Source organism: Streptomyces kanasensis (assembly GCF_043077165.1).
Taxonomy (GTDB): Bacteria; Actinomycetota; Actinomycetes; order Streptomycetales; family Streptomycetaceae; genus Streptomyces; species Streptomyces changanensis.
In genome coordinates this window covers 1-55,913 of record NZ_JBIBSF010000005.1, presented here as the reverse complement: position 1 = coordinate 55,913, position 55,913 = coordinate 1, and the positions used below count along the sequence as shown (strand labels likewise).

Sequence of the window (55,913 nt, the reverse complement as noted above, 5' to 3'; positions counted from 1 at the left end):
ACGACCGCGGCGAGTTCGTCCACCGGGACGCGCCACCGGTAGGCGCCGTCCGGGAGGACCAGCTCGCCGGTGGGGGCGGCCACGCGCGCGTAGAGGGCCCTGCGCAGGACGCCGGCCATGCGGGCGTCGTGCTTCACCAGCGCCGCCGCCGCGGTGTCCTCGGCGCGCGGCTCGTGGCCGACCGTGCGGGCCACCTCCTCCTCGACGGTGGTCTGGCGCACGTCCCGTTCGCCGAGCGCGGGGAGGACCTCGGCGACGTACGCGAGGAACGCCCGGTTGGGGCCGAGGATCAGCAGCCCGCCGCGGTCGACGCGGCGCGGGTGGGTGTAGAGGAGGTAGGCGGCGCGGTGCAGGCCGACGGCGGTCTTGCCGGTACCGGGCGCGCCCTGCACGCAGAGGGACGTGCCGAGCGGGGCGCGGACGAGGTCGTCCTGCTCGGGCTGGATGGTGGCGGCGATGTCGCGCATGGGCCCGACGCGGGGCCGCTCGATCTCGGCGGCGAGCAGCCCGCGGGACGGGTCGCCGTACGTGCCGGGGCCCGGTGACGCACCGGTCCCGGTCGGCTCGGCGGTGGTGGGCGCGTCGAGGTGTTCGTCCTCCAGGCCGGTGAGGTCGGCCGCGTCGCCCCGGCTGTGCGGGGCCCATCCGAAGCGGCGCCGGACCCGTACGCCCTGGGGGTCGTCGGGCCGCGCCTGGTAGAACGCGCGGGCCACGGGTGCCCGCCAGTCGACGACGAGCGGCGGTTCGGCGGGGTGGGTGCTGATGCGGCGGCGGCCGATGTGGTGGTGGCGGCCGTCGGAGTGGTCGAGGCGGCCGAAGAAGAGGGGCCCGGGCTCCTCCTCGCGCAGCGCCTTGGCGTGGCTGCGCAGGTGGTACCCGAGGGCCTCGGCGTCCGCGCCGGACGCGGCGACGTCCTCACCGGTCACGACGCGTTCCTCGGCTGCGCCGACCATGCGCTCCAGTGCGGCCCGGCAGGTGTCGTGGAAGGCCCGTTCCCGGGTCAGCTCATGATCGAGTGGCGTCATTCCCCCGAGAATAACGCAACTGAGTAACTTTTCTAACTGGGTAACATCCTCCCTCGAGGCGCCGACTACGCCCGCCGCCCCTCCCCACCCGGCTCGTCACCGAGCCCTCCGATCAGCTGCCGGAAGGCCACCTCCGCCGCCGCGACCGCGTCCGGCAGCACGTCGTCCGCGCTCTCGCCGGCGTCGACGCGCCGCCAGTTGTCCTCCGCGAGCACCCGCAGCACCGCGACGACCTGCCCCGCCGCCAGCCGGGCGCCGACGCCCCCGCCGAGCGCCTCGGCCAGCGCGCCCTCGGCGGCGGCCTGGTGCCCGTGGAGCCGGGCGAGCAGGCTCGGCGTCCCGTACAGCAGCCGGTGGAAGGCGAGGACCGACGGTTCGTCGCTCAGCCCGGTGACGGGGTCGCGGCGGTCGAGCCCGTCGAGGAAGTGCCGGTGCAGCGCCGTGAGCGGCCCGACGCCCGCGGGGCGCCCGGCGACCACCCGGGCCGCCTCGTCGCGGTGGTCGGCGAACCGGTGCACGACCAGGTCCTCCTTGGTGGGGAAGTACCGGAACAGCGTCGGCTTCGACACCTCCGCCGCCGCGGCGACCTCGGCGACCGACACCCGGTCGAAGCCGCGCTCCAGGAAGAGCGAGATCGCCGTGTCGGACAGGGTCCGGTACGTCTGCCGCTTCTTCCGCTCCCGCAGCCCGGGCCCGCCACCGGCGGGGGTGCGCACCGTCGACTCAGCCATCGGAGCGCTCCAACAGGATCCGGACGCCGTCCAGCAGCCGCTCCAGGCCGAAGCGGAACTCGTGGTCCGGGTCGTCCGGCTGGTCCAGGACCCCCGACTCCAGCGCCCGCGCCACCCGCGGGTACCGCTCCGGGTCCGCCAGGCGCCGCAGGGTGCGGCCGTACCGGGCCATGACCTGTTCGGGCGTCTCGCCGGTCGCGGCCATCGCGGCACCGAGGTCGGCCGTCATGCCCGCCTCGCTGCGGACGAAGCCGCCGACCAGCAGCACCACGGAGATCTTGGCGCCCTCGTCCAGCGCCGTCCCCGCGAGCGCCTCCATGCCCGCTTCCCACCAGGCCACCGAGTTGGGCGTGGCCGGAGGCCCGGAGATCGGGACGCGCAGGAGCCAGAGGTTCCGCCGGAACACCGCGCGCTGCGCCCACGCCCAGCGGGTCAGCCCCTCGCGCCAGCCGGTGCCCGGCGGGGGCGGGGGCGGCGGGGCGCCGACGGCGGCGTCCTGCATCAGCACGTACAGCTCGTCCTTGGCGCCGACGTACCGGTACAGGGACATCGTGGACACGCCGAGCTCCTTGGCGACCCGGCCCATGGACACCGCGGACAGCCCTTCGGACGCGGCCACCGCCACCGCCGCGTCGACGATCGCGTGCACGCTCAGCCCCGGCCTCGGACCCTTCGAGGGGCGTTCACGCAGCCCCCAGGCGGCCTCCAGGCCGGGCGTGAGCCCCGTACCGCCACTGTCCTCCACCGGTGCCACCCTCCAGCCGAACCACCCGTACCACCCGCGCCCGGGCCACCTCGCCGCCCGGCGCGCCGGGACGCTTGACGCCCATCCTAGTAATGCGTAAGGCTTACGCAGTAACGCGTATGCCATACGCAGTAAAGGGGATCGCCATGCCCGGCACCGCCGCCATCGAGGCCACCGGCCTCCGCAAGTCCTACCGACACGTCCCGGTCCTCGACGGCCTCGACCTCCACGTTCCGCGCGGGGCCGTCTTCGCGCTCCTCGGCCCCAACGGCGCCGGCAAGACGACCACCGTCCGCGTCCTCGCCACCCTCACCGCCCCCGACGGCGGCCGGGCCCGCGTCGCCGGGTACGACGTGGTCGCCGAGCGCGCCCGGGTACGGCGGGCGATCAGCCTCACCGGCCAGTTCGCGGCCGTCGACGACGACCAGACCGGGGCGGAGAACCTCCGCATGATGGCCCGGCTCTCCGGTCTGTCCCGCCGGGACGCCCGCCGCCGCACCACCGAGCTGCTCGAACGCTTCGCGCTGGCCGACGCGGCCGACCGCCCCGCCCGCACCTACTCCGGCGGCATGCGCCGCCGTCTGGACCTCGCCGCCGGCCTGGTCGGCGAACCGGACGTCGTCTTCCTCGACGAGCCGACGACGGGCCTCGACCCGCGCAGCCGCCAGGAGTTGTGGCAGGTGGTGCGCGACCTGTCCGCGCGCGGCGCGGCGGTGCTCCTCACCACCCAGTACCTGGAGGAAGCCGACCAGCTGGCCGACACCGTCGCCGTGCTGGACGGGGGCCGCGTCGTCGCCGAAGGCACCGCGGACGCCCTCAAGGCACGGGTCGCCGGCCACCGCCTGGACGTCGTCGCCACGGACGCCGCCGCCTACGCGCGCCTCGCCCCGCACGCCGTGCGCCGCACCCCCGACACGCTCACCCTGGGCATCGCCACCGACGGCACGGCCGCGCACGTACGGGCCCTGCTCGACGCCCTCGACCCGCACCGGTCGGACATCGCCCGCTTCACGCTCCACAGCGCCACGCTCGACGACGTGTTCCTGGCCCTGACCGCCACCCACCCCACCACGGACGCCGGACCGACCGCCCCCACCACCGACCACCGGGAGAACACCCGTGCCTGACGCCTCCGCCGCCCTCACCCTCGTCGCCCGCGGCATCCGCCAGAACCGCCGCAACCCCGACGCGCTCCTCACCGCGATGGTGCTGCCGGTGATGCTGATGCTGATCTTCGTCTACTTCTTCGGCGGCGCCATCGACACCGGGACGTCCACCTCGTACGTCACCTACGTCGTCCCCGGCGTGCTGCTGCTGTGCGCCGGTTTCGGCGCCTCCACGACCGCCGTGCGCGTCAGCGAGGACATGCGGGCCGGCATCGTCGACCGGTTCCGCTCGCTCGACGTGGGCCCGACCGCGATCCTCGCCGGGCACGTCGGCGCGAGCGTCGCCCGCAACGTCCTGTCGACGGCCCTCGTCCTCGGCGTCGCGTACCTGATCGGCTTCCGCCCGCAGGCCGGACCCGCCGCCTGGGCCGCCGCCCTCGGGCTGCTGTTCGCGTTCGTGCTGGCGGTGTCGTGGTTGTCGGCGGCGGCCGGGCTGCTGGCGCGCTCACCGGAGGCGGCCGGCGGCTTCACCTTCCTGATGATGTTCCTGCCCTACCCGAGCAGCGCGTTCGTGCCGATCGACACCATGCCGGGCTGGCTCCACGGCTTCGCCGAGCACCAGCCGGTCACACCGGTCATCGAGTCACTGCGGGGGCTCCTCCTCGACCAGCCCGTCGGCGACGCCCCGTGGACCGCGCTGGCCTGGTGCGCCGGGCTGCTGCTGCTGGCACCGGCGCTGGCGGCGACCCTCTTCCGAGCCCGCACACGCTGACCACCGACCACGACACGACCACCCGTCCCCCGTCAGAAGACGTCGGGGCACCAAGCGCGGCGGGACGCCCGGAAGAGGACGTCCGCGCGGGCGGCCGCGCCCGTCGTCGCCTCCTCCACCCGCCCCAGCGCCGCGAGCCGCGTCACCGACTCGTCGCCCAGGTACAGCGCGCCCAAGTCCGCCACGTCCAGGGCCAGGTCGGCCCGCGTGGCGGTCGGCGTGCAGGAGGCGCCGTCCCGTGACGCGTCCAGCAGGAAGCGGCCCCCGGTCAGGCCGTCCGTGTCCCGCACGTCGAGCACCAGCGAGCCCTCCGTCGCGTACGCACGCGCCTCCAGGGCCCGCACGACGTCGAGGATCCGCACCCACAGCATGTCGGCGTGGGTGACGACGCGGGCGGCCCGCGGGTCCGGCAGCAGCAGCGGCAGCAGGTCGTCGGGGGCGCGGTAGCCGCTGTCGACGAGCGTCACCCAGTCGATCGCGCAGACGTACCGCCACAGGGCGCGCTCGGCCGCCGGCGTCAGGGCGATCAGATCCCGCACGGTGGCGGTGTTCATCGGCTGCTTGCCGTCGTCCCACGTCTCGTCGGCGGCGTAGGCCACGTACCCCTCCAGCTCGCCGGAGGCCGAGCGGTACGTCGCGTAAAACGGTTCCGTCCACCGGTCGCTCGCCGGCACGTCCTCGCCGGTGCGCCGCTGCCAGTCGCGCGCGCTGCGGCTGACCATGCCGTGCCGCACGGCCCGGACGCGGTCGTACAGCTCCGGACCGAGCTTGCGGACGGCCGCGCCGTCGACGAGGTCGATGCGCCCGCCGTCCTCCGGCCCGGACCAGCGCGGGTCCAGGCCCGCGCGGCGCAGGTCGACGCGCCAGTGCGTCAGCCAGGAGGCCGGACCGAAGCCGAACCGGCCGTATATCGGGTACTCGGCGGCGATGAGCGTCGCCAGCACGTCACCCCGCTCCCGGGACTCCGCCAGCTCGGCCCGCATCATCCGGCCCAGCAGGCCGCGGCGCCGGTGCGTGGGCGAGACGGTCACGGCCGACACGGCACTCGCCGGGACCGCGGCGCCGCCGACCGCCGTCACCTCCTGCGCGAAGGACCGGAACGTCGCCACGCACCGCCCGGTGTCCGGGTCGAACGCCCCGCGCGTACGGGGGAAGTCCTGGTGCGGGAGCCGGATGGCGACCTCCTCGGCGGAGGGGGTCGGCGGCCGCAGGAAACCGGTGTGCAGGGCGCGGAGCCAGTCGGGGAAGTCGTCCTCGGTGAGCGTGCGGACGACGGGGGCGGCGTCGGAGGTCATGGCGCCACGCTAGACAGCGGAACGACGGCGACGCATCCGGTTTCCCCGGCAGGGGCCCCCGACAGGCCACCCCGGCCGAGAGCGACGTGCCGCGGGCACCCGGACCCCGACCGACGAACCGAGAACCGGTCACCAAACACTCCGGCCCGTCCCCGCCCCCCAGATCCCCGGCTCAGGACAGCAGATCGTCGACCTGGGCCTCGCCGTCGCGGTAGCGGCGGGCGATCTCGGCGCTGCACTCGTCGGCGGTGCGCTGCAGTTCGTGCCGGCGCCGCGAAATCTCCTGCTCGTACCGCGCGAGCCGCGCCATGGCCTCGCGCAGCTCCTCGTCGGTACGGGCGTCCAGGTCCGACAGCTCGACCTCGGCGAGCATCTCCGCGGCCAGCAGCCGGTACTCCTCGCCGCGCGGCGTGGACAGCGTGAGGTGCCGCGCGGAGTTGGGCCGACGCCGTGACGGCGCGTCGGCGAGGATCTCCGGCAGCCGGTGCACCACCGGCACCTCCGGCACGGCCCGGCTCGCCAGCTCGGCGCGGAGGATGTCGACGCGCCCCTGCAACAGCCGCCGCACGTAACTGAGGTCGGCCTCGTCGGTGTGCGAGTCACGGCGCAGCGCGCGCACTTCCTCCAGCCGCAGCGCCCGCAGGTCGAGCGCGTGGGCGTACTCGGGGTGCGGGACGGCGTCGAGGGCGGCGAGGGCGCCGACGGCCCGGGTCGTACCGGCGGTGGGCGGTTCGGCGGGGGTGCGCTGTATCGGCGGGCGGGACCGGTCGAAGCCCGAACCGGCACAGGTGGTCCGTGCGGGGCCGGGTGTCTGCCCGGCGCCAGGTGTGCTCATGTGTTCCGTCCCCTCGACCGGTGCGTCAGCCGCACCGCCTGACAGGCATGGTGCCACTCCCGCATGGGAAGTGCAGGTGCTCTGCACCCGTTCGGCCCTCGGTAAGTTGGGGCGCATGCGAGCAGTGGTACAGAGGGTCGACGGGGCGAGGGTCGAGGTCGCGGGCGAGACGGTGGGCGAGGTGACCGGTGAGGGGCTGTGCGTCCTCGTCGGCGTCACGCACGACGACACCCCGGAGAAGGCGGCGCAGCTGGCGCGCAAACTGTGGAGCGTCCGCATGTTGGACGGCGAGAAGTCCTGCTCCGACGTGAATGCACCCTTGTTGGTGATTTCGCAGTTCACCCTCTACGGGGACGCCCGCAAGGGCCGCCGCCCCACCTGGAACGCGGCGGCTCCCGGGGAGGTGGCCGAGCCCCTGGTGGACGAGGTGGTGGCACGGCTGCGGGAGCTGGGGGCGACCGTGGCGACGGGCCGGTTCGGTGCGCAGATGCGGGTCTCGCTCACGAACCACGGCCCGTTCACGCTAATCGTCGACGTCTGAGCCGCCCCCGACGAGTGGCGGGGCCCTGGTGGGTCCCCCCGCAGGGGTCGGCGGCGACAGCGGGGCCACTTCCGCGGGTAGCCGAGGCCGCCGACCCCGAGAAGGTCACCGCCACCGCCACCGCCCACCGACACCGGCCCGGCACCGGCACCGGCCTACGGCTCGACGACCGGCTCCTGGGCGGCGGCCGTGGTGCCCACGATGAGCGGCGCGTCCACGGGCACGTTGCGCTTGACCAGGGCCAGGGCGATCGGACCCAGCTCGTAGTGGCGGACCGCCGTCGTGACGAAGCCCAGCTGCCGGCCCTCGGGACCGTCCGCGGCAAGTCGGACGGGCGTGCCGTGCGCCGGGAGGTGCACCTCGCTGCCGTCCAGGTGCAGGAAGACCAGGCGCCGCGGCGGCTTCCCCAGGTTGTGGACGCGCGCGACGGTCTCCTGCCCGCGGTAGCAGCCCTTCTGGAGGTGGACGGCCGACCCGATGAGGCCGATCTCGTGCGGGATGGTGCGGTGGTCCGTCTCGTGGCCGAGGCGCGGGCGGTGCGCCTCGACGCGCAGCGCCTCGTGGGCGAGCGTCCCGGCCGGCGGCCCGTGCTCCCCGGCGTACGCCTCCAGCTCGCCGCGGGGCAGGAACAGCTCACGGCCGTGCGGGGTCTCCCGCACGACGACGCCGTCGGGCACCGGGGCGATCGACCCGGCGGGCAGGTGCACCACCGCGTACGCGTCGGTGCGGTCGGCGACCTCGACGCGGTAGAAGAACCGCATCGACTCCAGATAGGCGAGGAGCGCCTCGCGCGTGCCGGGCTCGACGTGCGCCCAGACCGTCGTGCCGTCGTCGACGAGGTACAGCGCGTGTTCGATGTGGCCGTTCGCGGAGAGGATCAGCGCGTCGGCGGCGCGGCCGGGCGGCAGTTCGCTGACGTGCTGGGTGAGGAGCAGGTGCAACCAGCTCAGCCGGTCGTCGCCGCTGACGGTGATGACGCCCCGGTGGGAGAGGTCGACGAACCCGCGGCCGGCGACGAGGGCGCGCTGTTCGCGGAACGGATCGCCGTAGTGCGCGGCGACACCTTCGTCCCGCCCCTCGGCGGGGACGGCGCCGGGCAGGGAGAGCAGGGGGCTGGTCGGTGTACGTCGCTGCATGGCGTCCAGCCTACGACCCGCTGTTCGGCTCCTCCGCCGCCGCCTTCCCAGGCGCCTCCCCCCGCGCCCGCTCCACCTGAGCCCCCTGCGCGTCCGCCCCCCGCGTCGCGGCCCCCTTCGCCCCGGACTTCCGCCGCGCCTCCTCCGTACAGGCACCGCAGCGCCCGTAGATCGCGAAGTGCTTCATGTCGGTGTCGAAGCCGAAGGTGTCGAGGAGCTTGCGGGTGAACTCGGCGGCCACCGACACGTCGGCCTCGATGACGTCGTCGCAGTCCCGGCAGACGAGGTGGAGGTGGTGGTGGCGGTCGGCGAGGTGGTAGGTGGGGGCGCCGGGGCCGAGGTGGGCGTGGCTGACGAGGCCCAGCTCCTCCAGGAGCTCCAGGGTCCGGTAGACGGTGGAGACGTTGATCCCGGCCGCGGTCTTGCGGACCTGCGTGAGGATGTCGTCGGGCGTGGCGTGGCCCAGCACGTCCACCGCCTCCAGGACGAGCTGGCGCTGCGGCGTCAGCCGGTAGCCGCGCTGCCGGAGGTCGCTCTTCCAGTCGGTGCTCACCACGCGCTCCAGTGTAGGAGCACCGACCGGCGTTCCCGGGCCTACTTGAAGAACGCGATGCCGTCGTCCGGCAGGTCGCCCAGGCTCTTCGCCATGGCCTCGACCTCCTCGGGCGTGACGACCTTCTTCAGGTGCGCCGACATGTAGGGGCGCAGCGGCACCTCGGGGGTGGCCTTCTCGCCGACCCACATGAGGTCGCTCTTGACGTAGCCGTACAGCCGCTTGCCGCCGCTGTACGGGCCCGAGGCCGCGGTGCGGGCGACGGCGTCGGTCGCGATGTCGATCTGCGGCTTCTTGTCGGCGAGCTCGCCGTACCACACCTCGACGATGCCCTGGTCGCGGACCATGACGACCTCGACCTTGCGGTGCGCGTCGATCCGCCAGTAGCCGCTCTCGCTCTCCAGCGGGCGGACCTTGTTGCCCTCGGCGTCCAGGACCCAGGAGTGGGAGACGTACTCGATGAAGTCACGGCCGTCGTGGGAGAAGGTCACCGACTGGCCGAAGTTGCACTTCTCGGAACCGGGGAAGTCGGAGACGCCCGCGCCCTCCCACGTGCCGAGGAGGAACGCGAGGGGGACGAGGTCCGGGTGCAGGTCGGACGGGATCTGGATCATGGTGTCTGGCTGCTCTGGCGATCTGTGCGGGTGCGGGTGGTCAGCGCTGGCCCTGGTACAGCTTCTTCACGGTCAGCCCGGCGAAGGCGAGGACGCCGACGCAGACCAGGACCAGCAGGGCGGAGAAGAAAGCCTCAAGCACGGGGTGCTCCTCGGTGGCGGTGGGCGGTATGGGGGCCGGGTCCCAGCCTAATGGGTGGACCCGCCGCCCTCCGTGTGAGGTGAGTCCCCCGCGCCGCCGCCCCGGCCCGGGCGGCCACCCGGCCCGGCGGGACCGGGCCCACTACAGTTCGGACCATGGCGAAGAAGCTCGTGATCAAGGTGACCGCCGGGGCCGACGCGCCCGAGCGGTGTTCGCAGGCGTTCACCGTGGCGGCGGTCGCCGCGGCCAGCGGGGTCGAGGTGTCGCTGTGGCTGACCGGTGAGTCCTCGTGGTTCGCGCTGCCCGGCCGGGCGGCGGAGTTCGAGCTGCCGCACGCCGCGCCGCTGCCCGACCTGATCGCGTCGGTCCAGGCGGCCGGCCGGATCACCCTGTGCACGCAGTGCGCGGCGCGCAGGGAGATCACGGAGGGGGACCTGATCGAAGGCGTGCGCATCGCGGGCGCGCAGGTGTTCCTCAGCGAGATCATGGAGGACGGGGTCCAGGCCCTCGTCTACTGAGGCGGACGGGCGGGCGCGGCCGACCCGGCTACGGTCCGGGCCGGCTCCTGCCGTCCAGCTCCGCCCACCAGGCGTCGGACTCCGGGTCGCCGCCCGGGCCCACCCGGTCGGGGTCCCACCGGCCGGAGTCCACGAGGCCGGCGCCCGTCCGGTCGGCGGGCGTCCGATCGGCGCCCGTCCGGTCGGCGGGGTCCGCGGGCGAGCGGTCGGCGGGGGGCGGGAGGTTCGGGGGCGGTTCGTCCCACCAGCGGTCGTCGGGGCCCCGGCGGTTCGCCGCGATGGCCGCGAGCGGCGGCAGGACCATGGCCGCGAAGGCCATCCCGACGGCGGCCTCGGTGGACCAGAGGCGCACGAAGGACCAGGCGCTGACGAAAAGGGCCAGGCACGTGCCCATCAGCGCGAAGTAGGTGCGCCGGCGGCGTGCGTACACCCTTCCAGGGTAAGACCGCAGGGCCGCACCTCAAGTCCCGGAAAGCGTCCAACCCCCAGGAGGTGCGGCCCTGCGGCCGTTCGTCGTGCCGTGCGTCAGACGGCGATGGCGACCTCGGCGAGGCCACCGGTCCGGACGGCGACCTTGCGGTCCGCCGTGGCGCCCGGCACGAGGGCGCGGACGGTCCAGGTGCCCTCCGCCGCGTAGAACCGGAACTGGCCGGTCGCGGAGGTGGGGACCTCGGCGGTGAACTCGCCGGTCGAGTCCAGCAGCCGGACGTAGCCGGTCACGGGCTCGCCGTCGCGGGTCACCTGGCCCTGGATGGTGGTCTCACCGGGCTTGATCGCAGAGGCGTCGGGGCCGCCGGCCTGTGCTCCACACATGTCGTTTCTGTCCTTCGCGTCGCAGGTCGGGCGGGGGTTACTTGGCGGGGCCGAGCTCGATCGGCACGCCGACGAGGGAGCCGTACTCGGTCCAGGAGCCGTCGTAGTTCTTGACGTTCCCCTGGTCGAGCAGCTCGTGCAGCACGAACCAGGTCAGGGCCGAGCGCTCGCCGATGCGGCAGTACGCGATGGTGTCCTTCGCCAGGTCGACCTGCTCCTCGGCGTACAGCGCGCGGAGCTCCTCGTCGGACTTGAAGGTGCCGTCGTCGTTGGCGTTCTTGGACCACGGGATGTTGCGGGCGCTCGGCACGTGGCCGGGGCGCTGCGACTGCTCCTGCGGGAGGTGCGCCGGGGCGAGCAGCTTGCCGCTGAACTCGTCGGGGGAGCGCACGTCGACCAGGTTGAGGCTGCCGATCGCGGCCACCACGTCGTCGCGGAAGGCGCGGATGGAGGTGTCCTGGGCCTTGGCCTTGTACTCGGTGGCCGGGCGGTTCGGGACCTCGGAGCCGTCGACCAGGTCGCGGGAGTCGAGCTCCCACTTCTTGCGGCCGCCGTCGAGGAGCTTGACGCTCTCGTGGCCGTAGAGCTTGAAGTACCAGTAGGCGTACGAGGCGAACCAGTTGTTGTTGCCGCCGTAGAGGACGACGGTGTCGTCGTTGGCGATGCCCTTCGCGGAGAGGAGCTTCTCGAAGCCCTCCTGGTCGACGAAGTCGCGGCGCACCGGGTCCTGGAGGTCCCGCTTCCAGTCGATGCGGACGGCGTTCTTGATGTGGTTCTTGTCGTAGGCCGACGTGTCCTCGTCGACCTCGACGAGGACCACCTTCGGGTCGTCGATGTGGGCCTCGACCCAGTCGGCGTCTACCAGGACGTCGCTGCGGCTCATGCTGAGTTCTCCTCCGGGGCAGTCTGCGGCGGGATGCGGGTGCGGAAGGTCGCGCCGAGCGCTCTACGCGTACGAGGGTGCGGGGCGGCCGCGGCACGGGGAAGGCCCCCCGAGCGGGAAGGGCCGAAACTTGCGGGGTCTGCGGGCCCCGCTCAGACGGTGCGACAGAGCATGGCGGCGACGCGGCACAGGTCTACTGCCCGCCGCTTCGTGAGGTCCGCCTGTCGCTTCGTCATGGCACCGATCGTAGGGACGGACCGGCGTTCGTGTCACCGGCGTGTCGCATGGTGAGACGGGATCATCCGCATTCCGGGACGGCAGGGGCTTGGGGTCGGCGTCCCGGCACGTCGCGGCGGGGCCGTTCCCGCCGTCGGTCTACGGTGCGGACGCAGCCGTCTCGCCATGTGGGAACGGGGGCCGTTCGGCCCTCCCGGGCCGCCCCGCCCCACCGTGCCCCGCCGCGCCCTTCCACGCCCCGCGCCGCCCCGCCGCAGCCGGGCGGCGCCGGGGCGGTCAGCCCGTCAGGACGACGTCCCGGCCGCCGACGGTGACGGCGAGCCCGTCCGGCGCCGCCTCGACCTTCTCTATCGCGAGACCGGCCGGGAAACCGCTGACCGGGCGGTCGAAGTCCGTACGCTGACGGACGAGTTCCTCGATGCCGGGGAGGCCCTCGCCGGGCACCTCGTCCGCCCGCACCCGGAGGGTGTCGCCGTCCACGACGCTGACGGTGGATAGCACGCTGCGGGTCACCGTCTGCCCCAGGAACTCGACGCTGCCGGTGACCTTGATCTTGCCGTCGCCGCCGTAGGCCAGCGTGACGTCGCTGTCGGAGGTCTTGCGCAGCTCGTCGTACGAGATGCGGGCGGTGCCGGTGGCCGTGGCGGCGACGGCCCGGGAGTAGTCGCCCTCCAGGCGGACGTCATGCAGCTCTGCCTGGAGCTCGCCGACCCGCACCCGGCGGTCACCGGCGGTCACCTCCAGGCCGGTCAGGGCGACGTCGACCCGGTCGAACTCCTTCGCGAGGAGCTGCGTCAGGAAGGGGAAGCCGCCGATCGAGACGTCCGGCTCCGCCGAGAGGCCCTGATTGGCCTGAATCCTCCCCGCGGCCTCCCTCTCGGCCACGCCGGCCGCCAGCCGGTCGCCCACGACGAGGAGCCCGCCGAGGACGACGGCGATGATCAGGAGTTTTCGCAGTGCTCGCATGGCTCGGTGTCTCCCCCGCCTCTTGGTGCCCGGCCCCCGACGACGTGAAGATCGACGTACGGGGTTACCCATTGGTTCCCTGGGGCGTGTCGACGTCGTGCACGCCACAGGCGCGGCTTCCCGGGATCGGGCCAGGCCACACCGGGCGGGGCCACGCCGTGGCGCCGGGGCCGGACGGACGCGGGCCGGGCGGGGCGGGACGGGACGGGGGTGGGTCGGGCACGGGCCGGGCGAGGGATCGGACGAGGCCGTGCGGACGCGGGCCGGGCGGGGCGTCGGACGAAGCCGGGCAAGCGCGGGCCGGGTGGGGGGCGGGACGGGCGGGCGCGGGTCGGGCGGGGGCCGGGGCGAGGCCGGGCCGGGCGGGGGCCGGACAGGCTCGACCGGGGCCGGGGCGAGGCCGGGCCGGGCGGGGGCCGGACAGGCTCGACCGGGGCCGGGGCGAGGCCGGGCCGGGTGGCGCCGGGTGCGGGCGGCCGCACCCGGCGCGCGGGTCACACCAGCGTGCGGCCCAGCAGGTAGACGGCCGGGGCGGCCAGCGCGAGCGGCAGGGCGACGCCCGCCGTCATGTGCACGAACCGCGACGGGTAGTCGTACGCCGCCACCCGCAGTCCGATCACCGCGCACGCCCCGGCGGCGAGGCCCAGCACGGCGGCCTGGGGTCCCGCGCCGGTCGCGGCGCCCGCGGCGAGACCGGCGCCCGCGCCCGCCAGCAGGGCGACGGCGAGGGAGACGGGGCCGGGCAGCGGCAGGGCACGGGCCACCGTCGCGGCGGCGGCCGCGAGGGCGCCCACGACGACCGCGTCCGGCTCGGCGGCGAGGAAGCCCGCGCACACCACGGCCAGCGCCGACGACACGACCGTCGCCATCAGCCCGTACATGCGCTCCTCGGGGGCCGCGTGGCTGCGCAGCTGGAGGACGAGGACCAGGAGGACCCAGACGGCGAGGGTGCCGAGGATCGCGGCGGGGCCGTGCTCGCGGCCCGTCGTGAGCAGCGCGGCGTCCGCGACGAGACCGCCGAGGAAGGCGAGCGCGATGCCCTGCCGTGCGGGCCACATGCCGTTGAGCCGGAACCAGCCCGCGGCGGTGACCGCCTGGAGCAGCACCAGCGGGACCAGCGCGGCGTACGGGCCGAGCGCGGCGCCGCCGGCGAGGAGCAGGCCGAGCAGCGCCGTCAGCCCGGCGGGCTGGATGCCCGGGTCGATGATCGGCGACCGGCCCTCCGCGCGGGCGCGCTGGGCGTCGGTGACACGGGCGTTGCCCATGGTCGTGGGGGAGCCGTACCCGGGGCCGTCGGCCGGGGCGGCGGCTGCGCCGCCCGCCGGGGTGGCGGACGCGGGGGCCGGGGTCGGGCCGGGCGCGGGCTCCGGGGCGGCGGGCTCGGGGGCCGCCGGCCCCTCCGGCCGCCCGTACGGGTCGTGCCCGGCGTACGGGTCGTGCGCGACGTACGGGTCGTGCGCGCCGGGGGCGCCGGCGGGCGGGGGCTCGGGGGTGTACGCCTCCGCCGGCGCGTGCCCGTACCGCTCCTGCCCGTACCGCTGCCCCTGCGACTGCGCCTGGCCCTGCTGTCCCGGCCGCGCCTGCGCCCGGCCGTACGGCTCGGGGCCGTCGGCGACCGGCGGGAGGTAGGCCGTCGGCGCGTCGTACCCGGCGGCCCCCGTCGCCGCCGGTGCCTCCGGCGGCAGGGGGTGGGCGCCGGAGCCCTGCCGCGGCAGGTACGCCGTCGCGTCGGCGGCCTGCTGCTGCTGCGGCTGCTGGTACCCGGGCGCCGGCTGGTGCTGCTGCGCCTGCTGGGCCTGCGGCTGCTGGGCCTGCTGCTGGTACGGGGCCGCGTCCTGGTGCTGCTGGTGCTGCTGGTACGGCTGCTGCGGCCGGGCCTGGTGCTGCTGGGGTGCCCGGTGCCGGGGCGCCTGCCGGTGGGGCTGCTGCGGCTGCGGCGACCGGGAGTCGTCGGGCTGGACCGCCGGCTGGTAGTGGGTGTCCCAGGTCTGGCCCTGCCAGGTCTGCGCGACCTCCGGGTCGGCGTACGGATCGTGCGGGTACTGCGGATCGCTGCTCATGCTGTGCGGTTCACCCTCCTGCGAACGGCGGGAGCACCTCGACCGTGCCGCCCTCGGCCAGCCGTACCGTCTCATGGCCCCTCATGCCCACGGGATCGCCGTCCACCAGGAACGAGCACCGCTGCAGTACCCGGACCAGCTCCCCCGGGTGGCGTTCCCGGGCGGCGTCCAGTGCCTCCGCGAGGGTCTCCGCGGCGTACGGTTCCTCGGCGGTCCCGGCGGCGGACTTGGCCGCGGCCCAGTAGCGGATGGTTCCCGCTGCCATAGGAGGGCTCCTTTCGTCAGGCTTCCATGATGGGCCACGCCGGAGGCCCGCCCGCAGGCCCCGCCGGTTCCCCGGGCCCCGCCGCCGCAGGTCCCGCCGAATCGCCGGGCCCCACCGCCGCTCCGGACGCTCCGGACCCCGCCGACACCCCTGGCCGCGCCGCCGATGACGTCAGCCACCGGCCGATCCGGTCCAGCAGCGCGTCGCCCGCCGCGTTCTCGGCGTGTCCCATGCCCGGCTCCAGCCACAGCTCGGCCGCGCCGCCCGCCGCAGCGGCCAGCGCGAGCGGGTGGTCGACGGGGAAGTACGGGTCACGGTCCCCGTGCACGACCAGCAGCGGCGTCGGCGCGATCAGCGGCACCGCCCCGACGGGCGGGAGCGGCACCGGGTCCCAGTCGCGGTCGTGGATGCGGGTGCGCAGCCCGTACCGGCCGACCAGCCGCCCGGCCGGGTGGGTGATCAGCCAGTGCACCCGCCGCATGGGGGCGGTCCCGCGGTAGTACCAGCGCGCGGGGGCGCTGACGGCGGCGACGGCGTCGGTGCGCGCCTCCGTGCGCCCCCCGTGCTCCGATCCGTACAGGGCGGCGTGCCGGAGCACCACGGAGCCGCCCAGGGAGAAGCCGACCGTCGCCACGCGCGCGTACCCGGCCTCCCGCGCCCACTCCACGGCCGCCGCCACGTCGAGCACCTCGCGGTCGCCGACCGTGGAGCGCCCGCCGGAGCGGCCGTGGCCGCGGAAGGAGAAGGTCACGACCCCCGCGTGCCGGGCCAGCGCGACGGCGGCGCGGCGCACCGCGGGCCGGTCCACGGAGCCGGTGAAACCGTGCGCGACGACCACCGCGGTGTCCGTCCGCCCGGCCGCGCAGGGGTCGTGCCGGGCCTCCAGGCGCACTCCGTCAGGAGTCCGCAAAGACATACGCAAGGTTTCACCCAGAGGGCGGCGAGTGAGCGAGGAGACATCCACACTGTGGAACGCGCCCTCTGTCGCGGAGCTCATGTGGGCTATTCTGGCTGGCAGAGGATCCGGGCGAAGCAGCCCCCGGATCCTTTTGTGTTTTCCCGCCGGTGTTACGGCCGGGTGAACAAAGGCTCTCAGGGGCGCGGGAGCCGGCGTACGAAGCCGTACGAAGCAGTGCCGCAAACGTCCTCGCACGGACCGAGGAGGAACCGACGTTATGGGCGAGCTGATCGTGCACGACCGGACGACGACGAGCAGGACGACGACCCGGCCATGGGGATCCCCCCTGCCGGAGCGCAGCCGAGAGCTTGAGGGTGGGACGCGATGAGTTCACTGCTGCTCCTGACGAACGCCCTGCAGCCGTCGACCGAGGTGCTTCCGGCACTCGGGCTGCTGCTGCACAACGTGCGGGTGGCGCCCGCCGAGGGCCCCGCCCTCGTGGACACCCCCGGAGCCGACGTCATCCTCGTCGACGGCCGCCGCGACCTGCCGCAGGTGCGGTCGCTGTGCCAGCTCCTGCGCTCCACCGGCCCCGGCTGCCCGCTGCTGCTGGTGGTGACCGAGGGCGGCCTCGCCGCCGTCACCGCCGACTGGGGCGTCGACGACGTCCTGCTCGACACCGCGGGGCCCGCGGAGGTCGAGGCGAGGCTGCGGCTGGCGACGGGCCGCCAGCAGATCACGGCGGACGACTCCCCCATGGAGATCCGCAACGGCGACCTGTCGGTCGACGAGGCGACGTACAGCGCGAAGCTGAAGGGCCGGGTCCTGGACCTGACCTTCAAGGAGTTCGAGCTGCTCAAGTACCTCGCGCAGCACCCGGGCCGGGTCTTCACCCGCGCCCAGCTCCTCCAGGAGGTCTGGGGGTACGACTACTTCGGCGGTACGCGGACGGTCGACGTCCACGTCCGGCGGCTGCGCGCCAAACTGGGCCCCGAGCACGAGTCGCTGATCGGCACCGTCCGCAACGTCGGCTACCGCTTCGTCGCGCCCGAGAAGGTGGAGCGCGCGGCGGAGGAGGCGAGGGCCGCCACGCGCGGCGGGGACGACGCCGAACGGGCGGCGCCGGAGGTCATCCGGATGGCGGACACGGAGCCGGCGGCGGAAGCAGCCGTCCGACCTGCCCGGAGGTAGGTCACCCCGCGTAGACTGCCGCGCGTGGCCAAGGTGACGCGGGACGACGTGGCGCGACTGGCGGGTACTTCCACCGCGGTCGTGAGCTACGTCATCAACAACGGACCCCGGCCGGTCGCCCCGGCCACGCGCGAGCGTGTCCTCGCCGCCATCAAGGAGCTGGGCTACCGGCCCGACCGCGTCGCGCAGGCCATGGCCTCGCGGCGCACGGACCTCATAGGCATGATCGTCCCCGACGCCCGGCAGCCGTTCTTCGCGGAGATGGCGCACGCGGTCGAGCGGGCCGCCGCGGACCGCGGGAAGATGGTCCTCGTCGGCAACTCCGACTACCGCGACGAGCGGGAGATCCACTACCTGCGCGCCTTCCTCGGCATGCGGGTGGCCGGGCTCATCCTCGTCAGCCAGGGCATGAGCGAGCGGGCCGCCCAGGAGATCGAGGCGTGGGACGCGCGCGTGGTGCTGCTGCACGAGCGGCCCGAGGCCCTCGACGACGTCGCCGTGGTCACGGACGACATCGGCGGCGCGCAGCTCGCCACCCGCCACCTGCTGGAGCACGGCCACGCGTACGTCGCCTGCCTCGGCGGCGTCGAGTCCACGCCCGCCGTCGGCGACCCGGTGGCCGACCACGAGGAGGGCTGGCGCCGCGCCATGCTGGAGGCCGGCCGCTCGGTCGAGGGCCGCCTCTTCCAGGCCCCGTACAACCGCTACGACGCCTACCAGGTCGCCCTGAAGATCCTGTCGGGTCCCGACCGGCCCCCGGCGATCTTCTGCTCCACGGACGACCAGGCGATCGGCGTCCTGCGCGCCGCGCGCGAGCTGCGGCTCGACGTGCCGCGCGACCTGGCGGTGGCGGGCTTCGACGACGTCAAGGAAGCCGCCCTCACCGACCCGCCCCTGACCACGATCTCCTCCGACCGGCCGGCCATGGCCCGTGCCGCGGTGGACCTGGTCCTGGACGACGGGCTGAGGGTCGCCGGGTCGCGGCGCGAGCGCGTGAAGCAGTTCCCCTCCGCGCTGGTGGTCCGCCGCAGCTGCGGCTGCGACGACGCCTGACCGTCCGCCCCCGGCGGCACCGGCGACGACGCCCGCCGCGGACGCGGACCCGTCAGCCGTACGTGCCCAGGCAGGCAGGTCGGCCACAGCCCGGGCGCGGCCCCGCCCGTCCGGCCACGGCCCTGCCCGCCACGGCCGGGCGCCCGCCCACCGGCCACGGCCCTGCCGCCGGCCGCGGCCCCGTTCACGGCCGCCGAGGCCGCACCGCCCCGGCTGCCCGCCGACGACCGACACGGCCCGCCCGCCGACGCCCCCGGCCGACACCCCCGCCAGGCGCCGCCCCGGCACCCGTCGTCGAGGGTCGTCGCGACTTCTTCCGGGACTCTCACGGCGTCCTCAGGAAGCTCTCATCCACCGGCGCCACAGTCGTACCCATGACGGACCACGACCGCCGCAGCGACGGCCACCTCCAGGGCGACGACGGACCGCAGCAGTACGCCGGTTTCCACGACCGGGTCCCCCCACCGCCCCCGCAGCCCCCGTACGAGCCGGCCCGGCCGGTCGTCGCCGGGCCCGGGGTCACCGTGTGGCCGGGTGGTGGACAGCCGGCTGGTGGACAGCCGCCCGCCGACGGCACCGCACCGCCGCCCGCACCCCCCACGACCCTCGCGCCCGGCCCCGCGCCGCGTCGGCGGCGCGCGCGGCGGCCGGTGGGGCTGATCGCCGCCGTGGCGATCGTGGCGGCCGCCGTCGGCGGCGGGGCGGGGGCGCTCGCCCAGGACCTCGTGGGCGGCGACGCGGCCGGCGGCGGCTCCACCGCCGTGGCCGGCACGACCGTCTCGCAGTCGGACGCCGGCACCGTCGCGGGGGTCGCGCGGGCCGTTTCCCCGAGCATCGTGGAGGTCCGGGCGGCCGGCACGGCCGGCTCGTCCACCGGCTCCGGCGTGATCGTCACGGCCGACGGGGAGGTCGTCACCAACAACCACGTCGTCTCCGGCGCCTCCGAGGTCACCGTCCGGCTCAGCGACGGCCGCACCCACACCGCCGACGTCCTCGGCACCGATCCGGACAAGGACCTCGCGCTGCTGAAGCTGCGCGGCGCCAAGGGCCTCAAGCCCGCCGTCCTCGGCGACTCCGGCTCGGTCCGGGTCGGCGAGCAGGTCGTCGCCATCGGCTCCCCCGAGGGCCTCACCGGCACCGTCACCAGCGGCATCGTCTCCGCCCTCGACCGCGACGTGACCGTCGCCAAGGACGAAGACGGCGCCGACGCCGGCGGACGGGGCGGGCAGCGGTACGAGTCCGGTCAGGGATGGCCGTTCGAGTTCGGCGGGCAGCGGTTCAACGGCGACACCGGCGCGTCGAAGACCACGTACAAGGCGATCCAGACCGACGCCTCCCTCAACCCCGGCAACTCCGGCGGCGCCCTGATCAACATGCGCCGCGAGGTCATCGGCATCAACTCCGCCATGTACGCGCCCAGTGCCACCGGCGGCGCGGGCACGGGTGCCGCGGGCAGCGTCGGCCTCGGGTTCGCCATCCCCGTCGACACCGTCAAGGCCGACCTGGACGCCCTCCGCGGGGGCGGCTGACCCCGTGCGACGCTGAGCCCATGAACACCACCGCCGAGCCCGACCGCATCCTCGTCGTCGACGACGAGCCCGCCGTCCGCGAAGCGCTGCGCCGCAGCCTCGCCTTCGAGGGGTACGGCACGGAGGTCGCCGTCGACGGCGTGGACGCCCTGGAGCGGATCGGGGCGTACGCGCCGGACCTCGTCGTCCTCGACGTGCAGATGCCCCGCATGGACGGGCTGACCGCCGCCCGCCGCATCCGGGCGTCCGGTTCGACCGTGCCGATCCTGATGCTCACCGCGCGGGACGCCGTCGGCGACCGCGTCACCGGGCTCGACGCGGGCGCCGACGACTACCTGGTCAAGCCGTTCGAGCTGGACGAGCTGTTCGCCCGCATCCGCGCCCTGCTGCGCCGCTCCTCGTACGCCACCGGCGGCGGGGCGGGCGGGGGGCACGAGGACGTGCTGTCCTTCGGCGACCTGCGGATGGACCTCACCACCCGGGAGGTGGCCCGCGGGCCGCGCCCGGTGGAGCTGACCCGGACGGAGTTCACGCTGCTGGAGATGTTCCTCGCCCACCCGCGCCAGGTCCTCACCCGCGAGCAGATCCTCAAGTCCGTCTGGGGCTTCGACTTCGAGCCGACGTCCAACTCCCTGGACGTGTACGTCATGTACCTGCGGCGCAAGACCGAGGCCGGCGGCGAGCCCCGGCTCGTCCACACCGTGCGCGGGGTGGGGTACGTGCTGCGCGAGGGGGGTCAGGAGTGACGAGTGGTCCCGTGCGGCGCTTCCGGGCGCTGCCGCTCCGCTCGCGGCTCGCCCTGCTGACCGCGCTGGCGGTCGCCGTGGCCGTGGCGGCGGTGTCGGTGGCGGCGTGGCTGCTGACGCGGGGGCAGCTCCTGCAGGAGCTGGACCGGTCGCTGGAGAACACCCGGGCGCCGAAGGAACAGCTGGCCGAGGCGCTCGTCGCCTGCCGGGTCGGGGTGTCGGCCGAGCCGTCCGCACAGGACCGGCCCGGGTTCGCGTACACCCAGCTCGTGGGGGCGGACGGGGAGCGGTGCGTGGCGCGGTACTCGCTGCCCGTCGCGGTGGGGGCGGAGGACCTCGCCGTCGCGCGGGGCGACGCGCCGGAGGCGCTGCACACCTCGCGCACGGACGGCGGGCAGACCGTGCGGGTGCACACGGTGCGGGAGGTCGTGACCGTGCCGGGGTCCGGGCAGCGCGTCACGGTCGCCGTCTCCCTGGCCCGTCCGCTGACGGAGGTCGACGCGGCGCTCGGGCGCCTGGCGCTGCTGCTCACCGCGCTCGCCGGGATCGGTGTCGTGGGCGCGGGGGCGGCGGGGCTGTGGGTGGCGCGGGCCGGGCTGAAGCCCGTGGACCGGCTGACGGACGCGGTCGAGCACGTGGCGCGGACCGAGGACCTGACGGTGCGGATCCCGGTCGAGGGCGAGGACGAGATCGCCCGGCTGTCGCGGTCGTTCAACGCCATGACGGCCGCGCTCGCCTCCTCCCGCGACCGGCAGGCGCAGCTGATCGCGGACGCCGGGCACGAGCTGCGGACCCCGCTGACGTCGCTGCGGACCAACGTCGAGCTGCTGGCGCGGAGCGAGGAGACGGGCCGGGCGATCCCGGTGGACGACCGGCGGGCGCTGATGGCGTCGGTGAAGGCGCAGATGACGGAGCTGGCGGCGCTCATCGGGGACCTGCAGGAGCTGGCCCGCCCGGACGCGGCGGCGGCGGGCCGCCTGGAGGTGGTCGCCCTGCACGAGGTGCTGGGGACGGCGCTGGGGCGGGCGCGGCTGCGCGGCCCGGAGCTGGTGTTCACCCCGGACGTACGGCCCTGGTACGTGCGGGCGGAGCCGGCCGCGCTGGAGCGGGCACTGGTCAACGTACTGGACAACGCGGTGAAGTTCTCCCCGCCGGGCGGTGAGGTGGAGGTGCGGCTCGTGGACGGGGTGCTGACGGTGCGCGACCACGGGCCGGGCATCCCCGCGGGGGAGCTGCCGCACGTCTTCGAGCGGTTCTGGCGCTCCCCGTCGGCCCGCTCCCTGCCCGGCTCGGGGCTGGGCCTGTCGATCGTGGCCCGCACGGTCCGCCAGGCGGGCGGCGAGGTCGCCCTGAGCCCCGCGGAGGGCGGCGGTACGCGCGCGGAGATCCGCCTGCCGGGCGCGCCGACGCCACCGCCGGCCGACACGGGGTCAGTTGTGCCGCAGCAGTGACTCGACGAGGCCGCCGCGGGTGTGGGGGAAGTCCATCGGGACGATCCCGAGCCCGCGCCAGCCGGCCCCGGCGCCGTCCAGGAGGGTGTGGACGCGCGGGTTGAGCCGGTCGGCGTTCCAGCGGGGCGGGAGCAGCGCGGCGGTGGAGACGTGGTTGACGTGGAGCCTGCCGGGCTGCTGGGCGGCCTTGCGGAAGTGCGCCTCGATCTTCGGGTACTTGGCGGTGGGCTCCGCCATGTAGTCGTCCTGGACGTCGAAGAGGGCGCCGTCGCCCCAGCGGACGCCGGGCAGGCCGCCGTTGTCGGCGAGGAGGACGACCCGGCCGCGGGCCTCGCCGAGCGGTGGGAGGCCGTCGCCGATGCGGAAGAGCGGGCGCCAGCCCTTCGCGTCGAGGTAGCGGTCGAAGACCTGGCGGAAGACGGCGTCGCCCTCCTCGGAGTACTCCTGCTTGACGCGCATGAGGACGGTCTCGGAGGGGTGGGCGGCGAGGAAGCCGCGGCAGGCGGCGAGGACGTCGCCGAACATGAGGCCCTGGTAGTACGCGCCGTGGTGGATGGCGAAGGAGTCGCCGGTGACGCGGCAGCGGACGTCGAGGTACCGGATGCCGCCGTCCAGTTGCCGGGCGACGGTGGTGTCCTGGCAGGCCACCCAGGGCCCGCCGGCGGACGCCGCGGAGTTGTGGGTGCCGGGGATGGTGAGGGCGCGCAGCGGCGTGTCGTCGGCGTGGGCGCCCATCCAGTCCTGGAGGCCGGACGCCGCGCGGGTCCGGGACCTGGGCCGGCTCGTGGTGCCGGTCGGTCCGCGGTTCGTGGTGGCGGGCGGGGTGCGGGTGGGGGCGCCGGTGTGGGCGCGGGCGGCCGGCGGGGCGCCGAGGGCGAGGGCGGCGCCGGTGGCGGTGGCGGCCGTGAGGAAGCCGCGTCGGTCCAGGGACATGCGCGGAGTATGACGCGTACACATCAAGGTGACCAGACGGCGGACGGCCCCGGACGCGGGGCGCGCGCACCGGACACGGGAAGCGCGCGCACCGGATCGCCGGGCCCCGCGCCGACACGAAGAAGGGGCGGGGCGGGCGGACCGCTGTGGTCCGCCCGCCCCGCCCCGGGTGCCTCGCCTTACTTGACGACCGTGATCCGGTCGGCCGCGGGCGGCGCCAGCGGGGAGCCCGCCGACGAGTGCGCGGTCAGGTAGGCGATGAAGACGTCCAGGTCGGACGCGCCCACCAGCTTGTTCTTGCCCTGCGCCAGCACCGGGAAGCCGTCCCCGCCACCGGAGAGGAACTCGTTCATCGCGACGCGGTACGTCTTGGCCGGGTCGAGCGGCGCGCCGTTCAGCCGCACGGAGGAGACGTCCACGCGGGCGGCGCCCGTCTTGGTCATGTCCAGGGTGTACGTGAAGCCGCGCGACACCTGGAGGATCTTCGGCGACGCCTCGTTGGAGCCGCTGACCTGCTGCTGGAGCGCGGTGACGATCTGCGCGCCGGTCAGGTCGACGCTGGTCATCATGTTGGTGAACGGCTGGACGGTGTACGCCTCGCCGTACGTGACGACGCCGTCGGTGGTCTCGGCGCCGGACTTCGCGTGGACGAGGTCGGCGCGGATGCCGCCGGGGTTCATGAACGCGATCTGCGCGCCGCCCTTGTCGGCCGGCGCCAGGCCCTCCAGCTGCGCGTCGGCGATCACGTCGCCGAGCGGCTTCTCGTACGCGGTCGAGCCGCGGCCGTTGATGTCGGCGGCGATGTGGCCGACCGGGCGGTCGGCGATCGGCGCGGCCAGCCCCTTCCACCGCTCGATCAGCCGCGTCATGTCCGAGGCCGGGGCGACGTCACGGGTGACGACGTGGTTCGCGGACGCCACGGCCGTGCGGACGATGTCCTTGGTGGCGCGGTCGTAGGTGAGCGTCGTGTCCGTGTACAGCTTGCCGAAGGACGCCGCCGAGGTGACCGTGCGCGGCTGGCCCGCCGGGTCGGCGATGGTGCACGCGTACGCCTGGTGGGTGTGGCCGGTCACCACCGCGTCGACCTGCGGGCTGAGCCGCTTCGCGATGTCGACGATCGGCCCGGAGACGCCGTCGCCGGGACCGGGGCTGTCGCAGTCGTAGTTGTAGGCGGTCGAGGCCGGGGCGCCGCCCTCGTGGATCAGGGCGACGACGGACTTGACGCCCTTGGCCTCCAGGATCTTCGTGTACTTGTTGATCGTCTCGACCTCGTCGCCGAACTTCAGGCCCTTGATGCCCTCGGCGTTGACGATGTTCGGGGTGCCCTCCAGGGTCACGCCGACGAAGCCGATGCGGACGCCCGCGCGCTCCCAGACGAAGTACGGGTCGAGGATCGGCTTGCCCGTCTTCTCGTCCGTCACGTTCGCCGCGAGGTAGGGGAAGTCGGCGCCCTCGTACGTCGTGCCCTCGGCGCAGCCGTCGGTGGGGTGGCAGCCGCCCTTCTGGATGCGCGCGAGCTCGGCGGCGCCCTCGTCGAACTCGTGGTTGCCCACGGAGGAGACGTCGAGCTTGAGCTTGTTGAGCGCCTCGACGGTCGGCTCGTCGTGGAAGAGGCCGGAGACCAGTGGGGAGGCGCCGATCATGTCGCCGGCGGCCGCGGTGATCGAGAAGGGGTGGCCCTTGCGGGCGGTGCGCAGGTGCGTCGCGAGGTACTCGACGCCACCGGCCTTGATCTTCTCGGTGGTGCCGTCGGCGTGGACGTGGCTGACCTCGCCGGAGGAGCCGGACGGCGGTTCGAGGTTGCCGTGCAGGTCGTTGAAGGAGAGCAGCTGCACGTCGACGGTCCGACCGGAGACCTTCTCCACGGTCCGACCGGAGACCTTGTCGCCGCGCTGCCAGCCGGACGCGCCGGCGTCCTGCTCGTCGGCGGCGCCGGCCGGCAGGGCCGCCACGAGCGCGCCCGCGGTGGCGAGTCCGGCCGCGGTGGCGAGTATCCGCCGTCCCGTCCGCTTCTTGTGCCGTGTAGTCGACATCAGTCCGTTTTTCCCCTTTTGACACCACATGACTTCACACGCCGTCAGAGGAGGGTGAGGTCATGGCCACTGGTCTGCCGAGCGCAGCCTAAGGTCAACGCGCGTAGCGCAACAGGGGGGAACGGTTACGACCTGATTGCCTTCACCCGTCGGGCGGCGCACCGCCGCCGTAGGCTCGTACGCATGACGACTGACGTTCGCGCAACGGCCCCCGAGTCGGGACGCCGCATCGAGACCTTCGACGAGCTCACCCCGGAGCAGGCCCAGGACGTCCTCGACCTGCTCGCCGACGCCGCCCGCACCGACGGCGTCCAGGCCGTCTCCGAACAGGGCCGGCTCCAACTGAAGGCGTTCACGCGCACCGGCGCCGCCGCGGGCGGGGAGCGGACCCGCGGCGGCGGACAGCGGACCGACGGCGACGGGCAGCAGGCGGACGGCCGCCGGGAAGGCGTGCGCCACCTGCTCCTCTTCGTCGCCGACCGGCTCGCCGGCTACGCCCAGCTGGAGGACACCGACCCCGTCGAGGCCCCGGCGGCCGAGCTGGTCGTCGACCCCGCGCAGCGCGGCCGGGGCCACGGGCGGGCGCTCGGCTCCGCCCTGCTCGCCGAGTCCGGCAAGCGGCTGCGGGTCTGGGCGCACGGCGGCAAGCCCGCCGCCCGCCACCTCGCCCAGGTGCTCGGGCTCACCCTCTTCCGCGAGCTGCGGCAGCTGCGCCGCCCCCTGGCCCCGCTGGACGTCCCCGAGCCGGCCCTGCCCCCCGGCGTCACCGTCCGCACCTACGTCCCCGGCCAGGACGACGCCGCCTGGCTCGCCCTCAACGCCGCCGCCTTCGCCCACCACCCCGAGCAGGGCGCCCTGACCCAGCGGGACCTGGACGACCGCAAGGGCGAGCCGTGGTTCGACCCCAAGGGCTTCTTCCTCGCCGAGCGCGCGTCCGACGGCGCCCTGGTCGGCTTCCACTGGACGAAGGTCCACGCCGACGAGCGGCTCGGCGAGGTGTACGTGCTCGGCATCTCCCCCGACGCCCAGGGCGGCGGCCTGGGCAAGGCCCTCACCGGGATCGGCCTGCGCCACCTCGCCGCCGAGGGCCTGCCGACGGCGATGCTGTACGTCGACGCCGACAACCCGGCGGCCCTGCGCGTCTACGAGGGCATGGGTTTCACGACGCACGAGGTGGACCTCATGTACCGCACGGAGACGTGACGGCCCCTCCCCTCCCGGGGTGCCGCCACCACGGCGGCGCCCCGCCCCGGGCCCGTGGCGAGTACACGCCATCGCGCCCCCCTGCACACCCCCGGCGCCCCGGCACGCCCCCTGCCGCCACCCACCCTCCCGCGGCGACGGCCACCGCCCGCACCCCGCCGCGCCCGGCCCGCACCCCGGATCCCCGCCCGGTTCCCGCCCCCGGCACACCCGGAAACGTCACGTCCTCGTTACCGATCATTCAGACACGCTTGCGACCCTCGGCCAATGAAGCCCGCCGTGTCCGCCTGCCAGGGCCGTTCCGACGCGCCTGACCAGCCCCTGGCGCGGAAGAATGGTGACATGAGCCAGCAGCCCGCCGAGGTCCCGGTCCAGCAGGTACAGCCGTCGCCCCCGCACGCCCAGCCGTCCGTCGGATCCATAGCCGCGCACCGGCCCCACGCCGTCGCCCCGGCGCCGGCCGCCGCCGAACTCTCCCCCGACCTGGACGCCGACCTCGACGCGTACGACGTCGACGGCGCCCCCTCGGAGCTGCCGGAGGGCCGCTTCCTCGACCGCGAGCGCAGCTGGCTGGCGTTCAACGAACGCGTCCTGGAACTGGCCGAGGACCCGACCACCCCCCTCCTGGAGCGGGCCAACTTCCTCGCGATCTTCGCGTCCAACCTGGACGAGTTCTTCATGGTCCGGGTCGCCGGCCTGAAGCGCCGCATCGCCACCGGGGTCGCCACGCGCTCGGCGTCCGGCCTCCAGCCCCGCGAGGTCCTCGACCTGATCTGGACCCGCTCGCGCGAGCTCATGGCCCGCCACGCCGCCTGCTTCCAGCAGGACGTCGCCCCCGCCCTGGCCGACGAGAACATCCACCTCATCCGCTGGCCCGACCTGACGGAGAAGGAGCAGGCCCGCCTCTTCACGCTCTTCCGGCAGCAGATCTTCCCCGTGCTGACGCCGCTCGCCGTGGACCCCGCGCACCCCTTCCCCTACATCTCGGGGCTCTCGCTCAACCTCGCCGTCGTCGTCCGCAACCCCGTCAGCGGCCACCGCCACTTCGCGCGCGTGAAGGTCCCGCCCCTGCTGACGCGGTTCCTGGAGGCGTCACCGCAGCGGTACGTGCCGCTGGAGGACGTCATCGCCGCGCACCTGGAGGAGCTGTTCCCCGGCATGGAGGTGCTGGCGCACCACATGTTCCGCGTCACCAGGAACGAGGACCTGGAGGTCGAGGAGGACGACACCGAGAACCTCCTGCAGGCCCTGGAGAAGGAGCTCATGCGGCGCCGCTTCGGCCCGCCCGTGCGGCTGGAGGTCGAGGAGTCCATCGACCCGTACGTCCTCGACCTGCTCGTGCGCGAACTGAAGGTCTCCGACGCCGAGGTGTACCCCCTGCCCGGCCCGCTGGACCTGACCGGCCTGTTCGGGATAGCGGGCCAGGACCGGCCGGAGCTGAAGTACCCGAAGTTCGTCGCCGGCACCCACCGCGACCTCGCCGAGGTCGAGTCGGCGTCCGCGCCGGACATCTTCGCGGCGCTGCGCGAGCGGGACGTGCTCCTGCACCACCCGTACGACAGCTTCTCCACCTCCGTGCAGGCGTTCCTGGAGCAGGCGGCGGCCGACCCGGACGTCCTGGCGATCAAGCAGACCCTGTACCGCACCTCCGGCGACTCGCCGATAGTGGACGCGCTGATCGACGCCGCCGAGGCGGGCAAGCAGGTCCTCGTCCTCGTCGAGATCAAGGCCCGCTTCGACGAGCAGGCCAACATCAAGTGGGCGCGCAAGCTGGAGGAGTCCGGCTGCCACGTGGTCTACGGCCTGGTCGGCCTGAAGACCCACTGCAAGCTGTCGCTCGTCGTCCGCCAGGAGGGCGAGCTGCTGCGCCGGTACTCCCACGTCGGCACGGGCAACTACCACCCGAAGACCGCCCGCCTCTACGAGGACCTGGGGCTGCTCACCGCCGACCCGCAGGTCGGCGCCGACCTGTCCGACCTGTTCAACCGCCTCTCCGGCTACTCCCGGCGCGAGACCTACCGCCGACTGCTCGTCGCCCCGAAGTCGCTGCGCGACGGCCTCGTCTCGCGGATAGAGAAGGAGATCGCCCACCACCGGGCGGGGCGTCCCGCGTACGTCCGCATCAAGGTCAACTCCATGGTCGACGAGGCCGTCGTCGACGCCTGCTACCGCGCCTCGCAGGCGGGCGTGCCCGTCGACATCTGGGTCCGCGGCATCTGCGCCCTGCGCCCCGGCGTCACCGGCCTGTCCGAGAACATACGGGTCCGCTCGGTCCTCGGCCGCTTCCTGGAGCACTCCCGGGTCTTCGCCTTCGGCAACGGCGGCGAACCGGAGGTGTGGCTCGGCAGCGCCGACATGATGCACCGCAACCTCGACCGCCGCATAGAGGCGCTGGTACGGCTCTCCGACCCCGCCCACCGCGCGGCGATCCACCGCCTGCTGGAGACGGGCATGGCCGACACCACCGCCTCGTGGCACCTCGGCCCCGACGGCGAATGGACCCGGCACTCGACGGACGCGGACGGCCAGCCCCTGCGGCACGTCCAGGAGATGCTCATAGACGCCCGGAGGCGCCGACGTGCACAAACCTGACCACACCCCGCCCGCGGGCGAGGTCCTGGCGCCGTACCTGCACGCCCGCGCGAACGACTTCCTGCGCGCGCTGCGGCTGCACACCGAGAGCAACGGCTCGGACAGCTCGGGCGCGGAGGAGGCCACCCGGTCCCTGCGGGCCGCCGCCCGCCGCATCGGCGCGACCCTGCACACCTTCCGCCCCCTCCTCGACGGGGCGTGGGCGGACGGGCTGCGCGCCGAGCTGGCCTGGCTCTCCGGGACGCTCGCCCAGGAGCACGCCTGCACCTCGCGCCTGGTCCGCCTCGTGGACGCCCTGTCCCGTCTCACCGGCGGGACCGTGCCGCCCCCGCGGGGGCCGTCGGGGGGCGGGGCGATGCAGGTGGGCGCCGCCCGGGCCGGCGCCCTGCTGGAACGGCAGCTGACCCTCGCCCGGACCCGCGCCCACTCCGCCGCCCTGGAGGCCCTCGGCTCGTCCCGCTTCCACGCCGTGGCGGACGCGGTGGCCCTGCTGGCGTCGGAGGTCCCCCTCGGGCCGGCCGCCACCGCGCCCGCCCCGGAGGTCCTCCCGGTCCCCGCCGAGACCGTGGAGCGCCGCCTGCTGGACGCGGTCGGCGTGCTGCCCATGGCCCCGGCCGTCGGCGGGGAGCACCAGGACGCGCCCTGGCACCAGGTGCGGCTGCTGCTGCGCCTCCACCGGTACGCGCGGGAGGTGTGCTCCGTCCCCGCGCCGGAGCTGTACGAGGCGGCGACCGCACTGGACCGGCACCGGGACGCCGCCGAGGCCGCGGCCGCCGCCGCCACCGCCGCCCGCACCCCCCGGATCGCCCCGGCCACCGCGTACACGCTGGGCGTCCTCCACGCCGACCAGCGCCACGAGGTGGACGCGGCGCGGCTCGCCTTCCACCGCGCCTGGCGCCGTACGGCGGTGACGGCCCCGTGAGCGGCACCGTCCGGGCGGCCGGCTGCCTGCTGTGGCGGCCGGGGCCGGGCGGGGTGCCGGAGCTCTGCCTGGTGCACCGGCCCAAGTACGACGACTGGTCCTTTCCGAAGGGGAAGCTCGAACCGGGTGAGGAGCTCCTCGCGGCGGCGGTCCGCGAGGTGGCGGAGGAGACCGGCCAGTCGTGCCGGCCCGGCCCGTTCCTGGCGACGGTCCGCTACCGGGTCAAGGGCCGCCCCAAGGAGGTCACGTACTGGGCGGCCGAGGCGACGGGCGGCGAATTCACGCCGAGCCGGGAGGTCGACGCCCTGCGGTGGGTGCCCGCCCCGCAGGTGACCGCCCACCTCAGCCACGCGACGGACCGGCCGCTGGTCGCGGTGTTCCTCGCTGCGGTGTGAGCGGGCCGGAGCGCCCCCAGGGGGCCGTAGGCCGCATCACCGCCGGCCACCGTGGGGCCGGGGCTGTGCGCCCGGTGTCGGGGGCGTGCCCGGCAGCCGCGGCGCGGGCCTGGGCCGGGGCCTCCCCGGGGCCCTGTGACCGGAGGGCGCCCGTGCCACCCGGGGCCACCCGGGGCCGCCCGGGGCCGTCGACCGCAGGACAGGGGCGTGCGAGGTTCGCTGGGGGCGCGCGGAGCGCGGCGGGGGCGCCCGGTATGCACTGCACCGCCACTTCCGGCATGGTTCACCTCCCGTTCACTCCCCCCCGTCGACCGCTTCACCTGATCTGCCTAATTTCGGCCGTACACGGTGACCAGCAGACGCCATCACCACCCCACTCCGACACACGCCGTCGTACAACCGGCCATGGACCCATCACGCGGCCTCCGGCCCGGCGGTTACTGGAAGGAACACCCGAAAGTGAAGCTTCATCGCAAGACCGGGCTTCGCGCCACCGCGCTCGGCGCCCTCGTCGTCTCCGGCGCCCTGGTCCTCACGGCGTGTGGTTCGGACGACAACGCGAGCCCGGACGGGACGAAGAAGACGACGGCCGCCTCGAACATCGCCTGCGAGGGCGCCAAGGGCCAGCTCCTCGCCGCGGGCTCCACCGCGCAGAAGAACGCCATGGACCTCTGGGTGAAGAACTTCCAGGCGGCCTGCGAGGGCGTCGAGGTGAACTACCAGGCCATCGGCTCCGGCGGCGGCATCACCAAGTTCAACCAGGGCCAGGTCGCCTTCGCCGGCTCCGACTCCGCGCTGAAGGAGGAGGAGGTCACCGAGTCGCAGAAGATCTGCAAGGGCGGCAAGGGCATCAACCTCCCCATGGTCGGCGGCCCCGTCGCCATCGGCTACAAGCTGGACGGCGTGGACGGCCTCGTCCTGGACGCCGCCACCCTGGCCAAGATCTTCAACTCGAAGATCACCAAGTGGAACGACCCGGCCATCGCCAAGCTGAACCCCGGCGTCAAGCTGCCCGACCTGGCGATCCAGGCGTTCCACCGCTCCGACGAGTCGGGCACCACCCAGAACCTCGGCAAGTACCTCAGCGAGGCCGCCGCCGCGGACTGGAAGCACGACCCGAAGACGAAGTCGTGGCCCGCCCCCGGCGGCCAGGCCGCGAACGGCTCCTCCGGCGTCGCCGCCGCCGTCAAGGACACCAACGGCGCGATCGGCTACTTCGAGCTGTCCTACGCGACCGCCAGCAGCATCAGCACCGTCAAGCTGAACACGGGCGCCGCCCAGCCGGTCGAGGCCACCCCGGAGAACGCCTCCAAGGCCATCGCCGCCGCCAAGGTCAAGGGCACCGGCAGCGACCTCGCCCTCTCCCTCGACTACAAGACCAAGGCCGAGGGCGCCTACCCGATCATCCTGGTCACCTACGAGATCGCCTGCGACAAGGGCAACAAGGCCGACACCCTGCCCACCCTGAAGGCGTTCCTCAGCTACACGGCGAGCGAGGAGGGCCAGAAGGTCCTCTCCGACGCGGGCTACGCGCCGCTCCCGGCCGAGATCGCGACCAAGGTCCGGCAGATCGTCCCCACCCTCTCGTAACGACCCGACCGGGGCCGGCCCTCCCACCCAGGGCCCGGCCGGCCCCGGCATCCGGTGCACCGCCGCCAGGAGCCACGCCCGCTCCGCAGACCGGAGAACACACGATGGCCACAGCCACCCCGCACCACGCCCCGCCACCCGGCGGGAACCCGACAACGACCCCGAAGACGAGCGCCCCGTCCCGCGCCGGTGACCGGATCTTCCGCGGCCTGTCCCGCGGCTCCGGCATCACCCTCCTGGTGATCATGGCGGCGATCGCGGTCTTCCTCACCTACCGCGCCGTCCTCGCCATATCGGAGAACGAGGGCAACTTCCTCACGACCTCGGAGTGGAACCCCGCCGGGAACCCGCCCGTCTTCGGCATCGCCGTCCTCGCCTTCGGCACGATCGTCAGCTCGATCATCGCCATGGTCATCGCGGTGCCGATCGCGATCGGCATCGCGCTCTTCATCTCGCACTACGCGCCGCGCCGGCTCGCCTCGCCCCTCGCGTACGTCGTCGACCTCCTCGCCGCGGTGCCCAGCATCATCTACGGCCTGTGGGGCGCGATCTTCCTCGTCCCGTACCTCGACGGCCTCAACCGGTGGCTGGACCAGTACATGGGCTGGACCTACCTCTTCGACAAGTCCGGCGAGGGCGTCGCGCGCAACCTGTTCACCGTGGGCGTCCTGCTGGCGATCATGATCCTGCCGATCATCACCAACGTCACGCGCGAGGTCTTCCTCCAGGTCCCGCGCATGCACGAGGAGGCCGCCCTGGCCCTCGGCGCCACCCGCTGGGAGACCATCCGCATGTCGGTGCTGCCGTTCGGCCGCTCCGGCATCATCAGCGCGTCCATGCTGGGCCTGGGCCGCGCGCTCGGCGAGACGATGGCCGTCGCCGTCGTCCTCTCCCCCAGCTTCCTCATCTCCGGGCACATCCTCGACCCGGGCGGCGGCACGTTCGCGCAGAACATCGCCGCCAAGTTCAACGAGGCGAACGAGTTCGGCCGGGACGCCCTGATCGCCTCCGGTCTCGTCCTCTTCGTCATCACGCTGCTGGTCAACGGCGCGGCCCGCTGGATCATCGGGCGCCGCAAGGAGTACTCGGGGGCGAACGCATGAGCCACGTCATCCAGGAGAAGCGGCCCGCCACCGCCCCCGCGGGCCGGCCCGCGCCGCTGTCCCACGCGCGCCTGCCCCGCTGGGCGCCGGCCGTCGTCGCCGTCGGGTCCGTCGCCGCCGGCTGCGGCATCGGCGCCGCCGCCGGCTGGGAGAGCCGCACGCAGTGGGGCATGCTCTCCGCGGTGCTGTTCGTCGTCATCACGTACGCCGTCACCACGAAGGTCGAGAACGCCCGGCAGGCCAAGGACCGCGTGGCGACCAGCCTCGTGTGGGTCTGCTTCGTCCTCGCCGTCGTCCCGCTCGCCTCCCTCGCCTGGGTGACGGTGAGCAAGGGCGTCGAGGTCCTCGACGTCTACTTCCTCACCCACTCGATGAACGGCGTCCTCGACGCCGAGACGGGCGGCGGCGTCTACCACGCGCTGCTCGGCACCATCGAGCAGGTCGCCATCGCGGCCCTCATCGCGGCCCCCATCGGCATGCTGACCGCGATCTACCTGGTCGAGTACGGCAGGGGCCGCCTGGCCCACGCCGTCACCTTCTTCGTCGACGTGATGACGGGCGTCCCGTCGATCGTCGCGGGCCTGTTCATCCTCGCCACCTGGAACCTCATCCTGGGCTTCGGGCCCTCCGGCTTCGCCGGCTCGATGGCGCTGGCCATCCTCATGATGCCGGTGGTCGTCCGCTCCACCGAGGAGATGCTCAAGCTCGTCCCGAACGAGCTGCGCGAGGCTTCCCTCGCCCTGGGCGTCCCCAAGTGGAAGACCATCCTCAAGGTGGTCCTGCCGACCGCGATCGGCGGCATCACCACGGGCGTCATGCTCGCGGTCGCCCGTATCACCGGCGAGACGGCCCCCGTGCTGCTCCTCGTCTTCGGTACGAAGCTGATCAACCCGAACCCCTTCGAAGGCGCGCAGGCGTCGCTGCCGCTCTACGTCTACGAGCAGTACGCCGTCGGTACCGACGCCGCCGTGGCCCGCGCCTGGGCCGCCGCGCTCGTCCTCATCGCCTTCGTCATGATCCTCAACATGGTGGCCCGCGGCATCGCCCGCTGGAAGGCCCCGAAGACCAGCCGCTAAGGCTCCACCGCCCGGCCCCGCCGGGCGGCGCAAACTGGGAAGTGATTCAGATGGCCAAGCGAATCGACGTCAGCGGCCTCTCCGCTTACTACGGCAACCACAAGGCGATCGACGACATCTCGATGACCGTCGAGCCCCGCTCCGTCACGGCCTTCATCGGCCCGTCCGGCTGCGGCAAGTCCACCTTCCTGCGCACCCTGAACCGGATGCACGAGGTCACCCCCGGCGGCCGCGTCGAGGGCAAGGTGATGCTCGACGACCAGAACCTCTACGGCAAGGACGTCGACCCGGTCGCCGTGCGCCGCACGGTCGGCATGGTCTTCCAGCGCCCCAACCCCTTCCCCACCATGTCGATCTTCGACAACGTGGCGGCGGGCCTGCGCCTGAACGGCAGCTACCGCAAGTCCGAGCTGAACGACGTCGTCGAGCGCTCCCTGAAGGGCGCGAACCTCTGGAACGAGGTCAAGGACCGGCTGAACAAGCCGGGCTCGGGCCTCTCCGGCGGCCAGCAGCAGCGCCTGTGCATCGCCCGCGCCATCGCGGTCGAGCCGGACGTCCTGCTGATGGACGAGCCCTGCTCCGCGCTGGACCCGATCTCCACGCTCGCCATCGAGGACCTGATCGGCGAGCTGAAGGAACGGTTCACGATCGTCATCGTGACGCACAACATGCAGCAGGCCGCCCGCGTCTCGGACCGTACGGCCTTCTTCAACCTGGCCGCGGTCGGCCAGCCCGGCAAGCTGATCGAGCTCGACGAGACGGAGCGCATCTTCTCCAACCCGTCGGTGCAGGCCACGGAGGACTACATCTCCGGCCGCTTCGGCTGAGCCACCCCCCACACACGTCCTGCGGTGCTGCATGGCGGTGCCACCGCGAGACGAAGGGCCCGCCCCCTCTCCCAAGGGGCGGGCCCGTTCACGTTCTCCGGCCGGCACCCGCGGGGCGGGGCCGGCCGGGGGTCAGCCGAAGAGCAGCCGGACGGCGAAGAAGCTCACCGCGGCGACGGCCGCCGCCGCCGGCATGGTGATGAACCAGCCGAGGATGATGTTCTTCGCGACGCCCCACCGGACGGCGTTGACGCGCTTGGTGGCGCCCACGCCCATGATCGCCGAGGTGATCACGTGGGTCGTGGAGATCGGCGCGTGGAAGATGAACGACGCCGAGTACATGACGGACGCCGCGGTGGTCTCCGCCGCGAAGCCCTGCGGCGGGTCCAGCTCGATGATCCGGCGCCCGAGGGTCCGCATGATCCGCCAGCCACCCGCGTAGGTGCCGAGCGACAGCATCACCGCGCTGGCGACCTTCACCCAGAACGGGATCGGGTCACCGGACTGCTCGACGTCGGCGATGACCAGCGCCATCACCACGATGCCCATCGTCTTCTGGGCGTCCTGCAGACCGTGGCCGAGCGCCATGCCGGCCGCCGAGACCGTCTGCGCTATGCGGAAGCCGCGCTTGGTCTTGTGCGGCCCGGCGTTCCGGAAGATCCACATGATGCCGGCCATCACCAGGTAGCCCAGGATGAGGCCGACGAACGGCGAGATGAACATCGGGATGACGATCTTCTGGAGCACGCCGCCCCAGATGACCTCGGTACCGCCGGCCAGCGCGGCACCGACCATGCCGCCGAAGAGCGCGTGCGACGACGACGAGGGCAGCCCGAAGTACCAGGTGACGAGGTTCCACACGATCGCGCCGACCAGCGCGGCGAAGAGGATGCCCATCCCCTTGTCGCCGGTGGGCGTGGCGATCAGCCCCTCGCTGACGGTCTTGGCGACGCCGCTGCCCATGAAGGCGCCGGCGAGGTTCATGACCGCGGCCATCGCCAGCGCGGCGCGGGGCGTGAGCGCCCGCGTCGACACGGAGGTGGCGATGGCGTTCGCGGAGTCGTGGAAGCCGTTGGTGTACGTGAAGAAGAGCGCGACCCCGATGGTCACGACCAGAGCGAAGGTGTCCACGGAGCCTCAGGACTCCTTGACGGCGATGGTCTCCACCGTGTTGGCCACGTGCTCGAAGGCGTCGGCCGCCTCTTCCAGCACGTCCACGATCTGCTTCAGCTTCAGCACCTCGATGGCGTCGTACTTGCCGCTGAAGAGATGGGCGAGCAGCTTGCGGTGGATCTGGTCGGCCTGGTTCTCCAGCCGGTTGACCTCGATCCAGTACTCGGTGAGCTTGGTCATCGTCCGCAGGTGCGGCATCGCCTCGGCGGTGAGCTCGGCGGCCCGGGCCAGCACCTCGATCTGCTGCTCGACGCCCTTCGGCAGCTCCTCCACGTTGTAGAGGACGACGAGGTCGACGGCCTCCTCCATGAAGTCCATGATGTCGTCGAGCGACGAGGCCAGGGCGTAGATGTCCTCGCGGTCGAACGGGGTGATGAAGGAGGAGTTCAGCTGGTGGAAGATCGCGTGCGTCGCGTCGTCACCGGCGTGCTCGGCCGCCCGCATCCGCTCCGCGATGTCGGCCCGCGCGGACGCCTCCGCTCCCAGCAGTTCCATCAGGAGCTTCGAGCCGGTGACGATGTTGTCCGCCGACGCGGAGAACATGTCGTAGAAGCTCGTCTCCCGGGGGGTCAGACGAAAGCGCACGTGGGGTCCTTCGGTGCATGGATGTCGGTCAGGCTGATGCTAGGCGCATCATCCGGCCACGGCGAACCGGCGTTCCTCAGTGTCGCCCATCGGGCGCGGAGAACTGAACCGGCCCCGCGCAATCGCGTTCGGATCGGTACCATATACCCGCGAGGGGTATATCACCTCGCGTGGACGACGGGAGGACCCCATGACGACCACCGAGCCGGCCGGCCCTCCGGTCACGGGCCCCGAACGGGCCGGCGGTGACCACGATCACGCGGTGCACGGGTACCACAAGCAGAAGGACGAGCACCTGAAGCGGCTGCGCCGTATCGAAGGCCAGATCAGGGGCCTGCAGCGGATGGTCGACGAGGACGTCTACTGCATCGACGTGCTCACCCAGGTCTCGGCGTCGACGAAGGCACTGCAGTCCTTCGCCCTCCAGTTGCTGGAGGAGCACCTGCGTCACTGCGTGGCCGCCGCGGCGGTCAAGGGCGGGGACGAGATCGACGCGAAGGTCGAGGAGGCGACGAAGGCGATCGCCAGGATGATGCGCACCTGAGTCCACAGGCTGTCCGAAACCGATCGCTCGCGGAGCGGACGGCGATCAGGGGGAGCGGTGGCGGGCACGGGGCGGGTGCGGGTGATCGCGGGAAGCGGCGGCCCGCACGCGGGGGCGGGCGTGATCACGGGGAGCGGTGGCGCTCGCGGGGAGCGGTGGCGTCGGGGCGGGGACCCGTGGTCACGGGGAGGCAGCCGCGGTCACGAGGGATGGGCGATCACGGGGTGCGGCGCGGGCCGGAGGGGGTGCCGCCCGGGGGCCGGGGGCCCGGCGAGACCTTCAGGACCTCGTCGATCCGGTCGGCGCTGAGCCGCTCCGCCTCGGTGGCGGACGCCGCGATCATCAGTTCTCCGCAGAGCTCGATCTCGGCGAGCGCCACATGGTCCTGGACGGCCGTCATACTGATCGGGGCCACGCGCGTTCACCTCTCTCAGCCGGTGTCGGCTTCCTAGCGTAGGGAGCGGAACACGCACCGCGCATGACACGTCCGGACCATTCTGGGAACCATCCGAATGGTCCGTCGGGCCCCCGCCCGCAGCCACGACGCCGCTTTCCGCGTCGTCGCGCCGGGGCTGGGCCGGGCGGCACCCGGGCCGCGCCGGGGGCCGGCGGGGCCGGGCGGGCCGGGGGTTCAGCCCTCGATCCGGCCGGCGTAGATGTCGCGCCGGGGCGGGAGCCCCACGCCGACGGGCGTCCCGAAGTCGTACAGCTCGGTCGTCGACGCGACGCCGACCTCCCGTCCCCCGTTGGTGACGCGGAACCGGTGGCGGACCTTCCGCAGCCGCCCCTCGTCGTCCAGGTACGCGTCGAACGCCACCGCGTCCGTGGCGAAGCCCTTCGCGGCGGCCGCCAGCGCCCCGCGCACCTGCGGCGACGCGGTCCTCGCGGCGGCGGCGATGTCGGTGGTGCCGCGGTAGTGGGCGACGGGCACCCCGCCGAGGCGCGCCGAGCCGACGAACACCACGCGCCGCGCGGCGCGGAGCAGTTCGGCGGCGGCCGCGGGGTCGGTGGCACCGCCCGTGACGAGGTTGCCGTCGGCGAGGGACGCGGTGTCGACCCGGACCCACTTGTCGGCGGGGACGCCCGCGCCGCGGTTCTTCATGTAGAGCGCGCCGGGCGTGAACACCTGCGTGATGCGCCGCTGCGGGCGGCCGCCGTCCTCGGGGAGCAGGACCTGGACGCGGCCACGCCGGGCCCGGAAGTCGTAGCCGCCCTCGCCGTGGACGGTCAGCCGGGTGCCGCCGGTCGTCATCTCCATGGACGTCCTGGCCTTCGACGTACCGGCCCGGGCCAGCGCGTCCGCCGCCGCGCGCACCGCCTCCGCGCCCCGGCCCCGCCCGGCGTCGTCGCCGTCTCCGACCCGGCCGCCGGCGGTGACGACCGCCCCGGCGGGAGGTCTGGCGTCGACCGCCCCCGTGCACCCGCCGAGTCCCGTGACCGCCACCACCGCCGCCACCACGGCCGCGGTGACGGGCGCGGCGTCCGCGCTGTCCGCCCGCCTGAGCTTCCGCACCACCATCGCCTGCCCACTCCAACGCCGTGCCGCCGACCGCCCGGGCCCCGCCCCCTCCCCGGAGCACTGAGACGAGGGAAACCCCCGCTCCCCTAACGACCGTTCACACGGCCCGTCACGCACCTCCGCTCCCCGGTACCGTTGCCGTGTGCTCCCGCATGACGCGCCACCGCCGCCCCAGGGCCCCGGCGGCGAACCGCACCACACGACCACCACGACCGAACGGGGCGCCTTCGCCCTGGCCCGCTGTTCCTGCGGCTGGTCGGGCCCCGCCCGCCGCTCGCGGGAGCGGGCCCGTACGGACGCCCTCACGCACGTGTCGGAGGCGGGGTGCGGCGTGCGACAGTGACGCCATGGACCGGCGCGCGCTGCTCACCGCGGGACTGACCACGGCGCTGGCCGCGACGACCGCGGCCTGCGACACCGCCGGCCCGCCCCCGACCTCCCCCACCGCCTCCCCCACGGGCCCGGCCCCCACACCCTCGGGGTCGCCGGGGGGCTCGCCCGGACCGTCCGCGAACGGCGGACGCCCCTCCTGGCCGGCGTTGGCCCGCGGCCTGGACGGGCTGCTCGTCCTGCCGGGCGACGAGGCGTACGCGACGGCCCGCCAGTCGTTCAACACCCGTTTCGACACGCTGCGTCCGGCGGCCGTCGCGTACGTGGCCGGCGAGGACGACGTGCGGGAGTGCCTGGCGTTCGCCCGCCGCCACGGCGTGCGGGTCGCGGTGCGCGGCGGCGGCCACTCCTACGGGGGCTGGTCCAGCGGCGACGACCGGCTCGTGGTGGACGTCTCGCGGCTGGCGGCCGTGTCGGCGACCGACGGGGACGCCGCCGTGGTGGGGGCGGGCGCGCGGCTCGCCCCCGTCTACCGGGCGTTGGCCGGGCTGGGCCGCACGATCCCCGCCGGCTCCTGCCCGACGGTGGGGGTGACGGGTCTGGCGCTGGGCGGCGGGCACGGCGTGGTGTCGCGTGCGTACGGCCTGACGTGCGACAGCCTGTCGGCGGCCACCCTGGTGACGGCGGACGGCCGCACCGTCACGGCGTCCGCCGAGGACGACGCGGAGCTCCTGTGGGCGCTGCGGGGCGGCGGCCACGCGGGCTTCGGGGTGGTGACGGAGCTCCGCTTCCGTACGCACCCGGCGCGGCCGACGGTGGCCGCGTACCTGAACTGGCCCTGGCGCAGGGCGCGGCGGGTGCTGGCGGCGTGGCAGGCGTGGGGCCCGGACCAGCCGGACGAGGTGTGGTCGACGCTGCACCTGTCGGCGGGCGCGGGCGGCGGGGTGCCGGGCGTGTCGGTGACGGCGCTGACCCTGGGGGGCCGGGGGGACCTGGAGGACGCCGTGGACCGGCTCGCCGACCGGGTGGGGGCGCCGGACCCGTCGGTGTCCCTGCGCGAGCGGGGGTACCTGGAGGCGATGCTGGCCTTCGGCGGGTGCGCGGGGCTGTCGGACGAGCAGTGCCGGCTGCCCGGTCCGCTGCCGGGCCGCGACCCGCGCGGGGCGCTGGGGCGCGAGACGTACGCGGCGGCCTCGGACTTCTTCGACGGCCCCCTGCCGGAGGCCGCCGGGGCCGCGCTCGCGGCGGCCGCGGAGGCGTTCACCCGGATCACGGTGGAGCAGGGCGGGGGCGGCGGCACGCTCGCGCTGACGGCGCTGGGGGGCGCGGTGAACCGCGTGGCCCCGTCGGCGACGGCGTTCGTGCACCGCCGCTCGCGGCTGCTCGCCCAGTACGTGGCGTCGTGGCGGCCCGGGACGCCGGGGGCGGCGCAGCGGCGCTGGTTGCGGGGCACCCACGCGGCGATGCGGCCGTACGCGTCGGGGGCCGCGTACCAGAACTACCCGGACCCGGCCCTGGGGGGCTGGCGCCGGGCCTACTACGGCGACGCGGCGCCCCGCCTGACCGCGCTGCGGCGACGGTACGACCCGACGGGACTGTTCGACCACGCGCAGACGCTGTAGGGGGCGTGCGGCTCGGGACCGCGGGGGCCCGGACCGGGGCCGAGGGGCGGCTCGAAGCGGCACGGGCACCGGCACCGGGGCGGCCGGTGTCAGGCCGCGTGTGAGGCCGTGTCAGCTTGTGTAAGGCCGTCAGCCCCTCAGGCCGCGAGGTCGCTCTGTCCGGCGCCGGCGGCCTCGGCGCGTGGGTCGGGGAGGTCGACGGTCTGGTGGCGGGCGCCGCGCGGCGCCCGCCGGGAGCGGACGAGCCGGCCGGCGCGCGGGGAGCGGGCGAGGGCCGAGGTCAGGGGCGTCAGCAGCGCGAGGGCGACGGGCGCGAGGAGCAGCGCCACGGCCGTGCCGAGGGCGAGGCCGCCGACGACGTCGGTGGGGTAGTGCACGCCCATGTAGACGCGGCAGAAGCCCTCGGTGAGGGCGAGTGCGATGCCCGCGAGACCGAAGCGCTTGTGGGCGACGAAGAGGCCGACGCCGATGGCCATGGCCATGGTCGCGTGGTCGCTGACGAAGGAGTAGTCCGTCTTGCCCGCGACGAGGACCTCCAGGCCCTCGTGGTCCAGGAACGGCCGGGGCCGTTCGACGAACCCGCGGATCGGCACGTTGACCAGGAGGGCGATGCCCGCGGCGAGCGGGGCCCAGATCAGCCCGGCGACGGCGGTCGCGGAGTCCTCCGGCGTGCCGCGCCGGCGGACGCTCCACCAGCACCACAGCGCCACGAGGACGAGGGCCAGCATGATTCCGTACTCGCCGACGAACTCCATGACGCGGTCGAACCAGGTCGGGGCTGCCTTCGCCAGTCCGTTGATGTCGTAGAGCAGGCTGACATCGGGGTTCGAGCCATCCGATGCGAGTCCGGCCATGCGCTGCGGCCCCTTGCCTTGTCCTGCGTTGCGGGTGCGGTCAGTCCAGGGAACGACCTGCGTGGGGGGTACGTTCCACTCTCCACGGAACGATCACGATGACGTTACCGAAGAGTGATGGGGGTGCCTCCGCCGCCCCGGTCCGATCAGGCGTCAGGAGCCCTCTGTGGCAACGCCTGCGCGCCGTCCCGGGTCACGCGCGTGGCACCGAAGTAGTCCGGTGTGTCGATCTTGTCGAAGCGGATCACGGCGCCGGTGAACGGGGCGTTGATCATGTATCCGCCGCCGACGTAGATCCCGACGTGCCGGATGGCCCGGGAGTCCCGCAGGTCGTCCGAGAAGAACACCAGGTCCCCGGGGAGCAGTTCCTCCCGCGAGGGGTGCGGCCCGGCGTTGTACTGGTCGTTGGCGACGCGCGGCAGCTCGATGTCGACCGTCCGGTAGGCGGCCTGCGTGAGGCCGGAGCAGTCGAACCGGCCGCCGTGCTCGGGGGTGCCGTTGCCGCCCCAGAGGTAGGGCTTGCCGAGCTGCTTCTGTGCGAAGTAGATGGCCCCGGCGGCCTGCCGGGACGGCTCGACCGGACCGACGGGCCGGGCGAAGCTCTTCTCCAGGGACCGGATGATCTTGACGTAGTTCTGCGTCTCGCTGATCGCGGGCACTCCGCCGGACTTTATGACGCGGTAGGCCCCGGCGTTGTAGGCGGCGAGCATGTTGTTCGTGGGGTCCCCGGGCACGTTCTTCACGTACGAGGCGAGTTCGCAGTCGTACGAGGCGGCGGAGGGGATGGCGTCGGCCGGGTCCCAGATGTCCCGGTCGCCGTCCTTGTCGCCGTCGATGCCGTGGCCGGCCCACGTGCCGGGGATGAACTGCGCGATGCCGCGCGCGTCGGCGTGGCTGACGGCCTTGGGGTTCCACCCGCTCTCCTGGTAGAGCTGCGCGGCGAGGAGGGCGGGGTTGATGGCGGGGCAGAGGTTCCCCCACCGCTGCACCAGCGGCTGGTAGGCGGCCGGCACCGCGCCCTTGGCCAGTCCCACGACACCGCGCAGCCCACCGCCCCCGCCGACCAGTCCGGCGGCGGCCACGTACGTCCCGACGACGAGCAGCGCGACGAAGCTCGTGCACGCGCCGACGACGATCCCGCCGACCAGCCACCCCTTACGCACCGTCAACCACCCTCCGCATAGGGCCCGTCGCGTCAGTCTAGGCGGCGCACCCCCGCTTCAGGAGGTGGCCCGCCCGGCCTGTGGACGACGCCACCGGACGCCCCGGCGCACACCGGTCGCACGCCCGGCCCGCCGACGCCCCGCCACCGCCGTGGCGCGGCGGGTACGGACGCGCACGGAACGTGTGCGAATGAACATCAGGCCAACACGACGTGCAGACCGAAGCCCCGGACGGCCCCTGCCGCGGCGCCGTCGCGTCCGCCGGGGCGGCGGACCGCCCCCCGCCGGTCGACCGGTGGCGCGCCCGATCCCACCACCCCCGCCCTCACCTGCCGTACGGTCGCGACCTGAGGGTGGGGCGACCCCCCGTGACCGGCCGCTACCGGCTGCGACCTGCGGAGACCCGCCGAACCGGGCAACGGGGCCCGCCGTGGCGGCAGCCGTGGCAGGAAGACGACAGGAGGGGACCGACGGGTTCCGGTCGGACACCGCGACCCTCCGCCCGACCCCCTCACCGCGCCCACGGGACCTCCACCCAACCCCCGCCAAGTGGTCTGGACCACTGCGCTACGCTGTGCCATGCAGCCGCAAACGGCCGTGACACTCCCCGCCGTCGACCAAGGGCGGGGTCAGCACCACAGGAGAACACCATGGGGAACAAGGTGAGCCGACTCGGAGACTCCGGGGGAACGGCCGCCGCGATCGCCGTCATCGCACTGACCGCCGTCGCCATCGTGGTACTGGGTTACTTCCTCTTCACCCAGACGGGGCAGTCCAACCTCTGACGCGCGATCATCCCGCGCTCACGCGCGCACGCCGCCGCCGGACCCGGTCCGGCGGCGGCGTCGTCATATGCGGAGGAAAGCCCCGAAAGGGGATCAACGATGGTCATTGCCCGGAGTCACACCCCGTGATACACAGAGTGACCATACGCGTTTCCGTACGGGCCCGACCCCCTACCCGCCCAGGTCAGAGGCGTCGGCTCGGTCAAACGTGCGGTGATCGGGTAAAGAGACCCGCGAAGACGTCGTACGTCGGCGGTTCGATCAGCGAAGATAGTTGACGGCCCATGCCACCGGGCGGGCCGTCGAACTACCGAACAGGGGCGGTGACTTACATGTACCTGGCGGCCGAGAAGGGCGACATCACCACCATCATTGGCGGAATCGCCCCGAACTGGGGCCCCTTCGGAAGCCTGGGCAACCAGGCCCGCGTGATGATCGAGATCGTGATGGCCGTGGCCATCCTGCTGTGCCTCGGCATCGCGATCTGGGGGGCGGCCAAGCAGCGCATCGGCGCGACGGCCATGCGCGACACCTTCAGCGCCGAACAGGGCAAGGGCCTGATCGTGGCCGGTCTGACCGGCGTCTTCATCATCGGATCTCTGGGCACCCTCTTCACCATCGTGTACGGGATGGCCGTCTGACCCTCCCGACCGCCTGACCCGCCTTCACTTCCCGGGGCCCGCAGAGGATGCGTCTCCTGATGTCCAGTCACCACGCCGCGCACGCGTCGCGGCCACCCACACGGCACCAGCCGTCGCCCGAGGAGGCGTACCCGTCATGAGCTTCGGCGACGAGTACGACGGCGGTGGCGGTCGGGGCAGGAACCGGGGCACCACGGGCCAGACCCGTACCCGCCTCCCCGACGCGGACACCGACGACGGCTTCGGCGGCCCCGCGCGGCGCCCACCGCGCGCGTCCCGGTCGCTGGTCACCGTCGTCGGCGTGGTCGTCCTGCTGATCGCCGCCATCGCCTTCGCCAACCGCGGCGGCGATGGCGACGGCGACGCCGCCAAGGGCACCGCCCCGGGCACCACCCCCACGGCGGCCACCGGCGTGAAGCCCGTCACCGGCAAGAACGGCACCATCCCCTCCGGCTTCCCCCAGGACGAACAGGGCGCCCAGAGCGCGGCGGCCAACTACGCGGTGGCGCTGGGCTCGGCGGAGATGTTCGACAAGTCCCAGCGGGACGCGATCCTGGCCGCGGTCATCGCCCCGTCGCGCGTGACCCACTTCCGTCGGACGCTGGACCAGGCGTACTCGCCCTCCTTCTTCCAGAACGTGGGCCTCAAGCCGGACGGCACGGTCCCCGACGGATTCACCTTCGTCTCCCGCACAGCCCCCATGGGCACAAAGATCACCAGTCTCGACTCGGAGCGCGCCACGGTGGCGGTCTGGTGCGCGGGGCTCCTCGGCCTGGCCGGCGAGGGCTCCACCAAACCGGTGACCAACGGCTGGTTCACCATCACGATGGAGCTCCAGTGGGCCGACGGCGACTGGAAGACCGTGACGTACTCGCAGAAGGACGGCCCTGCCCCCGTGGGTGCCGACACCCGCGCCTCCAGTGCCGAAGAGATCGCTGACGCCGTGATCGGGTTCGGAGGATTCACTTATGCCCGCTGAAGCCAGGCGTCGCGCCGCCACCATGGGCACCCTTCTGCTCACCGCGCAGACGGCCGCGATCCTGTTGGCCGGACGCGCTGTAGCCGCCCCCACGCCGAGCCCGTCCCCCTCGCCCAGCCCCGCCAGGAGCAACAACCCCTGCGACCTCGTCCACGGCCCCTCCCGGGATTTCTGCGAGAGTGAGGACGGGGGCGGCACCGCCCGCACCTCCCCCCTCGAACCCGGCGACGCCGTCGACCCGCTCTCCTCCCTCGCCCGCGGCTGCGCGGACGCCGCCGCCTGGACCGTCGACAAGCTCAGCGACGCCGTGGCGTCCACCGCGGCCGTCGACTTCACCAACACCCGCTTCCTCCAGCAGTACGCGGTGGTCTTCGCCGCCTCCACCATCCTCACGCTCGTCATCTGGCTGCTCGCCGTCGCCAAGCGCGCCATCCGCGGCGTACCGCTGAGCACGGCCCTCTCCGAAGCCGTCGGCTTCCTGTGGCTGACGGTCCTCGCCTCGGCCTTCACCCCGCTGATCCTGCACACCGTCGTCTCCGCGACGGACGGCGTCACCGAGGTGATCGCCGCCGGCACCGGCGGCCAGACCGACGCGTTCTTCGGCTCGTTCGCCACCGCCCTGAAGAAGGGCGACGACATCGGCGGCGGGCCCATCATGCTGATCGTCGTGTCGCTCGTGTCGATCCTCGCCGCCGGCATCCTGTGGCTGGAACTCGTCATCCGCGCCGCGCTCCTCTACGTCGGCGCGCTCCTCGGCACCGTCGTGTACGCGGGCATCGTCGACAAGAACATGTGGGGCCACGTCCGCCGCTGGGCCGGCATCATGATCGCCGTCATCCTGGTGAAACCGGTCATCGTGATCGTCCTCGGCCTCGCCGGAGCGCTCTCCTCCGGTGAGGGCCCCGACGCGTTCTCCGCCGTCGTCTCCGGCCTCGCGATCATCCTGCTCGCCATCTTCGCGTCCGCGGCGATCTACCGCTTCGTCCCCGGCTTCGGCGACGAGATCGCCACCGCCCGCACCAACCGCAAGCAGGCCACCGACGGCGCCCAGGCCGCGGCCGTCATCTCCTCCCCCGCCGCCCTCGTCTCCCAGGGCATCAAGGCCCACAGCAGCCGCAGCCACCAGCGCGCCGGCGGTGGCGCCCCCACCACGGCCAACGCCCTGTCCGGCGGCGTCGCCGCCCACGGCGGACGCGGCGGCGCACCGGCCACAGGCGGAGCGGGCGGTGCCGGTGGCGGAACCGCCCCGGCCGCGCCCCCGCCCCGCAGCGCCCCCGCCCCGGCCCCGAGCGCCCACTCGGCCACCAACACCCCGCACACCAGCCGCGCCACCAACAGCGGCACCGGCAACCCAGGCAACGCAGGATCAGGAGGTGGAGGGCGGTGACGACCCAGTCCCACGCGATCACGCCCCGCCGCACGTATCTCATCGGCCGCGCCCGGCCGAGCGCGATCATCGGCAAGAACCGCGAGACGGGCGAGATCGCCCTCATCATCGCCGGGGCGTTCCTCGGCATGATGTGCGGCCTCCTCGTCCCCCTCCTCACCCTGCGCATCGCCCTGCTCGCCGGCTTCCCGATGCTGGCCCTCGCCGCCGTGTACGTCCCCTACCGCGGCCGGACCTTCTACCGCTGGTACGAGATCAACCGCAGCTACAAGCGCGTCCTGCGCCAGGGCACCACGTACCGCTCCGCCGCCATGGAGGCCGGTACCCGCCTCGACGGCCGCGAGGTCGAGGTCGGCCCGCCCCCCGGCATCGGCCGCATCAACTGGCTCTCCGCCCCCTTCGGCCCCGACGAGATCGCCGTCCTCCTCCACGCCGACCGCCGCACCGTCACCGCCGCCATCGAGATCGAGGGCCCCGGCGTCGGACTGCGCGACAGCGAGGACCAGGAAGCCCTGGTGGACCGTTTCGGCACCCTCCTCAAGCACGTCGCCAACGGCGACGGCTTCGTCACCCGCATCCAGATGCTCGCCCGCACCCTCCCCGCCGACCCCGACGCCCACGCCAAGGACGTCGCCCAGCGCGGCGACCCCCACGCGCCCCGCTGGCTCCTCGACTCCTACGAGCAGCTGCTGTCCATGGTGTCGACCTCCAGCGAGCAGCACCGCGCGTACCTCGTCGCCTGCATGCACTACACCCGTGAACTGGCCGCCGAGGCCCACGCCATCGCCCGCGCCGCCCGCCACACCGGCGGCACCAGGCGGGTGCGCCTCGACAAGGACGCCGGCCTCGCCGTCGTCATGGCCCGCGAGCTCACCGACATCTGCGCCCGCCTCGCCGAGGCCGACATCCGCGTCCGCCAGCCCCTCGGCCAGTCACGCCTGGCGTCCCTCGTGCACTCCATGTACGACCCGGACCACCCCATCGACCACATCCAGGCCATGACGAAGCGGAACGCCTGGCCCGCCGAGCTCGACGCCGTCGAACCCACCCACCTGCGGGCCAAGACCCGCGAGTCCGCCACCCGCGCCCCCTGGTGCCACGCCACCGCCTGGGTCAAGGAGTGGCCGATGACGCCCGTCGGCGTGAACTTCCTCGCCCCGCTGCTCGTCCACACCCCCGACGTCATCCGCACGGTCGCCGTCACGATGGACCTCGAACCCACCGAGATCGCCATCGAGCGCATGCTCACCGAGAAGACCAACGACGAGGCGGAGGCCAGCCGCGCCGCGAAGATGAACCGCACCATCGACCCCCGCGACATCGCCGCCCACGGCCGCCTCGACCAGCGGGGTGAAGATCTCGCCAGCGGCGCGGCCGGCGTCAACCTCGTCGGGTACATCACCGTGTCGTCCCGTTCCCCCGAGGCCCTCGCCCGGGACAAGCGGACGATCCGGGCGTCGGCCGGCAAGTCGTACCTGAAGCTCGAGTGGTGCGACCGCGAACACCACCGGGCCTTCGTGAACACGCTGCCGTTCGCCACCGGCATCCGCCGCTAGGCACACAGGACGAGACGATAGGACGATAGGGGCCTGATGATGCGCGATCCGCTGTCCGTCCTCACCGATGCCTTCACCTCCTTCCTCTTCGGGAAGGTGGAGACGACCCGGCTGCCCGTACGCACCTCCACGGGCCAGGCCCAGGCCGTGTACCTGCCGACCGCCGCGCCCGGCCTGGGCGACTCCGGCGTGATCATCGGCCGCGAGGTGTACAGCGGCAAGGGGTACATCTACGACCCGTTCCAGCTGTACGGCCAGCAGCTCCCCGCCCCGCACTGGCTGGTGCTCGGCGAGTCCGGCAACGGCAAGTCGGCCCTGGAGAAGACGTACGTCCTGCGCCAGCTCCGCTTCCGCGACCGCCAGGTCGTCGTCCTCGACGCCCAGGGCGAGGACGGCGTCGGCGAGTGGAACCTCATCGCGGAGCAGTTGGGGATAACGCCCATCCGTCTCGACCCGAGGGCCGCCCTCGACGACGGCATCCGCCTCAACCCCCTCGACCCGGCCATCACCACGACCGGCCAGCTCGCCCTGCTCCGCACCATCATCGAGGTCGCCCTGGGGCACGGCCTCGACGAGCGGTCCGGCTTCGCGCTGAAGGTCGCCCACGCCTACGTCAACGCCACCATCACCGACCGCCAGCCCGTCCTGACCGACATCGTCGAGCAGCTCCGCCACCCCGAACCGGAGTCCGCCGAGGCCATGAACGTCGACATAGACGACGTACGCGCCTGGGGCCTCGACGTCGCGCTCGTCCTCGACCGGCTCGTCGACGGCGACCTGCGCGGCATGTTCGACGGCCCCACGACCGTCGGCATCGACCTCGACGCGCCGCTCACCGTCTTCGACCTGTCGCACATCGACCGCAACTCCATCGCCATGCCCATCCTCATGGCGATCGTCGGCGTCTGGCTGGAGCACACCTGGATCCGCCCCGACCGGAAGAAGCGCATCTTCCTCGTCGAGGAGGCCTGGCACATCATCAACAGTCCGTTCGTGGCGCAGCTGTTCCAGCGGCTGCTGAAGTTCGGCCGCCGGCTCGGCCTGTCCTTCGTCGCCGTCGTCCACCACCTCAGCGACGTCGTCGACGGCGCGGCCGCGCGCGAGGCGGCGGCCATCCTCAAGATGGCCTCCACCAGGACGATCTACGCCCAGAAGGCCGACGAGGCACGCGCCACCGGTCGTGTCCTCGGCCTGCCGCGCTGGGCCGTCGAGATCATCCCGACCCTCACGCCCGGCATCGCCGTCTGGGACGTCAACGGCAACGTCCAGGTGGTGAAACACCTCATCACCGAGGCCGAACGCCCCCTCGTCTACACGGACCGCGCCATGACCGAGTCCGCGGCGCACGACCTGCCCGACGACCTGCCCGACGACCTCAAGGCCGCCGAATGGGAGGCGGAGCAGCGCGCGGCCCTCATGGAACGCCACATGAACGACTCGGAATCGACGGTGGCGTGACGTGGGCCGCCCACCCGAGACACGCGGAACCCAGGGAGGCGTCCCCGACGGGCTGCTCGTGGGGCTGCTGGCGCTCCTGTTCGCCTCGACGTTGATGGTGTGGACGGCGACCGGCGTCGCCGGGCTGTTCGCCCACGGCTCCTGGCCCGCGGGCGTCACCTTCGGCCGCTCGCCGCTCGCCCTGCGCTCCCTGGTCACCGACCCGCGGGGCATGGCCGCTGCCTGGCCGGCGACACCCGCGGACCAGCTGCCGGGCCACGGCGTGTTCTGGGGGCTGCTGATCGGCGAGTTGATGGTGCTCGCCGTGCTGGCCGTCTTCGCCGTGGGGACGGTGTCCCGCTGGCGCGCGGTCCGCGCGGCGGCACGCACCGACCGGGGCCTCGGCCCCCGGGCCACCACCCCGGCCCCTGCCCCGCTCCAGGAGCAGGCCCCGCTCCAGGCCCCGGCCCCGGCGGAAGCACCCGCAGCACCACCCGCACCGGTGACCACGACCACCCCGCTCCCCGCCACCGCCACCGCACCCGCACCCGCACCCGCACCCGCACCCGCACCCGCAGTGACCACACCACCCACGGCCGCGCCACCCGCCACCGCCACGGCGTTCCCGGCGCCCCGTACGCCGGCGCCGCGCGTCCTGTACGGCGACCGCGCCACCCGCCGCCCCAGTACCCTCCAGGCCGTCCAGGACGCCGTGGGTCCCGTCCTCGTCGTCACGTCCGACCCCACCGTGTGGGCCGAGACCAAGGACGCCCGCGCCAAGCTGGGCCCCGTCCTCCTCTACGACCCCGGGCACCTCTGCGACACCCCGGCCCGCCTCCACTGGTCCCCCACGGACGGCTGCGAGGACACCGGTACGGCGGCGGCCCGCGCCACCGCGCTCCTCGCCCCCGTACGCCCCCGGGCGCGCCTCGACGCCGCGGTCGCCGACACCGCCGAGACCCTCCTGCGCTGCTGGCTGCACGCCGCAGCCGTCGACGGCCGGCCCTTCCGGCAGGTGCACCGCTGGGCACAGAACAACGGCAGCGCCCACGAGCCCGTACGCATCCTCCGCATACACCCCAGGGCCACCAACAGCCACGCCGGTCTCCTGGAGTCGGCGCTCACCGCCCACCCCGAACGCCGCGAAGCCGCCCGCGCCCTGACGCTCCGGGCGCTCTCCGCCCTCACCACGGTCCACGTCCGCGAGTCGTGCACACCGAATCGAACTGATTCGCTGACCTTGGAATCATTCATCGCCGAAGGGGGCAGCCTCTATGTGGTGGGCGAACCCGTGGAGGACCCCCGGACGGCACCCGGAGCGATGCCCCTCCTCACCGCCCTCACCGCACACGTGGTCGAGCACGGCCGCCGCATGGCCGCACGGTCATCCGACGGTCGGCTCGACCCACCAATGAGCCTCGTCCTCGACGACGTCGCCGCGGTCGCCCCGCTCCCCCAGCTCCCGGCGCTCCTCGCCAACGGCCACGACCAGGGCCTCCCCACCCTCGTCCTGCTCCGCTCCCGCGAACAGGCCCGAGCCCGCTGGACCGACCCCCTCCCGACCCCGATCCCCTGACGCCCTGTCCCCGCCCCCGCCCTGACACGCCCGGGCAAGCCCCGTCCGACACGGCGACCCGGCACCCGGGCGCGGCCCGGCCCGGCCACCCCCTCCGACAGGGCCCCCGACGACCAGCGACCAGCCTGCCCGGCCGCCGCCCTGCCCGACCCACCGGAGCCCCGCCTACGCGCCGGCACCGGCCCCCTCCGCCACGTCCGCGGACGCGCCGGACCGCAGCAGCTCGTACTCGACCTCCACCGCACCCGCCTCCCCCGGCTCCGATCCGCGCTCCAGCGAGATGACCACGCCGCTCGGCGCGAACCCGGCCTTCCGGTACAGCGCCGCGGCGCGCGCGTTCCGCTCGTGCACGTACAGCCGCACCCGGCGCACCACCGGCTCGCGCAGCGACCACGACCACTGGACGGCCGCCCGCAGCAGCGCCTCCGCCACCCCGCTGCCCCGCGCCCCGGGCCGTACGTACACCCCGACGACGTGCGTCTGGTCCACCTCCGCCGGCTCCCCGAGCGGCACGTCACCGCCCTGCCGCTCCAGCAGCGCGGTCACCGTCCCGACCCACCGCCCGTCGGGCCCGACGGCCACGAACTGCCGCGCCCCGGACCCGGCCCCGGCCGCGGCGCGCTCGGTCCGCCCCCGCCAGTGCGCGTCCGGCCGCGCGGCGGCCTCCTCGTAGGTGTCCAGGAACGCCAGGTGCGCCAGCGGGTCCCGCAGGGAGGCCAACCGCAACTCCCGTGCCTCACGCCACTCCTCGGCCCGCACGGGCCGCACCGCATAGGTCATCCCCCGATCCTCCCGACCGCCCCCGACCACCGGCAACCGGATAACCCGCGCCCCACCCCATCACCGCGCACCGCCCACGCCCCGGGTCCGCCCCCGACCTCCACCGCGGACCGCGGACCACAGGCCGCACCCTCCCCCGGCCCCGGAACCCGCCCGGGAACCGCACCCGCCCCGGGCTCGGAACCCGTACCCGCCCGAGCCCCGCCCCGGCCCGGCTCAGCCCGGCCCGGCCCGAGTCGTACCCCGGTACCACTCCGCCGCCACCGGTCCCCACCCCGGTCGGACGTTCCGCGCCGCCCCGCTCCGTAGCGTCGACGACATGATCCGGGCTCACGAACTGACCAAGAGGTACGGCGACCGAACCGTCGTGCACGGCCTCTCCTTCACCGTCCACCCCGGCACCGTCACCGGCTTCCTCGGGCCCAACGGCGCCGGCAAGTCCACCACCCTGCGCATGATCCTCGGCCTCGACGCCCCCACCAGCGGGCACGCCACCGTCAACGGCCGCCCCTACGCCGCGCACCGGGCGCCGCTCACCCAGGTCGGCGTGCTGCTGGAGGCGCGCGCCGTCCACCCGGGGCGCACCGCCCGCGACCACCTGCACGCCCTGGCCCTCACCCACGGCCTGCCCCGCCGCAGGGTCGACGAGGTGCTGGAGCTGGCCGGACTCACCGACGTCGCCGACCGCCGCGTCAAGGGTTTCAGCCTCGGCATGGGCCAGCGCCTGGGCATCGCCTCCGCCCTCCTCGGCGACCCCTCGACCCTCGTCCTCGACGAACCCGTCAACGGCCTCGACCCCGAGGGCGTCCTGTGGATCCGCACCCTCCTCAAGTCCCTGGCCGCCGAGGGCCGTACCGTCCTCGTCTCGTCCCACCTCATGTCGGAGACGGCCCTCACCGCCGACCACCTGGTCGTCATCGGCCGCGGCCGTCTCCTCGCCGACACCAGCGTCACCGACCTCCTGCGCCGCGCCGGCACGGGCGGCGTCCGTGTCGTCACCCCGCGCGCCGCGGACCTCCACCGGGCCCTGCGCGCGGCACACCCCCGCGCCGAGATCACCACCACCGCCCCCGACACCCTCGACGTCCGCGGCGCGGACGCGCCCCACATCGGTCGCGCCGCCGCCGACCACGCCATCCCGCTGCACGAACTCACCCCGCAGGGCGCCTCGCTGGAGCAGGCGTTCATGGACCTCACCCAGGACGCCGTCGAGTACCGGGGAGCCACCGCGTGACCACCACCTCCGCCACCTCCACGCCCACCACCGCACCCGCCGCGTACGGCGTCACCCCGGCCCGTGTCGTGCGCGCCGAGTGGCACAAGATCCGCTCACTGCGCTCGACCCGCGTCACCGCCGCCACCGCCGCTGCCCTCGTCGTCACCGTCGCCCTCGTCATGGGCGGCACCTACACCTCCGAGGGCGGCGACTCCGACATCGACCCGGTCGTCCTCGTCCTCATGGGCACGATGCTCTCCCAGATCTGCCTCGCGGTCCTCGGCATCCTCGTCACCGCCGGCGAGTACGCGTCCGGCTCGATCCGCGCCACCCTCACCGCCGTCCCGACCCGCCTGCCCGTCCTGTGGGCGAAGGCCGCCGTCTTCGCCGCGACGGCCTTCACCCTCAGCCTCGCCACCGCCCTCGCCGCCTTCCCGGCCGCACACCTGCTCCTCGCGGACACCGACAAGGCGGCGTCCCTCCTGGACGACGGCGTCCTGCCCGCCCTCGTCGGCAGCTCCGCCGGCATCACCCTCGTCGCACTGGTCGCCCTGGCGCTCGGTGCGCTGCTCCGCTCGGTACCGGGCGCCCTCGGCGCGTTCATCGGCGGCGTCGTCATCGTCCCGGAGATCCTCGGCGCCCTCCCGTACGAGGCAGCGGAGACCGCCCTGCGCCACTTCCCCACCCAGGCGGCGGGCGCCCTCGGCTCCTCCACCCCCCTCCCGGGCGCGGCCTCCCCCGGCGCCGCCCTCCTCGCCCTGGTCCTGTGGGCGGCGGCAGCCCTGGCGGCGGCCGCGGTGTCCCTGAAACACCGGGACGTGTGACCGGTTCCGTACGAGGATGACCGGCATGAGCCAACAGCCGTCCACCACGGGGTCCCTGACGGTCTTCGTGCAGTCGGTGCTCCACCGGGTCCGCCGCCTCGACCGGCGCCGCCCGCTGCTGTGGGACACGCTGCTGACCGGCTTCTTCGTCGTCGCCGCGCTCACGGACGCAGGCGGCGGCTGGCGCAACATCGCCGCCGCCCCGGACGTCCCCGGCCCCCTCGTGTTCGCGATGAGCCTGGCCCTGTCGGTGCCGCTGCTGTGGCGGCGCCGGCACCCGCTCGCCGTGCTCGCCCTGATGGCCCCGGCGGCGCTCGTCAGCAACTGGACGGGGGCCCTGCTCCAGGCGGCGATGATCCAGCACGTCGTCGTCTTCAACGTCGCGCTGCGCCTTCCGCTGCGCCGCCTGTGGTGGGCGGCGGCCCTGCTGCTCGGGCCGCTGCTGGTGGGCGCGTACCGCTTCCCGCGCGCCGGCTGGGACCAGCTGGTGCTGGCACCGATGTGGGCGTTCGCCTTGGTCGCGTTGGGCGGTCTGCTCGTGCGCACCCGCCAGGAGTACACGGCCTCTCTCGTGGAGCGGGCCCGGCAGCTGGAGGTGGAGCGCGACCAGCAGGCCCGGCTGGCGGCCGCGGCGGAACGGGCCCGGATCGCCCGGGAGATGCACGACATCATCGGGCACAACCTCTCCGTCATCACGGGCCTGGCGGACGGCGGCCGTTACGCGGCGGCCAGGTCGCCGGAGCGGGCGGGGCAGGCCCTCGACGCCATCGCTTCGACGAGCCGCCAGGCCCTGACCGAGCTGCGCCGCCTGCTGGGGGTGCTGCGTGACGAACCGGCGGACGTGCCGGCGGCCGCGCCCGCCGAGCTCAGCCCGCAGCCGGCCCTGGCCGACCTGGACCAGCTGGTGGACGGGGTGCGGGCGGCGGGCCTGCCGGTGAAGTTCGCGGTCCGCGGCCGGCCGGTACCGCTGCCCGCCGGGCCCCAGTTGACGGTGTTCCGCGTGGTGCAGGAGGCCCTGACGAACACGCTGAAGCACGCGGGCCCCGGGGCGACGGCGACGGTGGACGTCTCGTACGAGGACGGCCGAGGCGGCGGGCGCGTCGACGGCGAGCGCGGCGGGTCCGACGGCGGGGCCGGTGGCCGGGGCGGGGTCGCGGTCACCGTCACGGACACGGGCCGTCCGGTCCTGGACACACCGCCGGCGGGCCGCGGCCTGACGGGCATGCGCGAGCGCGCGGCCCTGTACGACGGAACTCTCGACGCCGGTCCGCTGCCCGCCCCCGCGGGCGGGTGGCGGGTGCGTCTCCATCTCCCGAAGGACTCCCTCTCGTGACCACGGTGCTCATCGTCGACGACCAGCCGTTGCAGCGGTTCGGGTTCCGCATGCTCCTGGAGAGCCAGGACGACCTGTCGGTCGCGGGCGAGGCGGGCACGGGCGGGGAGGCCGTCCGGTTGGCCGCCGAGCTGCGCCCGGACGTGGCGTTGATGGACGTCCGCATGCCGGGGATGGACGGCATCGAGGCGACGCGGCGGATCGTGGCCTCGGGCGGTCGTACGCGGGTGCTGATCCTGACGACGTTCGACCTGGACGAGTACGCGTACGCGGGGCTGCGCGCGGGTGCGAGCGGTTTCCTGCTGAAGGACGCGCAGCCGGAGGAGGTGTTGTCGGGGGTGCGGGCGGTGGCGTCGGGGGACGCGGTGGTGGCGCCGCGGCTGACGCGGCGGCTGCTGGACGCGTACGTGCAGCACCTTCCGCCGGTGCCGGGGGCGGCGCCACTGCCCGATCGGCGTCTGGCGGCCCTGACGGAGCGGGAGCGGGAGATCCTCGCAGTGATCGCCCAGGGCTGGACGAACACGGAGATCGCGGAACGGTTCCACCTGGCCGAGTCCACGGTGAAGACGCACGTGGGCCGGATCCTGGCGAAGACGGGTTCCCGGGATCGGGTGCAGGCGGTGATCCTGGCGTACGACGCCCGGCTCGTCCAGCCGTCCTGAACGAACGCCCTGGGGCCGGCCCTTCGAGTCGTCCCTGCCGGGTCCGGTCGCCGGCTGCTACCACGGGAGAAAAAGGGTCCGGAAATGAGGAAAGCCCCGCACCATACGGTGCGGGGCTTCCCCAACAAATTGTTCGGCGGTGTCCTACTCTCCCACAGGGTCCCCCCT

The 55,913-nt window shown here is 74.0% G+C and carries 56 protein-coding genes (1 of these 56 running past the window's edge); 31 read left to right on the top strand and 25 right to left on the bottom strand.

The features are described 5' to 3' along the window. From ACF053_RS14345 to ACF053_RS14335, 3 genes are all read right to left on the bottom strand, one after another. Positions 1-1,025: the start of a HelD family protein gene (locus ACF053_RS14345; protein ID WP_391954160.1), read on the bottom strand. The gene continues 1,054 nt to the left of window position 1, outside the view; the window shows 1,025 of its 2,079 coding nt (coding positions 1-1,025); it begins with the start codon at positions 1,023-1,025; its stop codon lies beyond the left edge, outside the window. A gap of 65 nt (positions 1,026-1,090) precedes the next feature. Beyond that, entirely contained in the window at positions 1,091-1,756 is a 666-nt protein-coding gene (locus ACF053_RS14340) for a TetR family transcriptional regulator (protein ID WP_391954159.1), read from the bottom strand. Further along, positions 1,749-2,510: a TetR/AcrR family transcriptional regulator gene (locus ACF053_RS14335; protein ID WP_391954158.1), complete on the bottom strand. Its 762-nt coding sequence runs from the start codon at positions 2,508-2,510 to the stop codon at positions 1,749-1,751. The genes ACF053_RS14340 and ACF053_RS14335 overlap by 8 nt, the downstream gene beginning before the upstream one ends. Positions 2,511-2,647: 137 nt before the next feature. Here ACF053_RS14335 and ACF053_RS14330 point away from each other — a divergent pair, with 137 nt between their 5' ends. Then, positions 2,648-3,628, top strand: coding sequence for an ATP-binding cassette domain-containing protein (locus ACF053_RS14330; RefSeq protein WP_391954157.1), 981 nt, complete (start codon positions 2,648-2,650; stop codon positions 3,626-3,628). Next, positions 3,621-4,379 (top strand): ABC transporter permease, encoded by a 759-nt coding sequence (locus ACF053_RS14325; protein ID WP_391954156.1) that lies wholly within the window; start codon positions 3,621-3,623, stop codon positions 4,377-4,379. Before ACF053_RS14330 ends, ACF053_RS14325 begins: the two co-directional genes overlap by 8 nt. A gap of 32 nt (positions 4,380-4,411) precedes the next feature. Here the strand turns inward: ACF053_RS14325 and ACF053_RS14320 are convergent, their stop codons facing one another. Next, positions 4,412-5,674, bottom strand: coding sequence for a GNAT family N-acetyltransferase (locus ACF053_RS14320; RefSeq protein WP_391954155.1), 1,263 nt, complete (start codon positions 5,672-5,674; stop codon positions 4,412-4,414). Positions 5,675-5,846: 172 nt separating this feature from the next. Further along, complete coding sequence (locus ACF053_RS14315; RefSeq protein WP_391954154.1) at positions 5,847-6,509, bottom strand: RsiG family protein; 663 nt, start codon at positions 6,507-6,509, stop codon at positions 5,847-5,849. 115 nt (positions 6,510-6,624) lie between these two features. Here ACF053_RS14315 and dtd point away from each other — a divergent pair, with 115 nt between their 5' ends. Further along, positions 6,625-7,050 (top strand): D-aminoacyl-tRNA deacylase, encoded by a 426-nt coding sequence (gene dtd, locus ACF053_RS14310; RefSeq protein WP_391954153.1) that lies wholly within the window; start codon positions 6,625-6,627, stop codon positions 7,048-7,050. 155 nt (positions 7,051-7,205) lie between these two features. On the opposite strand, the gene ygfZ is transcribed toward dtd, so the two are convergent. The 3 genes from ygfZ to ACF053_RS14295 are packed head-to-tail and all read right to left on the bottom strand — an operon-like array spanning position 7,206 to position 9,353. Beyond that, a complete protein-coding gene (gene ygfZ / locus ACF053_RS14305; protein WP_391954152.1) occupies positions 7,206-8,186 on the bottom strand; it encodes a CAF17-like 4Fe-4S cluster assembly/insertion protein YgfZ in 981 nt (326 codons plus the stop codon). A gap of 10 nt (positions 8,187-8,196) precedes the next feature. Continuing rightward, positions 8,197-8,742 (bottom strand): Fur family transcriptional regulator, encoded by a 546-nt coding sequence (locus ACF053_RS14300; RefSeq protein WP_391954151.1) that lies wholly within the window; start codon positions 8,740-8,742, stop codon positions 8,197-8,199. 38 nt (positions 8,743-8,780) lie between these two features. After that, on the bottom strand, positions 8,781-9,353 hold the full coding sequence (locus tag ACF053_RS14295; RefSeq protein WP_391954150.1) for an FABP family protein: 573 nt from the start codon (positions 9,351-9,353) through the stop codon (positions 8,781-8,783). A gap of 297 nt (positions 9,354-9,650) precedes the next feature. Between ACF053_RS14295 and ACF053_RS14290 the strand changes: the two genes are divergently transcribed. After that, on the top strand, positions 9,651-10,013 hold the full coding sequence (locus ACF053_RS14290) for a DsrE family protein (RefSeq protein ID WP_391954149.1): 363 nt from the start codon (positions 9,651-9,653) through the stop codon (positions 10,011-10,013). Between the two features lie 28 nt (positions 10,014-10,041). On the opposite strand, the gene ACF053_RS14285 is transcribed toward ACF053_RS14290, so the two are convergent. From ACF053_RS14285 to ACF053_RS14250, 8 genes are all read right to left on the bottom strand, one after another. Further along, positions 10,042-10,443, bottom strand: coding sequence for a DUF3099 domain-containing protein (locus tag ACF053_RS14285; protein ID WP_391954148.1), 402 nt, complete (start codon positions 10,441-10,443; stop codon positions 10,042-10,044). Positions 10,444-10,538: 95 nt separating this feature from the next. Beyond that, positions 10,539-10,826 carry a DUF1416 domain-containing protein gene (locus ACF053_RS14280; RefSeq protein ID WP_058943012.1) on the bottom strand — a complete coding sequence of 96 codons (288 nt, stop codon included), beginning with the start codon at positions 10,824-10,826 and terminating at the stop codon, positions 10,539-10,541. A gap of 37 nt (positions 10,827-10,863) precedes the next feature. Continuing rightward, on the bottom strand, positions 10,864-11,709 hold the full coding sequence (locus ACF053_RS14275) for a sulfurtransferase (protein ID WP_391954147.1): 846 nt from the start codon (positions 11,707-11,709) through the stop codon (positions 10,864-10,866). Between the two features lie 152 nt (positions 11,710-11,861). Then, positions 11,862-11,945: a putative leader peptide gene (locus ACF053_RS14270; protein ID WP_368857873.1), complete on the bottom strand. Its 84-nt coding sequence runs from the start codon at positions 11,943-11,945 to the stop codon at positions 11,862-11,864. 277 nt (positions 11,946-12,222) lie between these two features. Beyond that, positions 12,223-12,912, bottom strand: coding sequence for an LmeA family phospholipid-binding protein (locus ACF053_RS14265; RefSeq protein WP_391954146.1), 690 nt, complete (start codon positions 12,910-12,912; stop codon positions 12,223-12,225). Positions 12,913-13,406: 494 nt separating this feature from the next. Further along, the gene (locus tag ACF053_RS14260) at positions 13,407-14,972 is read right to left on the bottom strand and encodes a hypothetical protein (protein WP_391954145.1); all 1,566 of its coding nucleotides are present in this window, start codon (positions 14,970-14,972) and stop codon (positions 13,407-13,409) included. Positions 14,973-14,982: 10 nt separating this feature from the next. After that, positions 14,983-15,237: a MoaD/ThiS family protein gene (locus tag ACF053_RS14255; protein ID WP_391954144.1), complete on the bottom strand. Its 255-nt coding sequence runs from the start codon at positions 15,235-15,237 to the stop codon at positions 14,983-14,985. 16 nt (positions 15,238-15,253) lie between these two features. After that, on the bottom strand, positions 15,254-16,234 hold the full coding sequence (locus ACF053_RS14250) for an alpha/beta hydrolase (RefSeq protein WP_391954143.1): 981 nt from the start codon (positions 16,232-16,234) through the stop codon (positions 15,254-15,256). 285 nt (positions 16,235-16,519) lie between these two features. On the opposite strand from ACF053_RS14250, the gene ACF053_RS14245 reads away from it, so the two are divergent. The 5 genes from ACF053_RS14245 (at position 16,520) to ACF053_RS14225 (ending at position 22,105) form a co-directional block, all read left to right on the top strand. Then, complete coding sequence (locus tag ACF053_RS14245) at positions 16,520-17,326, top strand: winged helix-turn-helix transcriptional regulator (RefSeq protein ID WP_391954142.1); 807 nt, start codon at positions 16,520-16,522, stop codon at positions 17,324-17,326. Positions 17,327-17,350: 24 nt separating this feature from the next. Next, on the top strand, positions 17,351-18,379 hold the full coding sequence (locus tag ACF053_RS14240) for a LacI family DNA-binding transcriptional regulator (RefSeq protein WP_058943017.1): 1,029 nt from the start codon (positions 17,351-17,353) through the stop codon (positions 18,377-18,379). A 374-nt stretch (positions 18,380-18,753) separates the two neighbouring features. Beyond that, positions 18,754-19,908, top strand: coding sequence for a S1C family serine protease (locus ACF053_RS14235; protein ID WP_391954141.1), 1,155 nt, complete (start codon positions 18,754-18,756; stop codon positions 19,906-19,908). Between the two features lie 20 nt (positions 19,909-19,928). Further along, a complete protein-coding gene (locus ACF053_RS14230; RefSeq protein ID WP_391954140.1) occupies positions 19,929-20,654 on the top strand; it encodes a response regulator transcription factor in 726 nt (241 codons plus the stop codon). Beyond that, positions 20,651-22,105 carry a sensor histidine kinase gene (locus ACF053_RS14225; RefSeq protein WP_391954139.1) on the top strand — a complete coding sequence of 485 codons (1,455 nt, stop codon included), beginning with the start codon at positions 20,651-20,653 and terminating at the stop codon, positions 22,103-22,105. The genes ACF053_RS14230 and ACF053_RS14225 overlap by 4 nt, the downstream gene beginning before the upstream one ends. On the opposite strand, the gene ACF053_RS14220 is transcribed toward ACF053_RS14225, so the two are convergent. After that, entirely contained in the window at positions 22,085-23,038 is a 954-nt protein-coding gene (locus ACF053_RS14220; RefSeq protein ID WP_391954138.1) for a phosphatidylinositol-specific phospholipase C, read from the bottom strand. The genes ACF053_RS14225 and ACF053_RS14220 overlap by 21 nt on opposite strands. A gap of 179 nt (positions 23,039-23,217) precedes the next feature. Beyond that, a complete protein-coding gene (locus ACF053_RS14215) occupies positions 23,218-25,071 on the bottom strand; it encodes a bifunctional metallophosphatase/5'-nucleotidase (protein ID WP_391954137.1) in 1,854 nt (617 codons plus the stop codon). A gap of 183 nt (positions 25,072-25,254) precedes the next feature. Between ACF053_RS14215 and mshD the strand changes: the two genes are divergently transcribed. From mshD to pstB, 8 genes are all read left to right on the top strand, one after another. Continuing rightward, positions 25,255-26,274 carry a mycothiol synthase gene (gene mshD, locus ACF053_RS14210; RefSeq protein ID WP_391954136.1) on the top strand — a complete coding sequence of 340 codons (1,020 nt, stop codon included), beginning with the start codon at positions 25,255-25,257 and terminating at the stop codon, positions 26,272-26,274. A 342-nt stretch (positions 26,275-26,616) separates the two neighbouring features. After that, complete coding sequence (locus tag ACF053_RS14205; protein WP_391954135.1) at positions 26,617-28,866, top strand: RNA degradosome polyphosphate kinase; 2,250 nt, start codon at positions 26,617-26,619, stop codon at positions 28,864-28,866. Next, entirely contained in the window at positions 28,853-29,788 is a 936-nt protein-coding gene (locus ACF053_RS14200) for a CHAD domain-containing protein (protein WP_391954134.1), read from the top strand. The genes ACF053_RS14205 and ACF053_RS14200 overlap by 14 nt, the downstream gene beginning before the upstream one ends. Next, positions 29,785-30,183, top strand: coding sequence for an NUDIX hydrolase (locus ACF053_RS14195; protein ID WP_391954133.1), 399 nt, complete (start codon positions 29,785-29,787; stop codon positions 30,181-30,183). The genes ACF053_RS14200 and ACF053_RS14195 overlap by 4 nt, the downstream gene beginning before the upstream one ends. A gap of 459 nt (positions 30,184-30,642) precedes the next feature. Then, the gene (gene pstS, locus ACF053_RS14190; RefSeq protein ID WP_391954132.1) at positions 30,643-31,773 is read left to right on the top strand and encodes a phosphate ABC transporter substrate-binding protein PstS; all 1,131 of its coding nucleotides are present in this window, start codon (positions 30,643-30,645) and stop codon (positions 31,771-31,773) included. A gap of 104 nt (positions 31,774-31,877) precedes the next feature. After that, on the top strand, positions 31,878-32,876 hold the full coding sequence (gene pstC / locus ACF053_RS14185) for a phosphate ABC transporter permease subunit PstC (RefSeq protein WP_391954131.1): 999 nt from the start codon (positions 31,878-31,880) through the stop codon (positions 32,874-32,876). Further along, positions 32,873-33,952, top strand: a complete 1,080-nt coding sequence (gene pstA, locus ACF053_RS14180; protein ID WP_391954130.1) for a phosphate ABC transporter permease PstA — start codon at positions 32,873-32,875, stop codon at positions 33,950-33,952. Before pstC ends, pstA begins: the two co-directional genes overlap by 4 nt. Before the next feature lie 50 nt (positions 33,953-34,002). Then, positions 34,003-34,779, top strand: a complete 777-nt coding sequence (gene pstB, locus ACF053_RS14175) for a phosphate ABC transporter ATP-binding protein PstB (RefSeq protein ID WP_391954129.1) — start codon at positions 34,003-34,005, stop codon at positions 34,777-34,779. A 132-nt stretch (positions 34,780-34,911) separates the two neighbouring features. Here pstB and ACF053_RS14170 read toward each other — a convergent pair whose 3' ends face one another. Together ACF053_RS14170 and ACF053_RS14165 are read right to left on the bottom strand one after the other, a co-directional pair. Then, complete coding sequence (locus ACF053_RS14170; RefSeq protein WP_391954128.1) at positions 34,912-35,910, bottom strand: inorganic phosphate transporter; 999 nt, start codon at positions 35,908-35,910, stop codon at positions 34,912-34,914. 6 nt (positions 35,911-35,916) lie between these two features. Continuing rightward, positions 35,917-36,537 (bottom strand): DUF47 domain-containing protein, encoded by a 621-nt coding sequence (locus tag ACF053_RS14165; RefSeq protein WP_058943030.1) that lies wholly within the window; start codon positions 36,535-36,537, stop codon positions 35,917-35,919. A gap of 190 nt (positions 36,538-36,727) precedes the next feature. Here ACF053_RS14165 and ACF053_RS14160 point away from each other — a divergent pair, with 190 nt between their 5' ends. Then, positions 36,728-37,081, top strand: coding sequence for a metal-sensitive transcriptional regulator (locus ACF053_RS14160; protein ID WP_391954127.1), 354 nt, complete (start codon positions 36,728-36,730; stop codon positions 37,079-37,081). A 217-nt stretch (positions 37,082-37,298) separates the two neighbouring features. On the opposite strand, the gene ACF053_RS14155 is transcribed toward ACF053_RS14160, so the two are convergent. Together ACF053_RS14155 and ACF053_RS14150 are read right to left on the bottom strand one after the other, a co-directional pair. Then, on the bottom strand, positions 37,299-37,481 hold the full coding sequence (locus ACF053_RS14155) for a hypothetical protein (protein ID WP_391954503.1): 183 nt from the start codon (positions 37,479-37,481) through the stop codon (positions 37,299-37,301). 231 nt (positions 37,482-37,712) lie between these two features. Continuing rightward, complete coding sequence (locus ACF053_RS14150) at positions 37,713-38,600, bottom strand: hypothetical protein (protein ID WP_391954126.1); 888 nt, start codon at positions 38,598-38,600, stop codon at positions 37,713-37,715. Positions 38,601-38,742: 142 nt separating this feature from the next. Between ACF053_RS14150 and ACF053_RS14145 the strand changes: the two genes are divergently transcribed. Together ACF053_RS14145 and ACF053_RS14140 are read left to right on the top strand one after the other, a co-directional pair. After that, positions 38,743-38,943, top strand: coding sequence for a hypothetical protein (locus ACF053_RS14145; RefSeq protein WP_391954125.1), 201 nt, complete (start codon positions 38,743-38,745; stop codon positions 38,941-38,943). 4 nt (positions 38,944-38,947) lie between these two features. Next, positions 38,948-40,552, top strand: coding sequence for an FAD-dependent oxidoreductase (locus ACF053_RS14140; RefSeq protein ID WP_391954124.1), 1,605 nt, complete (start codon positions 38,948-38,950; stop codon positions 40,550-40,552). Between the two features lie 137 nt (positions 40,553-40,689). Here ACF053_RS14140 and ACF053_RS14135 read toward each other — a convergent pair whose 3' ends face one another. Beyond that, a complete protein-coding gene (locus tag ACF053_RS14135; RefSeq protein ID WP_391954123.1) occupies positions 40,690-41,406 on the bottom strand; it encodes a phosphatase PAP2 family protein in 717 nt (238 codons plus the stop codon). Between the two features lie 146 nt (positions 41,407-41,552). Beyond that, complete coding sequence (locus tag ACF053_RS14130) at positions 41,553-42,569, bottom strand: C40 family peptidase (protein ID WP_391954502.1); 1,017 nt, start codon at positions 42,567-42,569, stop codon at positions 41,553-41,555. A gap of 650 nt (positions 42,570-43,219) precedes the next feature. On the opposite strand from ACF053_RS14130, the gene ACF053_RS14125 reads away from it, so the two are divergent. The 7 genes from ACF053_RS14125 (at position 43,220) to ACF053_RS14095 (ending at position 50,930) form a co-directional block, all read left to right on the top strand. Continuing rightward, complete coding sequence (locus tag ACF053_RS14125; RefSeq protein ID WP_257375418.1) at positions 43,220-43,354, top strand: hypothetical protein; 135 nt, start codon at positions 43,220-43,222, stop codon at positions 43,352-43,354. Between the two features lie 332 nt (positions 43,355-43,686). Further along, a complete protein-coding gene (locus ACF053_RS14120; protein WP_023587500.1) occupies positions 43,687-43,995 on the top strand; it encodes a hypothetical protein in 309 nt (102 codons plus the stop codon). A 136-nt stretch (positions 43,996-44,131) separates the two neighbouring features. Continuing rightward, complete coding sequence (locus ACF053_RS14115) at positions 44,132-44,974, top strand: hypothetical protein (RefSeq protein ID WP_391954122.1); 843 nt, start codon at positions 44,132-44,134, stop codon at positions 44,972-44,974. Then, positions 44,964-46,361, top strand: a complete 1,398-nt coding sequence (locus tag ACF053_RS14110; protein ID WP_391954121.1) for a hypothetical protein — start codon at positions 44,964-44,966, stop codon at positions 46,359-46,361. The genes ACF053_RS14115 and ACF053_RS14110 overlap by 11 nt, the downstream gene beginning before the upstream one ends. After that, positions 46,358-47,917, top strand: a complete 1,560-nt coding sequence (locus tag ACF053_RS14105; RefSeq protein WP_391954120.1) for an SCO6880 family protein — start codon at positions 46,358-46,360, stop codon at positions 47,915-47,917. The genes ACF053_RS14110 and ACF053_RS14105 overlap by 4 nt, the downstream gene beginning before the upstream one ends. A gap of 39 nt (positions 47,918-47,956) precedes the next feature. After that, positions 47,957-49,375, top strand: coding sequence for an ATP-binding protein (locus tag ACF053_RS14100; RefSeq protein ID WP_391954501.1), 1,419 nt, complete (start codon positions 47,957-47,959; stop codon positions 49,373-49,375). 94 nt (positions 49,376-49,469) lie between these two features. Beyond that, complete coding sequence (locus tag ACF053_RS14095; protein ID WP_391954500.1) at positions 49,470-50,930, top strand: type VI secretion protein; 1,461 nt, start codon at positions 49,470-49,472, stop codon at positions 50,928-50,930. A gap of 165 nt (positions 50,931-51,095) precedes the next feature. Here ACF053_RS14095 and ACF053_RS14090 read toward each other — a convergent pair whose 3' ends face one another. Further along, the gene (locus ACF053_RS14090; RefSeq protein ID WP_391954119.1) at positions 51,096-51,710 is read right to left on the bottom strand and encodes a GNAT family N-acetyltransferase; all 615 of its coding nucleotides are present in this window, start codon (positions 51,708-51,710) and stop codon (positions 51,096-51,098) included. 319 nt (positions 51,711-52,029) lie between these two features. On the opposite strand from ACF053_RS14090, the gene ACF053_RS14085 reads away from it, so the two are divergent. From ACF053_RS14085 to ACF053_RS14070, 4 genes are read left to right on the top strand one after another with little or no spacing between them, the layout of a single operon-like run. Continuing rightward, positions 52,030-52,944 carry an ABC transporter ATP-binding protein gene (locus ACF053_RS14085; RefSeq protein ID WP_391954118.1) on the top strand — a complete coding sequence of 305 codons (915 nt, stop codon included), beginning with the start codon at positions 52,030-52,032 and terminating at the stop codon, positions 52,942-52,944. Next, entirely contained in the window at positions 52,941-53,750 is an 810-nt protein-coding gene (locus tag ACF053_RS14080) for an ABC transporter permease (protein ID WP_391954117.1), read from the top strand. Before ACF053_RS14085 ends, ACF053_RS14080 begins: the two co-directional genes overlap by 4 nt. Before the next feature lie 25 nt (positions 53,751-53,775). Further along, positions 53,776-55,083 carry a sensor histidine kinase gene (locus ACF053_RS14075; RefSeq protein WP_391954116.1) on the top strand — a complete coding sequence of 436 codons (1,308 nt, stop codon included), beginning with the start codon at positions 53,776-53,778 and terminating at the stop codon, positions 55,081-55,083. Beyond that, positions 55,080-55,745, top strand: coding sequence for a response regulator (locus ACF053_RS14070; RefSeq protein ID WP_391954115.1), 666 nt, complete (start codon positions 55,080-55,082; stop codon positions 55,743-55,745). The genes ACF053_RS14075 and ACF053_RS14070 overlap by 4 nt, the downstream gene beginning before the upstream one ends. Positions 55,746-55,913 lie beyond the last annotated feature (168 nt).

Excerpts from the sequence above, each read along its gene's own strand:
- pstB (WP_391954129.1), top strand. The coding sequence starts at position 34,003 with ATGGCCAAGCGAATCGACGTCAGCGGCCTCTCCGCTTACTACGGCAAC.
- ACF053_RS14075 (WP_391954116.1), top strand. The coding sequence starts at position 53,776 with ATGAGCCAACAGCCGTCCACCACGGGGTCCCTGACGGTCTTCGTGCAG.
- ACF053_RS14315 (WP_391954154.1), bottom strand. The coding sequence starts at position 6,509 with ATGAGCACACCTGGCGCCGGGCAGACACCCGGCCCCGCACGGACCACC.
- ACF053_RS14255 (WP_391954144.1), bottom strand. The coding sequence starts at position 15,237 with ATGGCAGCGGGAACCATCCGCTACTGGGCCGCGGCCAAGTCCGCCGCC.
- ACF053_RS14245 (WP_391954142.1), top strand. The coding sequence starts at position 16,520 with ATGAGTTCACTGCTGCTCCTGACGAACGCCCTGCAGCCGTCGACCGAG.
- ACF053_RS14205 (WP_391954135.1), top strand. The coding sequence starts at position 26,617 with ATGAGCCAGCAGCCCGCCGAGGTCCCGGTCCAGCAGGTACAGCCGTCG.
- ACF053_RS14155 (WP_391954503.1), bottom strand. The coding sequence starts at position 37,481 with ATGACGGCCGTCCAGGACCATGTGGCGCTCGCCGAGATCGAGCTCTGC.
- ACF053_RS14320 (WP_391954155.1), bottom strand. The coding sequence starts at position 5,674 with ATGACCTCCGACGCCGCCCCCGTCGTCCGCACGCTCACCGAGGACGAC.
- ACF053_RS14160 (WP_391954127.1), top strand. The coding sequence starts at position 36,728 with ATGACGACCACCGAGCCGGCCGGCCCTCCGGTCACGGGCCCCGAACGG.
- ACF053_RS14260 (WP_391954145.1), bottom strand. The coding sequence starts at position 14,972 with ATGAGCAGCGATCCGCAGTACCCGCACGATCCGTACGCCGACCCGGAG.
- pstA (WP_391954130.1), top strand. The coding sequence starts at position 32,873 with ATGAGCCACGTCATCCAGGAGAAGCGGCCCGCCACCGCCCCCGCGGGC.
- ACF053_RS14095 (WP_391954500.1), top strand. The coding sequence starts at position 49,470 with ATGGTGTGGACGGCGACCGGCGTCGCCGGGCTGTTCGCCCACGGCTCC.
- ACF053_RS14140 (WP_391954124.1), top strand. The coding sequence starts at position 38,948 with ATGGACCGGCGCGCGCTGCTCACCGCGGGACTGACCACGGCGCTGGCC.
- mshD (WP_391954136.1), top strand. The coding sequence starts at position 25,255 with ATGACGACTGACGTTCGCGCAACGGCCCCCGAGTCGGGACGCCGCATC.
- ACF053_RS14295 (WP_391954150.1), bottom strand. The coding sequence starts at position 9,353 with ATGATCCAGATCCCGTCCGACCTGCACCCGGACCTCGTCCCCCTCGCG.
- pstC (WP_391954131.1), top strand. The coding sequence starts at position 31,878 with ATGGCCACAGCCACCCCGCACCACGCCCCGCCACCCGGCGGGAACCCG.
- ACF053_RS14150 (WP_391954126.1), bottom strand. The coding sequence starts at position 38,600 with ATGGTGGTGCGGAAGCTCAGGCGGGCGGACAGCGCGGACGCCGCGCCC.
- ACF053_RS14265 (WP_391954146.1), bottom strand. The coding sequence starts at position 12,912 with ATGCGAGCACTGCGAAAACTCCTGATCATCGCCGTCGTCCTCGGCGGG.
- ACF053_RS14235 (WP_391954141.1), top strand. The coding sequence starts at position 18,754 with ATGACGGACCACGACCGCCGCAGCGACGGCCACCTCCAGGGCGACGAC.
- ACF053_RS14290 (WP_391954149.1), top strand. The coding sequence starts at position 9,651 with ATGGCGAAGAAGCTCGTGATCAAGGTGACCGCCGGGGCCGACGCGCCC.
- ACF053_RS14215 (WP_391954137.1), bottom strand. The coding sequence starts at position 25,071 with ATGTCGACTACACGGCACAAGAAGCGGACGGGACGGCGGATACTCGCC.
- ACF053_RS14250 (WP_391954143.1), bottom strand. The coding sequence starts at position 16,234 with ATGAGCTCCGCGACAGAGGGCGCGTTCCACAGTGTGGATGTCTCCTCG.
- dtd (WP_391954153.1), top strand. The coding sequence starts at position 6,625 with ATGCGAGCAGTGGTACAGAGGGTCGACGGGGCGAGGGTCGAGGTCGCG.
- ACF053_RS14135 (WP_391954123.1), bottom strand. The coding sequence starts at position 41,406 with ATGGCCGGACTCGCATCGGATGGCTCGAACCCCGATGTCAGCCTGCTC.
- ACF053_RS14280 (WP_058943012.1), bottom strand. The coding sequence starts at position 10,826 with ATGTGTGGAGCACAGGCCGGCGGCCCCGACGCCTCTGCGATCAAGCCC.
- ACF053_RS14230 (WP_391954140.1), top strand. The coding sequence starts at position 19,929 with ATGAACACCACCGCCGAGCCCGACCGCATCCTCGTCGTCGACGACGAG.
- ACF053_RS14270 (WP_368857873.1), bottom strand. The coding sequence starts at position 11,945 with ATGACGAAGCGACAGGCGGACCTCACGAAGCGGCGGGCAGTAGACCTG.
- ACF053_RS14110 (WP_391954121.1), top strand. The coding sequence starts at position 44,964 with ATGCCCGCTGAAGCCAGGCGTCGCGCCGCCACCATGGGCACCCTTCTG.
- ygfZ (WP_391954152.1), bottom strand. The coding sequence starts at position 8,186 with ATGCAGCGACGTACACCGACCAGCCCCCTGCTCTCCCTGCCCGGCGCC.
- ACF053_RS14120 (WP_023587500.1), top strand. The coding sequence starts at position 43,687 with ATGTACCTGGCGGCCGAGAAGGGCGACATCACCACCATCATTGGCGGA.
- ACF053_RS14330 (WP_391954157.1), top strand. The coding sequence starts at position 2,648 with ATGCCCGGCACCGCCGCCATCGAGGCCACCGGCCTCCGCAAGTCCTAC.
- ACF053_RS14085 (WP_391954118.1), top strand. The coding sequence starts at position 52,030 with ATGATCCGGGCTCACGAACTGACCAAGAGGTACGGCGACCGAACCGTC.
- ACF053_RS14125 (WP_257375418.1), top strand. The coding sequence starts at position 43,220 with ATGGGGAACAAGGTGAGCCGACTCGGAGACTCCGGGGGAACGGCCGCC.
- ACF053_RS14090 (WP_391954119.1), bottom strand. The coding sequence starts at position 51,710 with ATGACCTATGCGGTGCGGCCCGTGCGGGCCGAGGAGTGGCGTGAGGCA.
- ACF053_RS14275 (WP_391954147.1), bottom strand. The coding sequence starts at position 11,709 with ATGAGCCGCAGCGACGTCCTGGTAGACGCCGACTGGGTCGAGGCCCAC.
- ACF053_RS14340 (WP_391954159.1), bottom strand. The coding sequence starts at position 1,756 with ATGGCTGAGTCGACGGTGCGCACCCCCGCCGGTGGCGGGCCCGGGCTG.
- ACF053_RS14115 (WP_391954122.1), top strand. The coding sequence starts at position 44,132 with ATGAGCTTCGGCGACGAGTACGACGGCGGTGGCGGTCGGGGCAGGAAC.
- ACF053_RS14100 (WP_391954501.1), top strand. The coding sequence starts at position 47,957 with ATGCGCGATCCGCTGTCCGTCCTCACCGATGCCTTCACCTCCTTCCTC.
- ACF053_RS14220 (WP_391954138.1), bottom strand. The coding sequence starts at position 23,038 with ATGTCCCTGGACCGACGCGGCTTCCTCACGGCCGCCACCGCCACCGGC.